Raw genomic sequence first — 57,671 nt, 5'->3', positions numbered from 1 at the left:
CGCGTACGGCGGCCCGTACGAGAACCGCACCCGCTTCGCACTCGAAGTCGTCGACGCGGTGCGGGCCGTGTGGCCCGAGGACAAGCCGCTGTTCTTCCGCATCTCCGCCACCGACTGGCTGGAGGAGGCGGGCTGGACCGTCGACGACACCGTGCGCTTCGCCCGCACCCTCAAGGAGCACGGCGTCGACCTGCTGGACGTCTCCACGGGCGGCAACGCGGCGGGGGTCAAGATCCCCGTCGGCCCCGGCTACCAAGTCCCTTTCGCGGCACGGGTGAAGGCCGAGACGGACCTTCCGGTCGCCGCCGTCGGCCTGATCACCGACGTGGAACAGGCGGAGAAGATCCTCGCCAACGGCGAGGCGGACGCCGTCCTGCTCGGCCGGGAACTGCTGCGCGACCCCTCCTGGGCGCGGCGCGCCGCGCGTGAGCTGGGCGGCGAGGTGCACGTGCCGGACCAGTACCACCGGTCCGTCTGAGGGAACGGCACGCCGCGTCGGGCGCCGCGCCCTCGACGCGGCGCCCGTCCGCGTACCCGGCACGCCGCCCGTCCGCGCGCCCGGCGCGGCGGCGGCGCTACCCCTCGGCCCCGGGGGTGATGAAGCCCGACTCGTACGCCGCGATCACGGCCTGCACGCGGTCGCGTGCGCCGAGCTTCGCCAGCACCGCGCTGACGTGCGTCTTCACCGTCTCGGTGCCCAGGTGCAGTTCGGCCGCCACCTCCGCGTTCGTCAGGCCGCGCGCGACGCACCGCAGGACCTCGCCCTCGCGGCCGGTGAGCGCGGCCTTCGCGAAGGCGTCGCGCGCCGAGGCGTTGCCGTGCGCGGCGGCGAAGGAGCGCAGCGCGGGCGGGAACAGCAGCGAATCGCCCTCGGCGACGATCCGCACCGCGTGCACGATCTCGGTGGGCCTCGCGCGCTTGAGCAGGAACCCGTCGGCGCCGGCGCGCAGCGCACCGTAGACGTACTCGTCCTCCTCGAACGTGGTGATGACGAGGATCTTCGGCGGGTCGGCGACCGTCCGCAGGACGGCCCGGGTCGCCTCGATGCCGTCCATCAGCGGCATGCGCACGTCCATGGCGACGACGTCCGGCCTCAGCTTCCCGACCAGGGGGATGACGGCCGCGCCGTCCGCCGCCTCGCCGACGACCTCGATGTCGGGCTGCGCCTCCAGGATGGCGCGCAGCCCGGCGCGCACGAGCGCGTCGTCGTCGACGAGCAGAACGGTGATCGGCATGCCGGTCACTGTAACGGCAGGGTGACGCGGGCCTCGCGGGAGTCACGATCCGCCTGGGGCGCGGGAGTTGCCTCCCCCGCGCGGGGGAGGACGTTCCCTCGGCCGGGGGAAGCGGCCCCTCCCCCGCGAACGGCAGGCTCGTCACCATGACAGCCATCGAAGTGAAGGACCTGAGCAAGGTCTACGGACGGGTGCACGCGGTCGACCGCCTCACCTTCTCCGTCCGGCCGGGCCGGGTCACCGGGTTCCTGGGGCCCAACGGCGCGGGCAAGTCCACCACCATGCGTCTGATGCTCGGCCTCGACCGCCCGAGTGCGGGCACCGCGACCATCGGCGGCCGCCCGTTCACGCGGCTCGACGAACCGCTGCGGCACGTCGGCGCGCTCCTGGACGCGCAGGCACCGCACGGGTCCCGGACCGCCCGCGGTCATCTTCTGGCTCTCGCGGCAAGCAACCGCATCCCCGGCCGACGCGTGGACGAGGTCCTCGAACTGACCGGCATCGCGAAGGCGGCGTCCCGCCGCGTGAAGACGTTCTCGCTCGGCATGCGCCAGCGGCTCGGCATCGCCGCGGCCCTGCTCGGCGACCCCCGGGTACTGCTGCTCGACGAGCCGTCGAACGGCCTCGACCCCGAGGGCATCATCTGGATCCGCGAGCTGCTGCGCACCCTCGCGAAGGAGGGCCGCACCGTGCTCGTCTCCAGCCATCTCATGGGCGAGACGGCGTCGTTCGCGGACCATCTGATCGTCCTGGGCAGGGGCAGGCTGCTGGCGGACACGTCGACGAAGGACTTCATCGCCGCGCGTGTGACACCGCGCGCCCGCGTCCGTACGACGGAACCCGCGCGGCTGCGGGAGGCGCTGGTGCGGCACGGCCACACCCCCGTCGCAGCGGACGGCGGGCGCCTGCTGATCGACGGCGCCGAGACCGATGCCGTCGGCCACCTCGCCGCCCGGGAGGGCATCGTGCTCCTCGAACTCGCCTCCGAGGAGGCCACGTTGGAGCAGGCCTACCTCGATCTCACCGCTTCCGCCACGGAATTCTCCGCACCCGCCCCGCAGGAGGCCTGACCATGTCCACCGCCGCCGTACTCCGCTCCGAGTGGATCAAGATCAGGACCCTGCGCGGGGCCGTGTGGTCACTGCTGGCCGTGTTCCTGCTGACGGCCGGATTCGCCGTGGCGGCCAATGCGGCGACCGGCGACTCCGAGGCGGACAGCGCCGACTTCGACGCACTGTTCACCGTCTTCCTCGGCCTCGACCTCGGTCAGATCGCGGCCATCTCCTTCGGCACGGCGGCCATGTCGGCCGAGTACCAGGGCGGCGCCATCCGCGCGTCGCTGACGGCGGTGCCGAACCGGGGCCTGTTCTACGCGGCCAAGCTCGCGAACGTGGCGGGACTCGCGCTGGCGATGGGCCTGGTGACGACGTTCGTGTCGTTCCTCGGCGGCAGCGCCTTCCTCGGCGACTCGGCCCTGGGCCCCGGCGACCCGGCCGCGCTGCGCGCCTGCCTGGGCGGGGCCGTCTACCTCGCCCTGATGGCCCTCTTCGCCGCCGGCCTCACGGCGGTCCTGCGCAGCGGCCTCGCCGTGCTGAGCATCCTGATCCCGTTCATCCTGATCGTCTCCATGGTCCTTGGTGAGACGTCCGGCTCCGTCGCGGACTACCTCCCCGACCGCGCGGGCCAGCAGGTCCTGTACGCCGACCCGCCGAGCGGCCTGGCCCCGTGGACGGGCCTCGGGATCACGGCCCTGTGGACGGGGGCGGCGCTCCTGGCGGGGTGGTGGTCGCTCCGGCGGAGGGACGCGTAGGGCGCGGGGCACTCGGGCGACGGCGCTACCGGGGGACGACGCGGTCGGACGCGGACCACGATCTTCCCCCTGCGGTGAGGACCGCTGCACTCGTTGTCAGCGATCCGCTCGCGCCCCTACAGTGAGAGGGCGCGAGGCCTCTTGGGGGCAACGTCTCAGCCGTTGCCCGCCATGTCGCTTCGTGACCGCGGCCTCTTGAGGGAACAAGGCGGCCGCCCAGCCCGTGCCGAGCAGCACCTGTGTGGTTCGAGGTCTCAACGAAGCCTTCGGTCGTCCGAAGGGCGCAGTCGGCGGGCACTGCGTCATGACAGGTGTCCGCCTGCCTTCGTTGGGATCTTCGCTCCCGGCGGAGTCCTCTCGGATGCGGCGGCTCGACCGTCCCCGGGAGGCGGTATGTGGGCCGTGCTGGAGCAAGTGGCCGTCGCGACGCCGATGATCTTTCTCTACGTCGTCGGACTCTTCGTCGTGATGATCCTGCTGTCACTCGTCATCAGCCTGCGCCGGGCGGACGCGGCGGAACGGCCGGAGATCATCCGCGCGTTGGCCGACCTGATGGCGTTCTGGAAGAAGCGCTGACACCCCGCCGCTCCCCGCGGTCTACTCACGCCCGCACGACGTCTTGGCCAGTGCCTCGAACTCGTCGTCGGTGGGCTTGTACTGCTGTTCGTAGCCCGCCACGCGCTCCGTGATGCTCGGGAAGTACGTGTGGAAGGCCATCGCCCACTCGGTGTCGAGGAAGCGCTTCAGGGCGTCGTTCAGCCGGCGGCAGTCCGCTTCGTGGCCCTCGCGCAGACCGATGCCGTAGAACTGCTTCTTCTTGACGGTGATGTTCCTGACCACCTTGACGTGTTTGCGGTAGCGCGGATCCCGCTCGAACCCCTCCAGGATGATCTTGTCGGTCCAGACCGCGCCGAAGTTGCCGCGGATCAGCTCCTTCACGCAGGACTTGTAGCTGTTGCGGAGCTCGGCCACCACGTTCGGGCCCAGCGCGTCGCGCACCGCCTTCTTCGCCTTGGCGTCCTTCTCGCTCTCGGGGTCACCCGTGGAGCCGCGCACGCTGCAGACCCGCTTGCCGTCGACGTCCGCAAGGCGCTTGATCCCTTTCTCCTTCTCGCGGACCAGCACTCCTTGATAGGTCTTGAGATAGGGCGCCGTGAAGTCGATCTCCTTGTCGCGAGGCGCGGTGATGGAGTACGTGGCCACCACCAGGTCCATGCTCCCCTCCGTCAGCACCTTCTCGCGGTTGCGGGACTGGACGTCCCAGTCCGCCGCCTTGAAGTCAAGGTCCGTGCTGAGGAACTGCACCAACTGCGCCTCGAACCCCGCGAAGTCGTCCTCCTCCTCGCTGCGCGTGCTGAATCCCGGTTGGCCCTTCTTCACCGCGACGTTGACCGTCTTCTTGTCGAACAGCGACTTCCCGGCGTCGGCGTCCTTCCCGTCCTTACGCGTCGGGGCCTTGTCGGCCGCCCGGTCCTCGCCGCCTCCGCCGCCGCACGCGGCCAGGACCAGGGCCGACAGGCACGCGGCGGTGACGAGGCGCGCGCGGGAAGACGCCCGGCGGGCTGCTGACGGCACTGTGCGGGGCATGACGCCCTCCTTCGGCTACCGGCGGTACTCCGCCTTCTTGAGCGTGAGTTTGACCCGGCAGTCGGCGTTGCCGACGAGCTGGATGTCGACCGAGACGTCGGGGCCCGGGTCGTCGAGCCTCAGGGTGGGGGTGAGCGTCTTCTCCAGCGGGACGGAGTGCGCCTTCTCGATGTCCCCGCCCTGGAAGCTCAGCTTTCCCATGCCCAGACACGGTGACTCCCCCGCCGCGATCTGCCTCGCGGTGAACGTCGCCTTCAGCTCGTCGTGGGAGCCCGGGTCACGGGCCACGACCAGCCGCGCCGTCGCCCCGGCGCCCACCATGTCGCCCTTCAGGCGCGCGTCGCCCAGAACGTCGTCGGGCTGCGCCGCCCGCACCCACCACAGGATCGCCCCGGCGACCACCGCGACGAAGAACGCGGCGAGGAACGTCAGCAGATGCTGCGTCACTTCCTGGCGCTCTTCGCGGCGCGCGAAGAACGTCATGGCGGCGGAGACGTACGCGATGAAGCCGCCCCCGGCGACGGTCAGCGCGGTCGCCGAGTCACCGATGACCGCGAAGACGATCAGGGCGACCATCACGACGAGATGCACGAGGAACAGCACCGCGAAGTAGCGACGGCCCTCGGGATCGGGCGCTTGGCCTCCCGCGTCCGCCCCGCGCTCCCGCGCCGGACCGCTGCCCGTCGCAAGGGGCTTCGACCGTGCGGCCACGTGGCGCCACCTCCCCGCGCGCGAGATACGTGTGGACGGAAAGGATGCCACAGAGGGTGATGGGATGGACCTCAACGTGCGTATGCCAGCGGGGAGTTCCGCTGCGGGCGTATCCAGAGGGATTCGGATGCGGGCGTATCCAGCGGGATTCGGACCGGTTGCCGCGGAAGGGGTTCTTACGGGACGTCTGCCCACGAGAGCACCCTCCGCGGGAGCACCTCTCACAGGAGGGCCTCGCGGAGGGCGGGCCTCTACTCCGGGACGGCCGCCAGAGTGAAGGAATGGCCCGCGGGATCGGAGTACGTGCGGGAGTCCCGCGGCCCGTTGGTGTCCTTGGTGTCGACCGGCCGCGCGCCGGGTACCCGTGGTACCCCGCACAAAAAGCCCGTGCGGCACGGTGCACGTGCGGGGGACCATGCCCCGATGAGACCGAACCCGGGCGAAGTTCTGCACTTTTCCGAGGACCCGTCCATCAGCGTGTTCCACCCGCACGTCGCCGGCACGGCGCGACAGCGCGAGCCGTACGTCTGGGCCGTCGACGCCGCGAACTCCCCCTCGTACTGGTTTCCCCGGCAGTGCCCGCGCGCCATGGCCTGGGTCACCGCCACGACCACCGCGGCGGACCGCCGCGCCGTGCTCGGTGCGGGGCGCGAACGGCGGGTGCACGCCGTCGAGTACGCCTGGGCCGAACGCTTCCTGACCGCCCGGCTCTACGCGTACCGGCTGCCCGCGGCCGACTTCGAGCCGTTCGGCGGGCCCGATCCGCACGCCTGGGTCGCGACACGGAGCGTGACTCCGCTCGGCCCGCCCGAGCCCGTGACCGACCTCCTCGCCCTGCATCAGGAGGCCGACATCCAACTGCGGTTCGTCAACGACCTCTGGGAGTTCTGGGACGCCGTCACCGCCGGCGGACTCGGCTTCAGCGGCATCCGGCTGCACAACGCCGCGCCGCCGCCCGGGCCCGCCTCCGCCCCCGCGCCCACCCCCTGATTCCGGGGCCGGAGACGGATTGTCAGACCCCTCACCTACTGTGATCGACATGGAAAGCAGGAGGTCTGGGAGGGGTCCTGTCATGGGCTGGGTCGAGACGGCGGGCGGGTACGCGGTCACCCTGGACGGCACGCGGGTGCTGTGCAGGAATTCCGCGGGGCGCACGCTGAAGCAGGTCCCCGCGAAGCTGCGCGAGGACGCCGAGGTGGTGCGGCTGCGCCAGCTCGCCGAGTGGCTGGAGCGGCACGAGCGGGAGTGTCGGGCGCAGGTGGACACCTGGCTGGTGCGCTCACTCCCCGTGCCCGCCGGGCTGCTCGCCCGGGTCTGGCCCGACGCGGCCTGGCAGGGGGCGCTGCGGGACCTGGTGGTGGCGCCGGTGGGGGCCGACGGCGAAGCCGACACCGAGCGCGCCGGGTTCCTGCGGGACGCCGACCCCGAGCGGGGCCTCGGCATCGTCGACCTGGACGGCGACTCGGTGCGGCTGGACGCCGAGCAGGTGCTGATCCCGCACCCGGTGCTCCTCGAAGACCTGGAGGACCTGCGGGAGTTCGCCGCCGAGCTGGCCGTCGAGCAGGGCCTGGACCAGCTGTTCCGCGAGGTGTGGCCGCGCCCGGACGACATCGACGGGGCGGCGCAGGAGTGGGGGGCGTACGCCAACGCCAAGTTCGAGGAGCTGCGCCACGCGACCACCCGCGCGGGGTCGTACGGATACCGCGTGCGCGGAGGTTACGCGGTGTGCCCGCTGACGGAGGACGGCCGCGCGCTGGAGGCGGCGTACTGGCTGGGGGACGACTACCCCGAGAGCGAGGCGTACACGGGCGGCCTGGAGTGGCGGGCCGCGGGAGGACGCCGGGTGCCGCTCGGCGAGGTGGGTCCTGTGGCCTGGTCGGAGGGCGTCCGCATGGCCGCCCTCATCCACGCGGGGCGCGTGGCCAAGAGCGAGCACGACGAGGACGGGGTGGAGCTGTGAGCACGGAACTGAAGCTGCTGGAGGCGGGCGCGGTGCTGCCGCCGGCCGGGGACGGCGCGGCCGGGGACACGCTCACCGCGCGGGCGTACACACACCCGGTGCTCGAAGGCCGCACGGTGGTGCGCCTGGTGCCGGAGGCGATCGGCCCCGCCGAGGACCTCGCCCTGGAGTACCTGGGCTTCGGCGCCGACGCGACGACGACGGTCGGGCGGGTGCAGCGCCAGTCGCTCGGCTTCCCTGCCTGGGCCCTGGTCAACGACCCGGCGAACGGCCGGCACGCGCTCGCCGTGGTCAAGGAGATGGAGCGCCTCGGGCGGCTGGTCGGCAGCAAGCCCGGCCACGCCAAGGAGGGCTTCGACGAGATCGGGGACCGCCTCGACCGCTCCGTGCCGCACTTCCTGCCGACGTACTACGAACAGGTCGCCCGGCTGTTCCTGGCGGCCGAGTCCGGCCAGCACGCCTCGGTGTTCTTCGGCAAGGCCCGCGCGGCCGAGCAGCGGCACGGCCTCGCGATCGACGAGGAGCGGCTGCGGGAGGTGTTCCTGGAGTTCGCGGGCGCGGGCGCGCTCAGCGGCAAGGTGCTGCGCGAGCACGCCAAGGGACTCGCGGCACGGCTGTCGGGCCAGGAGGCGTACGACCAGTTCAGGACGTTGTCGCTGCAGCGCTGCGCGGCGGGCATCGCCCCGTACGCCGGAATGCTGGAGGACCTGCGCCGCCTCGCGAAGAACGCGGGGCTCACGGCCCGCGCCGAGGAGTGCTCACTGCTCGCGGAGATCATCCACTCGGGCTCGATGACGCGCGCGGCCGGCAGCTTCTGGAAGTCCGCGCTGCCCGCGCTCGCCGAGCTCGCCGAGGCCGATCCGGCCGTGCGGCAGCGGCTGTTGACGCTGCTGCCGACCGCCGGGGGCGACTCCGCGGAGTCCTTCGACGAGGCCTGGCTCGCGCTCCTCGACCGGTGCGGGGCGATCGCGCTGCTCCTGGACGGATCGGCGAGCGCCGCGGAATGGCTGAGCGCGTGGGCGCGGCACCGGCAGCGCGGCTGGCGGGAGTCGAGCCGCCTCGCCGCGGAACTGACGCTGGTGGAGCGGCTCGCGCCGCGGCTGATCGAGGACGGCACGCCGGTGCGGATCGTCGTCGACCGCGGCTGGCGCTGCGAGGTGGACCTCGATCTCCTCGACAGCGCGCTCGCGGCCGGGGTGCCGGTCGCCACCCCGCCGAAGGAGGCGGAGAGCCTGGAGCTCCAGCACTGGCTGCTGGACGACAGCCCGGGGCGCAGGGATCTGACGGCGCTGGCCTCTGACCCCCGGTTCAGGACGCTGCTGCGGGCGGGGGTGGAGAGTCTGTCGAGCGTCGACGGGCCCGGCGCGGTGCCCTCGGCGCGGCTGGAGCGGGCCGCGGAGCACCCCGCGCTGCGCACGGCCATCGCGGACTGGCTCGCGCACCGCGCCGCGGATCTCGACCGGCCCGTCGGACTGCCGGGCCTGGACACGCTGGTGCGGAACGTCACGCGGTTCTCCAAGCCCGCCGTCCTCGCCACCGCGCCGGACGCGGTGGAGCGGATCGTGTCCTTCGATCCGGCGCCGGTCCTCGGCCGGACCCTGCGGACGGGCATCGTCGACGAGCTGGGCTGGCCCGCGCTGGAGGAGGCGCTCGGCACGCTCGGCGGCGTCAACAAGATGGCGGCCGGACAGCAGCAGTGGCCCCATCTCGCCGACCAGTGGTACAAGGCCGCCGACGCCTGGCCCGCGCTGATCGTCCGGGTCGGCCCCCAGGTCGCGCTCGCCGGTCCCGAAGGCCTCCTGGACCAGCGCACGCTGGCCCTGCCGGCGAAGTCCCCGGGACACGGCGAGCCGACGGTCCGGTTCGTCGACGGGCAGTGGCTGATCGCGTCGGGGTACGGCAACGACCGGCGCGCGGTGTGGTCCGGCAGCCCCGCCGATGTCTTCAAGCCGACTGGTCTCCAGGACAGTTGGTACGACGCGGGCACGGTGTCGTTGGCGCTCCCCGACGGCAGCCGCTGCTACGGCGGGCGGCCGGTGCACGCCGGGGACACCGCCTTCGCGGAACTGCGCCGTGAGATCGCCTCGGACGGCGTCTCCCACTGGGTGCTGCACGAAGGACGGTGGCACGAGTACGACCCCGCGACCGCGCGCCGCGGCCGTGCCTCCGTACCCGCGTTCTTCGACGCGGCCCTCGTCGGCAGTGGTCCGGGCACAAGCCTGGACGAGGGGAACTGCCGACTGCTGCCCGTGCAGGCGGGCCTTGAGGGCTCGCCGTTCGGCAGCAAGGACGGGCTGCTCGGCTGGTGGGTGACCCTGGACGAGAAGTCCGGGGCCCGCACGGCCTGTTCCGTCGACGGTACGCGCGGGCCCGCGACGACGGACGGCCTGCCGACCGCGCCCCTGCGTCTGCCCGCGGGATCGGTGCTCCACCCGGTGCGGCTCGGCTGGAACCAGTCGGTGATCGAGCTGCGGGACGTGGACGGCATGGCCGTCGCCCGGGTGCAGATCGGCGACCGGGGCAGCGCGTATGCGGCGGGCACCCGTTTCGTGCCGCCGCTCTGGTACTGGCACGCGCTGCGGCCGCGCGACGAGCGGGGCTCCGAGGCGCTGCGCGCGGTGACCGACGCGGACGCGGCGGCCCTGCTGGCCGCCGTCCAGGGCGGCGAGAGCGCCGAGGCGGCCGTGGCGCGGCTGCTGCCCGCGGTCACGGACGAGGCGCTCGCCCGGGGTGTGGCCGGGCTCGTCGAGGAGACCGCGCGCTGCGCCAAGCGGATCGGCGTCCTCGCCGAGCGGGCCCGCCGGCTCGGCGACGCACGGGAGGACGACGCCGGGGCCCGTGTCCGGCACGCGTTCGACGGCGCGCTGCGCGAGGCCGCCGAGGGCCTGACGGGACCACAGCACTTCTACGGCACGTACCGCTACTACGGCCGGGGCGACCAGTCCACCACCGCGATCGAGCAACTGGCGGCGCTGGGACGGGCCCTGGGCACCGATGCGCCCGCCGGCAAGGTGAAGCTGTCCGACACCGCCGTGGCCTGGCTGACGCTCACCGGCCCCGGCATGGTGGCGCTCGGCCTGCGGGCCGCCTCACCGACGACGGACGACGCGCACCGGGCCGCCCTCCTGGAACTCCTCGACACCGTGCTCCAGGTGCGGGCCGACGACGGCGCGGTGCTGGTCGACCCGCGCGGACGCCTGCGTGCGGTGGAGCTCAAGACGTCCCACAAGGCCAGCCCCGAGCGGCTCGGCGAGGTCCTCGTCGACGGGGCACGGCGCATGCTGATCGTGTCGTGCCTGCGGGTGGAGGGCGACAACGCGTTCTGGAGTGGCATCGAGTACGACCCGTCGGGCGCCTTCGGCGCGTGGGACGACCTCGCCCTCACCGCCTCCCATGTGTACGGCTCCGCGGCGGACCCGTGCCGGGCGCCCGCGCTGCGGCGGCTCGTCGCGCTGGTGCGGGAGCGGGGAGCGCTGCCCTACCGTCCGGAGCAGGCGGTGGAGTTCGCCGAGCGCGTCGGGGTGAACCCGGTGGCCGGAGCCCTGCTGCTGCTCGGCCTGCCGGGTCTGCAGGGGTACGGCAGGGAGACCCTGCTCTCCGCCGAACTGCTGAAGCCGCTGGGCGCCAAGAGCGCCGAGGCCAAGGCGGCGCGGGGTGCGCTGCACGACCTGCCGCTCGCCCAGCGGCAGATGTTCACGGCTGCCCTCGTGCCCCTCGCCCCGGAGCGCGTCGAGGAGTTGTGGACCACCGGCTTCACCCTGGACGACGTCGCCGAGCTGTGGCTCTCGGCCCGCGGCAGGCACCGCGTCGCCCCGCCCGAGCTGATCGCCCAGGCCGTCGCGGAGATCGGCCCCGGCCCCATCCTCGACCATGTGCTCAACCCCGAGACCCGTCCCGAACTGACCGGGCGCACCGAGCAGACACTCGACGACACCCTGGGGCCGGAGGATCGCGAGGCCCTGCTCCAGGGCAGCGCCCTGGCTCCGTACGTGAACATGCTGAGCTGGCTGGCCTACCGCCTGCCGTACGGCGATCCCCTGCGCGCCGTGCTGCCCGAGACCCTGCGGATCCTGCGGGAGCGGCTCGCCGACCCGGGCCTCCTCCTCGACCTGCGGGTGAGCTGGGGCACGGACGGCAAGACGACCGGAGGACGCGTGCGGGAGGCCTTCGGACTGCCGCCGCGCGGCGGGGAGGACGACCGCGGCCTGGTCGAGGCGGGCCCCGCCCTGGTCCTCGCGCCGATGCGGCACCGCGCCGAGTGGGACGCGGTGTGGGTACGCCCCGAGGCGCTGCTGCCCGGGGCGGAGCAGGGCGGCACGGACCATCCGGCGCTGACGCTCCTGTCCGGTCTCGTGGCGCACAGCGACCCTCTGCGGGCCCTGCGGACGCTGGTCGGCGAGGAGTTCGAGGTGCTCCTCACCGCCGACGGGCCCGCGGGGGCCCCGCAGCATCCGCTGATCGGCGCACCGGACGTCGTCGCGGCGGCGGTGGACCGGTTCGGCCTCTCGGAGGACGCGGCGGTGATCTATCTGATGCTGCTCGCGCTGCCCGACCCGACGGACCGCCGCCAGGCGGCCTGGACGGGCTGGAAGCCGGCCCGGCTCAAGAAGGCCCGTGCCGAACTGGCCGGCACGGACCTGGTGGTGGAGGCCAAGCGGTCCCGCGCGGGCCGCTCGCTCTTCCTGCCCGGCGGCTGGGTCGACCGCAAGTCCCCCTATCTGCCGGTGGAGACCTGGAAGGTCCCGCTCCTGCCGGAGACGAACGGCAGCTTCCAGGTGCCGGACCGCCCGGTGCCCGAGCTGTACGCGCGGGCGTGGCAGCGGGTCGTCGACGGCGACGGTCCGGGCTACGAGGAGTTCAAGGAGCGGAGCGGCCGCAGGGGAGGCAGGCGATGACGGGCCGGCGGACGGAGAAGGGACGAGGGGCCATGGGTGCGGGGCACACGGCGCGGCAGATGGAGCTGCCCGAGGACCGTTACGCGCAGGAGCTGGAGTTCCTCGCCGCATACGACGAGGGGCCGCGGCCGCCCGGCTGGCGGCTGACGCCGCGCGCGGTGGTGCTGTTCGTCTGCGGTTCGGACGGCGAGGAGCTGCGCGACGGCGCGGGGCGGGCGCTGGCCGTGACACGGAAGTTCGTGGGGGACCGGCAGCTCGTGGAGCGCTGTGTGGTGACGCTCGCGGGCGAGCGCGGGCTGCTGCTCGTGGGCGAGCCCGGCACCGCCAAGTCGATGCTGTCGGAGCTGCTGGCCGCGGCCGTGTGCGGCACCAGCGCGCTCACCGTGCAGGGCACCGCGGGCACCACGGAGGACCAGCTGCGCTACGGCTGGAACTACGCGATGCTCCTGGCCAAGGGTCCCAGCCGCGAGGCCCTCGTCCCCTCGCCGGTGCTCACCGCGATGGCGCGGGGTGCGGTGGCCAGGGTCGAGGAGGTCACCCGGTGCCTGCCCGAGGTGCAGGACTCCCTCGTGTCGCTGCTCTCGGAACGCCGCATCTCCGTACCGGAGTTGGCGGGTCAGGAGGGCGCGGACGGCACGGTGCACGCGGTGCCCGGCTTCACCCTCATCGCCACGGCCAACCTCCGCGACCGGGGTGTCTCCGAGATGTCCGCCGCCCTCAAGCGGCGGTTCAACTTCGAGACGGTCGGCCCGATCGGCGACCTGGCCGCCGAGACGGATCTCGTGCGGCGCCAGGCCACGGCGGCCCTCGCCCGTTCCGGTGCCGCCTTCTCGGTGGACGACACCGTCCTGGAGGCGCTGGTCACCGCCTTCCGTGATCTGCGCTCGGGGCGCAGCGCCGAGGGCTGGGAGGTGGAGCGGCCCTCGACGGTCATGTCGACGGCGGAGGCGGTGCAGGTCGCCACGTCCATGGGGATCGGCGCCGCGTATCTCGGGGACGGCCGGGACGTCGTGCGGACGCTGCCGGGCCATCTGCTCGGCACCGTGCGCAAGGACGACCCCGCCGACCACGCGCGGCTGCTCGGCTACTGGGACGGCCCGGTGCGGCGGCGCGCGGAAAGCGGTGCGGGGCTGTGGCGGACGCTGTGGGAGCTGCGCGATGACCTCGGGTGAGGGGGCTTCGGAGACTGGGGTGGCCACTTCTGACGCCGGGGCAGACGCTTCGGGTGGGGAGATCGCCGCGGAGGCGGCACTCATCGAAGCGGGCGGCCCCGGGGACGCGCTCGCCGAGCTGGCCGGGTGCCGTGCTCCGTTCCTGATCGGGGTGCGGCACCACTCCCCCGCGCTGGCCGCCGCGATGCCCGGACTGCTGGCGGCCGTGGATCCCGAGGTGCTGCTCGTGGAGCTGCCCGAGGAGTTCGCGCCATGGCTGGAGCACCTCGGGGATCCGGCGACCGTGCCGCCGGTGGCGCTGGCGGGCAGTGGTGAGGCGGGCGGACTCGTCTTCCTGCCGTTCGCGGAGTTCTCGCCGGAGCTGGCGGCGATCCGCTGGGCGCGGGAGGCGGGGGTGCCGGTCGTGCCGTTCGATCTGCCGCTGGCCCAGCGGGAGTTGACGGAAGAGCGGGACGACGAACGGGAAGGGACACAGGGGCGGACCGAAGAGCGGGAAGCAACGCAGAGCCGGGCCGACGAATCACCTGCCGCCCTGCCCCCGTTCTCGTCACCGTCCCCGGTTTCGGGGCGCCTGGTCTCCGCGCTCCGCGCGCGGGCCGGGCTGCGCGCGGAGGACGACCTGTGGGACCGCCTCGTCGAGTCGGCCGCGCCCGGCGGCACGGCGGAGGCGCTGCGCAGGGCGGCGCTGCTGGTCGGCTGGGCGCTGCGGACGGACGGCGGGGAGGTGACGGCGTACGACCTGGCCCGTGAGGCGCACATGCGGCGCCGCCTCGCGGAGCACGCGGGGCGGCGATCGGTGGCGGTGGTCGGGGCGTTCCACGCACCGGCGTTGACCGGGCCGGACGACGACGGTTCGTCCACCGCTGGGCCCATGGGTACGGGGACCGGAGAGCGGAGGCACGAGAAGCACGCGAAGCAAGAGCCCGGCGAGCAGGTGACCACATCCCTCGTGCCGTACTCGTATCCGCTCCTGGACGAGCGCTCCGGGTATCCGGCGGGAATCCGTGACCCGGAGTGGCAGCGGGGGGTGTTCCGGGCGGGCGGGGACGCCGGACGGATCGACGAGCTGCTGACCGTCACGGCCGTGCGCGTCTGCGCCGCGATCCGTGCGGCCGGTCACCCCAGCGGGCCCGCGGACGCGCGCGAGGTGGTCCGGGTCGCCCGGGACCTGGCCGCACTGCGCGGCCTGCCCGCGCCGGGGCGCGGCGAGCTGGTCGAGGCCGTACAAACCGTGCTGACGCAGGGGCAGTTGCTCGGACGCGGGCGGGTCGTGGCGGCGGCCATGGAACAGGTCCTCGTCGGGGACCGGCGGGGGCGGCTCGCGCCGGGGACGCCCCGGTCGGGGCTCGGGCCCGCCGTGGAGGCACTGCTCGGCGAGCTGCGGCTGCCGGATCCCGACGCGCCCGCACGGCGCGAGCTGCGGCTCGACCCGCACCGCTCCGAGCTGGACCGTCGGCGCGAGATCCTGCTGCGCCGCCTCGCGGTCTGCCATGTGCCGTACGGCGAGGAGGGCGAGGTCGCCGGGGTCGGCGAGGCCGCCGCGCTCACCACGCGCTGGACCGTGGAGTGGTCGCCGTCGACGGCGGCCATGCTGGATGCCGCGGGCGTCCACGGCGTCACCCTGGAGCAGGCCACGGCCGGCCTGCTGCGCCGACGCCACGCGAACGACGTGCGCCACGGCGGACCTACGGCGGCGCAGGTGCTCTCGGGCCTCGCGGACGCCGCGCACTGCGCGCTCCCCGGGCTGGCCGGTGAACGGCTCGGGCAGATCGCCGAGTTGCTGCCCGCCTCCGGAACCCTGCCCGAACTGCTCGATGGGATCGACCTGTTGAGCGGCATCGAGGCGGGCCGGTGGCCGGGCCTTCCGCCGAACTGGCGGGCCGACGAGGTGGCCGACGCGCGCGAGGAGCTCGGCGCGGCCGGGGCGCGGGCGCTCGACGGGCTGGCCGGATCCACCGACGTGGCCGACGCCCGCGCGCTGGTGGACCTCGCCGTGCGGGCCGGTGACGGGGGCGGCGGTCTGCGGCTCGCCGCTGCCCTGGCCCGCCTGGACGCGGAGGGCACACCGCTGATCCGGGGCGCGGCGGGCACCGCGCGGGTGCTGCTCGGACAGGGGGACGCGGCGGAGTTCGGTGTCCGGCTCGCGTCCCGCGTGGACGGCGCGGAGACGCCCCGACTGCGCGCGGACCTCTCCTCGTTCCTCCAGGGCGCGCTGGTCGCGGCGGGATCACTCCTGGAGACGGGCCGCGCACTGGACCCCCTGCTCGAACGGGTCGAGGCCCTCGGCGACCGTGCCTTCCTCGACCGGCTGCCCGCGCTCCGCGGCGGCTTCGACACGCTCTCCCCCGCCGCCCGCGCACGGATGCTCACGGCGGTCGAGGACCGCACGGGCCTCTCCGCGGACGAGCTCCCGGCGGCCGTGGGCGACCCGGCGCTCCTCGCGCGGCTCGCGGAGGCGGACCTGGCAGGGCGGGAGGCGCTGACGGCGGCGGGCCTGATCGACGGGGCGGCGGGGACGTACGCGGAGACAGCGAGCACCATCGACGGGACGGCGGGAACGTACGCGGAGACAGCGGCCCCCGCCCTCTCGGACACCGCTTCTCCTGGGGCAGCCGCACCTTCCGCGGACACCGCATCCCCCTCACCCGTCACTCCCCCCTCGGACACCTCGGCCTCGGGCTCACCCTCATCCGCACTCGGCGCCCACGAGCGCTGGCGGCTCCTGCTCGGCAGGGGGCGCGGCCTTGACGGGCGGGCGGGGCGACTCGCCGTCGCGCTCGACGAGCTGTACGGGAGCGGGCGCGGGGAGGGCTCCCGCGGTGAGTACGGCTCCCGGGGCGGGAGCGGGCGCGGCGGCGGTACGGAGGCGCCGTACCCCGATGTGCGCGGCTGGTCGGAGGAGCTGGCCGCGCTGTTCGGCCCCGGAGTACGGGAAGAGGTGCTCGCCGCGGCGGCCGACGCGGGGCGGATCGACGCGGCCATGGAGCTGGACCCCGCGACGGCGCGGCCCTCGGTCGAGCTGCTGCGCACCGTCCTGTCGTACGCGGGAGGCCTGCCCGAGAGCCGGCTCGCCCTGCTGCGTCCGCTGGTGGCGCGGCTGGTGAAGGAGCTGACGGAGGCGCTGGCCAACCGCATGCGTCCCGCGGTGACCGGGTTCGCGCACCCCCGGCCCACGTCCCGGCCCGGCGGCCCGCTGGACCTCGCGCGCACGCTGCGCGCCAATCTGTCGACCGCGCGCCGGGATCCCGTGACGGGAGCGGTCACGGTGCTGCCGGAGCGGCCCGTGTTCCGCACGCGTTCGCGCAAGTCGGCGGACTGGCGGCTCGTGCTGGTCGTCGACGTGTCGGGGTCGATGGAGGCATCGACGATCTGGTCGGCGCTCACCGCGTCCGTGCTCGCCGGGGTGCCCGCGCTCAGTACGCACTTCGTGGCCTTCTCCACGGAAGTCCTCGACCTCACCGACCAGGTGGACGATCCGCTCGGCCTGCTCCTGGAGGTGCGGGTCGGCGGCGGCACCAGCATCGCGCGCGGGCTGCGGCACGCCCGGTCCCTGGTGACCGTGCCGTCGCGCACGCTGGTGGTGCTGATCAGCGACTTCGAGGAGGGCGGGGGCGTCGGACCACTGCTGTCCGAGGTGCGGGCGCTGGTCGACGCGGGCTGTCACGTACTGGGGTGCGCCTCGCTCGACGACGAAGGACGGCCGCGCTACTCGGCCGGTGTGGCGGGGCGGCTGGTGGCCGCGGGCATGCCGGTGGCGGCCCTCAGCCCGCTGGAGCTGGCCCGTTGGGTCGGCGAACGCATGGGAGGGACGACCCGATGACGACAGCGCCCGCGCTGCCTCCGGTGACCGCCGACGTGGCGGCCACCGCACTCGATCCACTGCCGGCACGGCTGCGCAAGCGTGTCGACGGGGCGGTGGCCAAGGCCGAGGCCTGGCCGGTCGACGTCACCCGGGGCGAGGACGGCGTCGTGGTCCGCGCGGTGATCAGTGTCGACGACGACACGGCGGTGACCCTGAGCGCCACGCACGGTGTCGTCGCGGCGGCGGACGACGCGACGTGCACGTGTCTGCTGGCGCCCGCGTGTCTGCACCGGGCGGCGGTGCTGTTGCGGGCGCCGCTGGCACAGGAGCGGGAGGCGCCGCCGGCGGTGGAGCCAGGAACTGCGCCGGCGGAGGAGCCAGGAGCGGCGCCCGGCCCCGGGGAGGAGGCGCCCTCCCCGGGCCCCGAAGCGTCAACCTCCGGGCAGACGACGCCAACCACGCCCTCCCGCGAACCCGAACCAGCACCAGCACCAGCACCTACCGCCACTCCCACCACCACCCCCATCTCCCCCTCCCCCTCCACCCCCACACCCCTCACCCCACCCCAATCCACCGCCGCCCACACCCTCTGGGCCGCCACCGCCGACGTCCTGGTCGCCGGGGTGGGCGGTGCCGGTGCCGTGCATCGCGCGCGGCTGCTGCACGCGGCGCACGCGGCCCGGCTCCTCGGGCTGCACCGCTCCTCCGCGGCGGCGGTCCGCGTGGCGCGGCGGCTCGGCGAGGCCGCCGCCGACGATCCGGGGTTCCGGCTCGCCGAGCTGGCCGGGGAACTCACGGAACTGCTGCACGTACTGCGCGGGTTGCGGGCGACGGGGACCGCGGACCCCGCCCTCGTCGGGACCGTGCGCCGCGCCTACCGGCCCGAGCGGCCGCTGCGGCTGCACGGCCTGTTCACCGAGCCGGTGGTCACCGCGTCCGGCTACGCGGGAGCGGTGGCCCACGCGCTCGCCCCGGACGGGCGGCTGCGCACCCTGTCCGACGTCGCGCCCGGCGGCCCCGACCGCGTCCGGCAGGCGACGGGTTCCGTCGTCCCCGGCGGCTGCTCGCTCTCCCTGCGCGAACTGGGCGAGGGCGGCGGCGTGATCCTCACCGCGCCCACCGTCTCCGCGGACGGCCGCGTCGGCGCGGGCGGCACGGTGCGTTCCGTCACGGCCAAGGGCGCCGACTGGGACGAGGACCCTCTCGACGCGCTCTGGCAGCGGGCGCCGCACGTGCAACTCGCCGACGCACTGGCGTGGTTGAGCCTGCCCGTCGACGAGCGGACGTCCGCCGGCGGAGATCTCGTCTTCCTCCGGGGGACGCTCACCCCGGCCGGTCTCGCCGTCACCGGCGGCCCCACCCTGCGCCTGCTCGCCCCGGACGAGCGGCCGGAGCTGCCGTACGCGGAGAACCTGCGTCTCCTCATGGGGTGGTCCGGCCTGTCGATACGTGTCGTGGCCCGCGTCGCGCCGGACCGGCCGGGCGGCGTGCTCGCCCTGGCCGCCACCTGGCCGGGCAGGGACGGCCTGCCGTTCCGCGTCGACCTGGGCCTGCGCCGCCTCGACCGCACCCACCTCCCCGCGCGAACCCACGCGCCCCCGCCCCCGCACCCGGACCCGGAGGCGTCGCCCGCACAGCCGGTCGGCGACGTGCCCGCGCTCCCCATGGAGCTGGGCCTGCTCCGCCGTGCCGTGGACCGTGCGGTGGCGGGCGGCCGGGCGGTCGCCGCGACGGACACGGACGGTGAACTCCCGCGCCGCCTGCGGGCGGTGGGCCTGGGGACGGGAGCGCTGTGCGCCCGGCGCCTCGCGGACACGGCGGCCGACCGCACCCACGACGTGCTCGGCCGACTGCGCCCCGCCGACCCCGACGCGTACGCCGAGGCCTGGCTCGCGGCCTCGCTCTACGCGACGGCGGCCACCGCCTCCCTGCTCACCGCCGCCTGGACGCCCCCCTCATGGACGCCTCCTGCATGAACGCCCACGGCCTGAACGCATCCCGCAGGGCGCCTACTTCATCCACTCCGCCTCGTACTTCGCGTAGGTCCCGTCGTGCGTCGCCAGATGCGTGAACTGGTCGACGTACTCCTTGAAGTCGTCGTCCCCGCGCGGCGTCGCGTACGCCTTCTCCGAGAAGGTGAAGGGCTTGTCGGGGTGGAGCGAGCACAGTTCGGGGTGGATCTTCGACTGGTAGAGCGTCTCGCTCGCGTCCGTCATCATCACGTCCGCGCGCCCGTCGATGATCTCCTGGAAGATCGTCGTGTTCTCCGGGTGGAGCTTGATCGTGGCCTTCTTGATGTGGGCACGGGCGAACTGCTCGTTCGTGCCGCCGGGGTTGACGACGACGGTCGTGCCCGGCCTGTCGATGTCCGCGAGTGCGCCCGCCCCGAACTTCTCCTTGTCGGCGCAGCGCACGATCGGCGTCTTGCCGTCCTCGCGGGTCGGCTCGCTGAAGTACACCTGCCGGGCGCGCGGCAGGGTGATCGAGACGCCGCCGACGCCGATGTCGCAGCGGCGCGCGGCGACGTCCTTGGTGAGGTTCGCCCAGGTGGTGGCCACGAACTTCGGCTTGGCGTCGAGGCTCTCGGCGAGGTCGTGCGCCATCGTGATGTCCACGCCGCTGTACGTCCCGTCGGCGGGGTCCAGCTTGGTGAACGGGGCGTAGTCGCCGGTCGTGCAGACCTTGAGGACGCCCTTCTTCGGGACGGTGTCCAGGAGGCTTCCGTGGTGCCGGTCCGGCCGCTCGTCCGGCCGCCGCGCCGCGTCGGGCGAGGCCGGCGCGGCGGCGGTGACGGCGAGCAGACAGACCAGGGCGGACAGGGTGGCGGCACGCTTCACGGGGGCTCCTCTGCGCTACGGGCGGCTCGAAGGGATCACCTTCGCAGACCCGTTCCCGCCGCTGAACCCCCTTCTCACGGAGCGAGCGGCGCCAGTCGCGCGGGCGTGAGGTCCGGCGCCTCGCCGTCGTACGCGTCGGCGTCGAACGGGTACATCGGGCGCTCGACCCGGTGGTGTCCGAGCCGGGGCAGGTCCTGGTCGACGCCGCCGGGCGTGAGGGCGAGGAGCCAGTCGGCCGCCATGTCGTGGAGCTCCGGCTCCAGATAGCCGATCTTCACGACGACGAGGTCGTACGTACGCGGGTCGATGCCGAGGCCGCCCTCGCGCGGGCCCATGAAGTCCGCGAGGGTGTGGAACGGCTTGCGGCGCTCGACGAGGATCACGGTGAGGCCGCCGGTGCGCACGGCCGCCATGTCGACGCCGCGGTCGTACGCGCCGCCCTCCGCGCGGTCCTTCTGGTCGGTGGCGCGCTGCAACGCGACGACGGTGCCCGTGAGTTCGTACGGTCCGCCGTGGTTCGCGTCGACCTTGCCGCCGACGCTCAGCGTCACCTCGGCGCCCACGCCCGCCTCGAAGCAGCGGGCGACGGCGACGGGGTCGGTGATGCCGGGGTGGACGGCGCTGACGCGCCCGGCGCGGATCGCGTCGTTCTCCAGGAGCCTGCCCAGCATGTACGCGAGGTCGCCCGCGCCGCCGGCCGTCGGGTTGTCGCCCGAGTCGCTGATGAGGAAGGGACGCCTGTCCGAGGCCACGGCCCTTTCGATGCACTCATCGGCGTCGCCCGTCGGACCGACGAAGACGAAGTCGTGGCGGGCGTCCCAGTAGCGGCGGGCGAGCTTCTCGGCCTCGGCGGCGGCGCGTTCGGCGTCGTCGCCGGTGACGACGATGGCGGCCTGGCAGCGCGGTTCGTCGGCCCAGGCGTAACCGACCCACATCGCGGCGTCGAGGATGCCGGGCAGCTTCTCGATCTCGGCGAGCGAGGCGTAGAGGGACTTGGCGGGCTCCAGGCGGGTGCTGGTCTTCTCACCGGGCAGCAGGACGGGGACCTGGACCCAGGCCCGGTGCGGGCGGGTGCCGTCCAGGAGAGAGCGCACGAGGTTGCGGGCCGCGCGTTCGCGGGTCTCCCAGGCGTCCTCGTGCGGGGCGAGGCGGTGGGCGGTGAGCAGGTCGACCGGCTCGGCGAAGCGGCGCGAGACGTTGCCGTGCAGGTCCATGGCGGTGGAGATCATCGGGCGTCCGGTGCCGTCCGGGGTGCCGACGGAGTCGAGGGCGGCGCGGACCGCCTCGGTCAGATCGGCCTCGGCGTCGGTGAGGCCGATGACGCTCATCGCGCCGTGGATGTCGTACACGAGGCCGTCGAGGGGGCCCGCTTCGCGTATGCGGGTGACCAGTTCGTCCTTGAGGACCAGATACGACTCCGCCTCCACCGGACCGCCGGGCAGGGAGGTCGCGTGCAGCAGGGGCACCCATTCGACGGTGTCGGCGAGGTCGGAGTCCGGCTGGGTCCAGGTGTAGCGGCTGAGGAGGTCCCGGCCGCGCGTCTGGCGGAAGTCGTCCGTGGTGGAGCGGTGCGGGCAGAACGTGGACGACTCGATGCCGATGCCGCCGATGCCGATGCGCAGGCGGCGGGGGTGCGCGGAGGGGGTCATGCGGGTGCACTCTCTTCCTGGGGTGCGGGGGCGGTCGGGAGGTGGCGGCGCAGCGCGGTGAGGCCCGCGCCGAGCAGGCCCGCGTCGACGCCCGTCACGGTGGTGGTGATCTCCAGGTCGGCGGTGGCGACGGGCAGGCAGCGCTCGTAGAGCACGCCGCGCACGGCGGCGACGAGCGGTTCGGCCGTCGCGAGGACGCCGCCGAGGGCCACGGCCTGGGGGTTGAAGAAGTTGACGACGACGGACAGGACGGTGCCGATGTGCCGTCCCGCGGTGCGCACCAGGGTGGTGGCCTGCGGGTCGCCGTCCGCCACGAGCCGCAGCAGATCGGTGGTGTCGCCGACCGCGACGCCCTGCTGGGCCAGTTCGCGGATGAGGGCGGCGCCGCTGGCGACGGTCTCCAGGCAGCCGATGTTGCCGCAGCTGCACGGCCGGTCGCCGGCGGCCTCGACGCGGACGTGGCTGATGTCGCCCGCGCTGCCGTTGGCCCCGTCGTGCGGGCGGCCCGCGGAGATGATGCCGCTGCCGATGCCGCGCCCGGCCTTGACGACGACGAGGTGCTCCAGGGCGGGGCGGGCGACGCGGTGTTCGCCGACGGCCATCATCGTGGCGTCGTTGTCGACGGTGACGGGGATGCCGAGGCGCTCGGCGAGGACGTCACGCAGGGGGTAGCGGTGCCAGCCCGGCATGCGGGACGGGCTCAGGACGCGGCCGGTGGAGGGCTCCACGGGGCCGGGGAAGGCGACGCCGAACGCGCGCACCGTGCGGCCCTCGGCGCGCTGGCGCTCGACGATCTCCTCGACCTGGCCGCAGAGCCAGTCGACGGCGGACTCGGGGCCGGCGGTGATGTCGTGCGGCAGGTCGACGGCGTCGGAGACGGCGCCCCCGAGGTCGACCACGCCGAGCCGCGCGTGATGGCTGCCGAGGTCGGCGGCCAGTGCGACGCCGCCGTGCGCGGCCACCCGCAGCAGGCGCGGCCTGCGCCCGCCGCGCGAGGCGCCCTCGCCGGACTCGGTGAGCAGCCCGGCCTCGACGAGTTCCTGTACGCGCAGGGAGACCGTGGAGGGGGCGAGGCCCAGCTCGCGCACGAGGTCGGCCCGGGACGTGGCCGCGCCCGAGGAGACCAGGTGCACGATGTGCTGCGCCGAACCTGGTTCGCCGAGTGGTGTTCCGGCCATGCCGCCCCCATTTACTTCGAAGCTTTCGTTCGAGAACGGCATGAACTCTAGATCCGGTCGAACCAAGTTGGCTAGCCCCGCCCGATTTTCCAGTTCTTGCCGAATGAAGCTATTGACTTGTTTTTCACCTCCGGCCTAGCGTTCGGGCGCCACCCCGTCGTTCTCCTGTTCGGGGCCGGCCCCGTACCCCTTGGAGGCCCATCGCCATGCGCTCACTCAGGTCCGCGGCGGCAGCGCTGCTCGTCCTCGCGGCGGCCCTCACCGGCTGCACGCGTGAGGGCGGCCGCATCGACATGGGGCCCACCGGCGGCACCCCCGTCGAGGGCGGCACGGCGACCATGGCCCTGCCGCCGGCCGCGACGCCCAACTGGATCTTCCCGATCGGCGCGCCGGGCTACGGCGGCTCGTACAACTACGGGATCCAGTCGCTGCTGTTCATGCCGGTGTACGACGCCGTGCAGGACAAGGAGAAGGGCGAGCTGACCACGCACGGGCCCAGCACGCTCGGCCTCGCGCCCGAGTACAGCGACGGCAACAAGACCGTGACGATCCCGCTGCGCGACGGCGTCACGTGGTCCGACGGCACGCCGGTCACCGCACGCGACCTGGAGTTCTGGTTCCACCTGGTCAAGGCCAACAAGGCGGACTGGGGCAGCTACTCGGTCGGGACGATGCCGGACAACGTCGAGCGGTTCGAGACGCCGGACGACCACACCGTGCGGCTGCGCCTGACCCGCGCGTACAACCCGGACTGGTTCACCGCCAACCAGCTCACCCTGATGCGGGCGCTGCCCCAGCACGCCTGGGGCGCGAAGACCGACGGCGGGAAGGTCGGCGACTGGGACCGCACCACCGAGGGGGCCAAGGCGGTCTTCGCGCGGCTCACCCGGCATGCCAAGAGCCTCGGCTCGTACGGCTCCGACCCGCTCTGGAAGACCGTCAACGGCCCCTGGAAGCTGGCGGGCTGGCGGGACAACGGCCAGGTGACGATCGTGCCGAACGAGAAGTTCACCGGCCCGGCGTCGGAGCGCCCGCACCTCGACAAGGTGGTCTTCAAGCCGTTCACGACGGCCGACTCCGAGTACAACGTGCTGCGTTCGGGCGGCGTCGACTACGGCTACATCCCGCCGTCGGTGATGGCGCAGAGGGAGAAGTTCGAGGACAAGGGCTACCGCGTCGATCCGTGGGAGGGCTGGGCGGCGACGTACATCGTCTACAACTTCAACTCCACGCACGCGGGTCCCCTGATGAACCAGCTCTACATCCGCCAGGCCATGCAGCACCTCGTCGACCAGAAGGCGATGAGCGACGTCGTCTGGCAGGGCAGCGCCACCCCGACGCTGGGTCCGGTGCCGGTCACCCCGAAGAGCCAGTACCTGTCCAGGGCCATGGAGAAGAACCGCTACCCGTTCGACGTGGCGAAGGCCGAGCGGCTGCTGGCCGACCACGGCTGGCGCACGGACGACGGCACCGCGCGGTGCGTACGACCGGGCACGGGCAAGGACCGGTGCGGCGCGGGGATCGAGAAGAACGACCCGCTCGAACTCACCCTGCTCTCCCAGTCCGGCTCGACCGAGACGACGAACATGATGCAGGAGCTCAAGTCGTCGCTGTCCAAGGCCGGGATCCAACTGACCGTACGGCAGCAGCCGTTGAACTCCGTCCTCGGCAACTCCGTGCCCTGCGGGGCGAAGGACCCCGGCTGCGACTGGGACATGTCCTTCTTCGGGACGGCGGGCAGCTGGTACTACCCGCTCAACCCCAGCGGCGAGCTGCTCTTCTCGACCGGCGCCTCCGCCAACTTCGGCAACTACAGCGACAAGAAGGCCGACCGGATCATCAGGGGCGTGCAGTACTCCCCCGACATGAAGGCCGTGCACGCCTACGGCGAGTACCTCGCCGAGCAGCTGCCGGTGATGTGGATGCCCAACCCGGCGTACCAGGTCTCGGTGATCCGCAACGACCTGCGCGGCGTCACGCAGAACCCGACCGTCACCTTCGCGCCCCAGCACTGGTACTACGTCAAGAAGAAGGGAGCCGCGAAGTGACCGGCTTCTCCGGCTTTCTGGTCAAGCGACTCCTCCAGGCGATCGTCGTCCTCTTCCTGGTGTCGGTCATCGTCTTCGTGCTCCTGCACCTCCTGCCGGGCGGCCCCGCGCGCGCCATCCTCGGCCCGAAGGGCACCCCGCAGCAGATCGAGCACTTCAACCACCAGCAGGGATACGACCGTTCGCTGCCGACGCAGTACGCGATGTATCTGAAGCGGCTGCTCACGGGCGATCTCGGCGAGTCCTTCAAGCTCAACTCGCCGGTGTTCGACCTGCTGAAGCAGCGGCTGCCCAAGACGCTGCTCCTGACGGTCCTGTCCACCGCGCTCGCCGTGGTCATCGCGGTCCCGCTGGGCCTGCTCCAGGCCGTGCGGCGCGGCAAGGCCGCCGACTACGCCCTGACGGGCCTCGCCTTCCTGCTGTACGCGACGCCGGTGTTCTTCCTCGGCCTCATCATGATCATCCTGTTCGCGCAGGTCGTGCCGATCTTCCCGGCGGAGGCACCGCAGGGCGAGTCGATCGGTGAACTCCTCGGCGACTTCACCGGGTTGATCCTGCCGGTGGTCACCATGGCGTTCGGCATCGTCGCGATGTTCAGCCGCTACATGCGCTCGGCGGTCCTCGACAACCTCACCGAGGAGTACGTCCGCACGGCGATGGCCAAGGGCCAGTCGAGCCGCCGGATCATGGTCAGGCACGTCCTGCGCAACGCGCTGATCCCGCTGGCCACGCTCCTCGGCCTGTATCTGCCGACGCTGTTCAGCGGCGCCCTCGTCGTCGAGTCGATGTTCAACTACCCCGGCATGGGGCTGCTGTTCTGGAACGCGGCGCAGGGCTCCGACTTCCCCGTACTGCTCGGCGTGACGCTCGTCGTCGGTGTCGCCACCGTCGTCGGCTCGCTGCTCACCGACATCCTGTACGCCGTCCTCGACCCCCGGATACGGAGCGTGGCATGAGCACCGCCCTCACCCCTGTCGTCGCGCCCGGTCAGGAGGAGGCGGCGCGGGCCACGCCCTCGCTGGCCCGCCGCACCCTGCGGGTCTTCACCGGCAACAAGCTCGCCCTGACGGGCGTGGTGGTCCTGCTGCTCCTGCTGGCGTTCAGCTATCTGGGCCCCCTGGTGTACGACACGGAACAGGTCCACACCGACCTCTCCCGGGCGAACCTCCCGCCGGGCAGCCCCGGTCACCTCCTCGGCACCACCGACCTCGGCTACGACATGATCGGCCGTCTGATGGTCGCGGGGCGGACATCGCTCGAAATCGGCCTGGCGGCGGGCCTGCTGGCCACGCTGTTCGGCACCGTGTACGGCGCGGTCGCCGGCTACTTCGGCGGCTGGGTCGACGCCGCGATGATGCGGATCACCGACGCGGCGCTCGCCATCCCGGCGATGTTCCTGCTCGTGGTGGTCGCCGCGATCATCACGCCCAGCAAGGGCGTCCTCATCCTGATCATCGCGTCGGTGGCCTGGCTGTCGCCCGCCCGTCTGGTGCGCGGCGAGGCACTGTCGCTGCGCAACCGCGAGTACGTGCAGGCCATGCGGATGATGGGCGGCGGTGGCGCGCGGGCGGTCTTCAAGCACATCGTGCCGAACGCCGTCGGCACCGTCATCGTGAACGCGACCTTCCAGGTCGCCGACGCCATCCTCTACGTCAGCTATCTGGCCTTCCTCGGCCTCAGCATCCCGCCGCCGTCGGCCGACTGGGGCTCGATGCTCTCGGCCGGCATCACCTACACGCAGAACGGCTACTGGTGGCTGATCTTCCCGCCGGGCATCGCGATCGTGCTGGTCGTCGCCGCGTTCAACTTCATCGGTGACGGGCTGCGGGACGCGTTCGAAGTACGGCTGCGGAAGTAAGGGAGTACCGCGAAGATGACCGAGCCCCTGCTCACCATCGAAGACCTGCGCGTCGACATCGTCTCGCGCGAGCGCACCGTCCACGCCCTCGACGGCGTGTCCCTGTCGCTGGCGCCCGGCGAGGCCCTGGGCGTCGTCGGGGAGTCCGGCTGCGGCAAGACGATGACGGCGCTGAGCGTCCTCGGCCTGCTGCCGCCCGGCGGTGCCGTCACCGGCGGACGCGTCCTGTTCGACGGCACGGATCTGGCGACCGCCCCCGCGCCCGTCCTCCAGGACGTCCGGGGCAACACCATCGGCATGGTCTTCCAGGACCCGCTGACCTCCCTCAACCCGACGATGACGATCGGCGCGCAGGTGGCGGAGCCGCTGCTCCTGCACCGCCCCGGCATCGGGCGGAAGGAGGCCTGGGCGCGCGCCGAGGAGATGCTGCGCCTGGTCGGCATGCCGCAGCCCGCCGAGCGGATGAAGGCCTATCCGCACCAGCTGTCGGGCGGCATGCGCCAGCGCGTGGCGATCGCCATGGCGCTGGTCTGCGAGCCGAAGCTGCTGATCGCGGACGAGCCGACGACGGCCCTCGACGTGACGACGCAGCACCAGATCCTGGAGCTCGTCGACGAGCTGCGCGCCCGCCTCGGCATGGCGATGATCCTGGTCACGCACGACCTGGGCGTCATCGCCCACCGCGTGGACAAGGTCGCGGTCATGTACGCGGGGAAGGTCGCCGAGGAGTCCGACGTACGCGGCCTCTTCGCGCGCCCGCGCCACCGCTACACCGAGGCGCTGTTCGCCGCGCTGCCCGAGCGGGCCGCCGACCGCGGCACCGAGCTGCACACCATCCCCGGGCTGCCGCCGAATCTCGCGGCGCGCCCCACGGGCTGCCGTTTCGCGCCGCGCTGCTCCTTCGCCACGGACGAGTGCCGCGCCGAGGAGCCGCCGCTGGTGGACGACGCGACGCGGGGCGCGGAGCACCGCTTCGCGTGCTTCCACCCGGTGCCGGAGGAGGCCGCTTCCGAGGACGAGGTCGTGGTCCCGGCGGCCGTGCCCGCCGCCGGGAGCCCCGGTGACGTGCTCCTCGAACTCGACTCCCTGGTCAAGGAGTTCCCCCTCAAGGGCGGACCGTTCTCGCGGAGCCGGGGCACGGTCAGCGCGGTCGGCGGGGTGTCGCTCACCGTTCGCAAGGGCGAGACGTTCGGGATGGTCGGCGAGTCCGGCTGCGGCAAGACCACGCTCGGACGGATCGTCGCGGGCCTGGAGGAGCCGACCGGCGGCGCGGTGCGCTTCGAGGGCGCCGACCCGGCGACGATGTCCCGGGCCGAGCGGCGCGCCCACCGGCGCCGCGTCCAGCTGATGTTCCAGGACTCCACCGCCGCGATGGACCCCCGGATGCGGGTCGGCGAGATCCTGCGCGAGCCGCTGGTCATCCAGGGGGTGGGCAGCCGCGCCGAGCAGGAGGAGCTGGTCGCCGAACTCCTCGACGCGGTCGGTCTGCCGCGCGGCGCCGTGCACCGCTATCCGCACGAGTTCTCCGGCGGACAGCGCCAACGCCTCGGGCTGGCACGGGCGTTGACGCTCTCGCCCGATCTGGTGGTGGCCGACGAGCCGGTGTCCGCGCTCGACGTGTCCGTGCAGGCGCAGATCCTGAACCTGATGCGGGAGCTCCAGCGCGAGCGCGGACTGACCTATCTGTTCATCTCGCACGACCTGGCCGTCGTACGGCACCTGGCGGACACCGTCGGCGTGATGTACCTCGGCAAGCTCGTGGAGTCGGGCCCGGCCGAGCAGGTGTACGCGCATCCGCTGCACCCCTACACGCGCGGGCTCCTGGACACCGTCAACCTGCCCGACCCCGAGGCCGCCTCCGGCGCGGAACGCACACCGCTGGTGGGCGAGACCCCGTCGGCCGCGAAGCCCCCGTCGGGCTGCCGCTTCCGCACCCGCTGCCCCGTCGCGCAGGACGTGTGCGCCACCGCCGAGCCGCCCGTGAGCACGCCGAACGGCGCGGGACACCAGGTGGCCTGCCACTTCCCCCTGGCCGCGCCCGTGCCCGCGCCGGCCGTGTGACGCGGGCGGCGCGACGCCGACGGCGCGAGGCGGGCGGTGTGAGACTGGCGGGGTGAGACCGACACTCGCCGAAGCCCTCGCCCGTCGCCCGGTCGTGCTCGACGGCGGCCTCTCCAACCAGCTGGAGGCCGCCGGGCACGACCTGGGCGACGCCCTGTGGTCCGCGCGGCTGCTCGCCGACGATCCCGCGGCGATCGAGGCCGTGCACCGCACGTACTACGAGGCGGGCGCCGAGGTCGCGATCACCGCGAGCTATCAGGCGACGTACGACGGGTTCGCGCGGCACGGCATCGACGCGCGGCGCACCACCGAACTGCTGCGCCTGAGCGTGGAGCTGGCGCGCCGGGCGGGCGCCGGACCGGAACGCGACACCTGGGTGGCGGCGTCGGCCGGTCCCTATGGCGCGATGCTCGCCGACGGCTCCGAGTACCGGGGGCGGTACGGCCTCACGGTGGACGAGCTGGAGCGCTTCCACCGGCCGCGCCTGGAGACGCTCGCCGGGGCCGGGCCCGACGTCCTCGCCCTGGAGACGGTCCCCGACACCGACGAGGCGCGGGCGCTGCTGCGGGCGGTGCGCGGGCTCGGCGTCCCGGCCTGGCTGTCGTACAGCGTCGCGGGCACGCGCACCCGCGCGGGACAGCCCCTCGCGGAGGCCTTCGCGCTCGCCGCCGACGCGGACGAGGTGATCGCGGTGGGCGTGAACTGCTGCGATCCGCGCGACGCCGACGCGGCGGTGGCGCTGGCCGCGCGGATCACCGGCAAGCCCGTGGTCGTCTACCCCAACAGCGGGGAGCACTGGGACGCCGGGGCGCGCGCGTGGCGCGGACCGACGCGGTACTCGGGCGACCGGGTCGCGCGGTGGCGGGCCGCGGGGGCCCGGCTGATCGGCGGGTGCTGCCGGGTGGGTCCCGCGACCGTCGCCGAGGTCGCGGCGACGCTGGCAAAGGGCGGCCGCCCGAGCCCGGAGACACGGCGCTGACCTGCGATGACGCCGTCTCCAGGGGTGACTGTCAGTGCCGGGGTGCAGACTGGCCGGTACCTGAGACAACGACGTCCCGGAGGTGGCCGCCATGGCCGACATCATCCTGACCGTAGGCACGCGCAAGGGTCTGTTCATCGGCCGCAGGCGAGGGGGTGCATGGGAGTTCGACGACAGTCCGTACTTCAACGCGCAGGCGGTCTACTCCGTAGCGATCGACACCCGCGGCCCCGCCCCGCGCCTCCTCGTCGGCGGCGACAGCGCGCACTGGGGTCCGTCCGTCTTCCACTCCGACGACCTCGGGAAGACCTGGACGGAGCCCGCCAAGGCCGCCGTGAAGTTCCCGAAGGACACCGGGGCGTCGTTGGAGCGGGTGTGGCAGCTGCACCCGGCGGCGGCCGAGCCGGACGTGGTGTACGCGGGCACGGAGCCGGCCGCGCTGTACCGCTCGGAGGACCGCGGCGAGAGCTTCGCGCTCGTCCGCCCGCTGTGGGAGCACCCCACCCGCTCCAAGTGGGTGCCGGGCGGCGGCGGTGAGGGCCTGCACACCGTCCTGACCGACGCCCGCGACGCCCGCGCGGTGACGGTCGCGGTGTCCACGGCGGGGGTGTTCCGCACGCTCGACGGCGGCGCGAGCTGGTCCCCGTCGAACCGGGGCGTCTCGGCGGTGTTCCTGCCGGAGCCGAACCCGGAGTTCGGGCAGTGCGTCCACAAGGTCGCGCGGGACGCGGACGACCCGGACCGGCTGTACCTGCAGAACCACTGGGGCGTGTACCGCAGCGACGACGCGGGCGCGCACTGGACGGACATCGGCGAGGGGCTCCCGTCCACCTTCGGCTTCGCGGCGGTGGCCCACCCGCACCGCGGCGGCACGGCGTACGTCTTCCCCATCACCGCGGACAGCGACCGCGTCCCTGCCGACCGGCGGTGCCGCGTCTACCGCACGGCGGACGCGGGCAAGAGCTGGGAGCCGCTCAGCGCCGGCCTGCCCCAGGAGGACCACTACGGCACGGTGCTGCGGGACGCCCTGTGCAGCGACGACCTGGACCCGGCGGGCCTGTACTTCGGCAATCGCAACGGCGAGGTGTACGCGTCGGCGGACGACGGCGACAGCTGGCGGCAACTCGCCTCGCACCTGCCGGACGTGCTCTGCGTGCGGGCGGCGGCCATCGGTTGATCCGACCGGACGTTGCGGCAGTAGGGTGACGCCGTGGCACCACGACCCTTGCATGAAATCGTCGAACCGGGCTGGGCGAAGGCCCTGGAGCCGGTGGCCGAGCGGATCGCCTCGATGGGGGACTTCCTGCGCGCGGAGATCGCCGCAGGACGCACCTATCTCCCCTCGGGGGCGAACGTCCTGCGCGCCTTCCAGCAGCCCTTCGACGACGTCCGCGTCCTGATCGTCGGCCAGGACCCCTATCCCACGCCCGGCCACGCGGTGGGCCTGTCGTTCTCGGTCGCGCCCGAAGTGCGGCCGCTGCCCGGCAGCCTGATCAACATCTACCGCGAGATGAACAACGACCTGGGCCTGCCCCCGCCGTCGAACGGCGACCTCACGCCGTGGACGCAGCAGGGGGTGCTGCTGCTCAACAGGGCGCTCACCACGGCCCCGCGCAAGCCCGCCGCGCACCGCGGCAAGGGCTGGGAGGAGGTCACCGAGCAGGCCATCAAGGCGCTCGCGGCGCGCGGGAAGCCGCTGGTGTCGATCCTGTGGGGGCGTGACGCGCGCAATCTGCGCCCGCTGCTCGGGCAGTTGCCGTCGGTGGAGTCCTCGCACCCCTCCCCCATGTCGGCGGACCGCGGCTTCTTCGGCTCGCGCCCCTTCAGCCGGGCCAACGACCTGTTGGTCCAGCAGGGCGCGCAGCCGGTGGACTGGCGGCTGCCGTGACGGAGCACGGGGCCGGGGCACACGGGGAGTTCGTGCTCGGCGTCGACTCGGGCGGCTCGGGGCTGCGGGCCGCCCTGCGCGCACCGGGTCGGGCGGGCGCGGCACAGGCACCGCGCCCGCCCGACCCGGTGCGCTCCGCGGAGCCGGTGCGCACCGGCCCGCGCGGCATCGACGCCGACCACTTCATGGCGCAACTGCTGCCCATGACGGATGAGTTGCTGGAGCGGGCGGGCGGCGGGCGGATCACGGCCGTCGCCGTCGGCGCCGCGGGCCTCGCGACCCTCGGCGACGACCTGCGCGCCGCGCTGCCGTCCGCGCTCGGCCGGACCCTGGGCGTACGCCGCCTGGCGCTCGCGGCCGACGCAGTCACCGCCTACGCGGGTGCGCTCGGCGACCGTCCCGGCGCGGTCGTCGCCGCGGGCACCGGCATGATCGCCCTCGGTACGGACCTGACGGCCTGGCACCGCGCGGACGGCTGGGGGCATCTGCTCGGCGACTGCGGCAGTGGGGCCTGGATCGGCCGCGCCGGACTGGAGGCGGCGATGCGGGCGTACGACGGCAGACGCGGCGGTTCGCCTGCCCTGCTCGCCCGCGCGGAGAAGGTGTTCGGCCCCCTGGCGGGACTGCCGGGACAGCTCTATCCGCGCACGGACCGGCCCGCCGTTCTCGCGTCCTTCGCCCCCGAGGTGGCCGGTTGCGCGGCGGAGGACGAGGTGGCCGACGGCATCCTGCGGGACGCGGCCCGGCACATCGCCGAGGCGGCGGCCGCGGTCTGCCCGGACGCCGGGGAGTGCGAAGTGGCGTTCACCGGCGGCCTGTTGAAGCTGGGCGAGCCACTGCTCGCCCCGTTGCGCACGGAACTGGGGGCACAACTGCCGCACGCGCGACGGGTCCAGGCGGCCGGCGACCCGCTGGACGGCGCACTGCGCATAGCGGTCGATCTCGCCATGGACCGGCTGCGACTGCCGCATGACACGCGGATGCTCACCGTACATAAAGAAGGCGACAGTTGACCTCTACGTAACTCATCAGACAAAAGCGGACTTATACCTCCCACCTGCCCCCTCCCCGAACAGCGATGGCCCGCAAGCCAGTAGCATGCGGGCGCATGAGCTCCTCCACAGGGCCCGCATCCGGCCTGCCTGTACGAATGCCGCGCCCCCGTCAGCCGGGCCGGCACCGCCGTCCGGAGCCCGTAGCGGCTCCCGAGGGCGCGCCCGCACTGGTTCTCGCCGTACCGGGCGCCCCCAGCACCACCACGCGCAGCCTCGCCGAGGAGATCGTGAGCATCGCCCGCTCCGAGCTGCCCGGTCTCGACGCCAGAATCGGTTACGTCGACGGTGAGGAGGACGCCACCGTCACGTCCTTCCCCGAGTTCCCCTCGCTGCGGTCCGTGCTCGCGCACGCCGCCGCCCAGCGCACCGCCCGCTTCGAGCAGGCGCGCGCCGCCGGCGCCGAGGTCAGCGAGCCCGAGGGCCCCGTCGCCGTCGTCGTGCCGCTGCTCGCGGGCCCCGACAGCGCGCTGATGCGCCGTATCCGGCAGGCCGTCATGGACAGCCGTGCCCCCGCCGAGCTCACCGACGTCCTCGGCCCGCACCCGCTGCTCGCCGAGGCGCTGCACGTGCGCCTGTCGGAGGCCGGGCTCGCCCGCGCCGACCGCGCCCGCCTGTTCACCGTGGCGACCGCCGCGGACGGCATCGTGCTGGCCACGGTCGGCGGCGAGGAGGCCGTGCAGGCCGCCGGGATCACCGGCATGCTGCTGGCCGCGCGCCTCGCGGTGCCGGTGATGGCCGCCGCGCTCGACCAGGACGGCGCCATCGCGGCGACCGCCGAGCAGCTGCGCGGCTCCGGCTCCTCCCAGCTGGCGCTCGCCCCGTACCTGATCGGTCCGGAGCTGGACGCGGGCCTGCTCGACGCCGCCGCGAAGGAGGCGGGCTGCTCCGTCGCCGAGCCGCTCGGCCCCTACCCGGCGATCGGCAAGCTGGCGCTGTCCAAGTACACGACGACGCTGGGCATCACCCCGCAGCAGGCCTCGGGCACCGCGGTGCACTGAGCCCGCCCCGTCCGTACGCGTGTGGGCCCGCCCCCTGGTCAGGGGGCGGGCCCACACGCGTACAGAGACGTCCGTCAGCCGAAGATCACGCAGGAGGCCGCGGGCACCTCGATCGAGCCCGCCTTCCGCGGGATGCCCGTCTCCGCGTCTAGCGAGAACCAGGTGACGTCGCCGGAGCGTTCGTTGGCCGCGTACAGGCGCCGTCCGGCCGGGTCGACGGCCAGGTCGCGCGGCCAGTGCCCGCCGCACGGCACCGTCGCCGTCAGCCGCGGCGCGTCGCCCGCGTCGTCGAGGGCGAAGACGGAGAGGACGTCGGCGCCGCGCGTGGCGGTCCACAGGAACCGTCCGTCGGGCGCGACGACGACCTCCGAGGGGTAGGCGTCGCCGTCCGGGGCGTCCGCGAGGACCGGCACCTCGCCGAGCGGCTTGAGCGCGCCCTCCTCGGCGTCCCACGCGCAGACGGTGAGGGTGGGGGTCAGCTCGTTCAGGACGTAGGCGCGGTCGCCGCGCGGGTGGAACACCAGGTGGCGCGGGCCGGAGCCGGGGCGCAGCGCGACCTCGCGGTGCAGGGTGAGCGCGCCGTCCGTCAGAGCGCAGACGCGCACGGAGTCCGTGCCGAGGTCGACGCTGACCGCCCAGCGGCCGCTCGGGTCGGCGAGTACCTGGTGGGCGTGCGGGCCCTGCTGGCGCTGGGGGTGGGGGCCGGAGCCGGTGTGCCGCAGCGCGCTCGACGCGGCGGGCGCGAGGGTGCCGTCGGCACGCAGCGGTACGGCGGTGACGCTGCCCGAGCCGTAGTCGGCGGTCAGGACGTGGCCCGCGTGCAGGGCGAGGTGGGTGGGAGCCGAGCCGACCTGGACGGGCGGGGCCGTGAGCTCGGGCGTGCCGCCGGTGGTCCGGAACGCGGCAAGGGCGCCGTCGGACGTCTCGCTGACCACGTAGAGGGTGTCGCCCGTGGGCGAGAGCGCGAGGTAGGACGGGTCGGGGACCTCGTCCGTGGCGCCGAGGACGGTCAGCGCGCCGGTGTCGGCGTCGACGGACGCGGTGAGGACACCGGGTCCCCCGGCCGCCGTGAAGGATCCGATGTACGCCCGTCCGGCGTTCCCGACGACCACTGTTTGTCCCCTCTCGACCGGGGCGCCGCATGCGTGGCGCCGCTCGTGCGGCCGACGCTAGCAGTCGGTCTAGACCAACAGTTCGCCGGTGCACGCGCGGACCGCTCCGGCGCGAGGGCCCTGGCCGGCCGCGCGGCCGGGGCGGGTGTTCATGGGGCGGGGCGCCGGTTCACGGCCGGGCGTCCGGTCGATCGCGGTGCGCAGGCGGTGCAGTCCGCGACGGCTGTGGCTCTTGACGGTGCCCAGCGGCATCCCGGTCAGTTCGGCGATCTGCACCTGGGTGAGGTCGCCGTAGAAGGTCATGCACAGCACTTCGCGCTGGTGGCGCGGGAGCCGGGACAGCGCGTCGACCATGAGCAGCCGGTCCAGGACGCCGTCCGGCGACGGCGCCTCCGGGGCCGTCCCGGGTTCCGCGTGGGCGACGGAGTCGACGAGCGCCAGCCGCCTGGTGCGCGCGGCGAGCGCGTCGACGATCTTCCGCCGCGTGATGCCCACGATCCACGCCCCGAGCGGGCCCCGCTCGGGGTGGTAGCCGGCCCGGCCGCGCCAGGCGCCCAGGAAGACCTGCTGCGTCACGTCCTCGGCCTCGTGCGTGTCGCCGAGCGAGCGGGTGGCCATGGCGTGCACCAGCGTTCCCCAGCGGTCGTAGATCGCGGCGAACGCACGCGGATCGGCGGCGCGCAGGCCGCGCGCCAGTTCGTCCTCCCGGCCCGACGACGCGTCGGCCGGTGCGGCGAGGACGGTGGAGCCGTCGGTGGTGTGCATGACCGTTTCCTCCTGTCGTGCGCCCTGTGCGGCAACGAAGCCGGTGCCGTGGCCGCGCCGGTCACCGGGGTGGGCCGGTGGCGGCCGTGCGCAGTGCTCCCAGTCTTGCGACGCACAAACGACGCAAGCAACATGCGTCGTTTGTGCGTCGTAAGATGCCCGCATGAGTGGGGTCGAGCGCGACGGCGAGGACACGGACGGCGGTGCCCCGGAGGCCGGTGGGGCGCTGACGACGGGCGAGGTGGCGCGGCGCCTGGGCGTGGCACCCACCACGGTCCGCACCTGGGACCGCCGCTACGGCCTCGGGCCCTCCGCGCACACCGGCGGCAGGCACCGCCGCTGGACGCCCGCCGACATGGCCCGCCTGGAGCGCATGTGCGCCCTGACGGCGACCGGGCTGCCGCCCGCCGAGGCCGCGCGCCTGGCCCTCGACGACGCACGCCCGGACCCGGTCCCCGCCGCCGGGGACGGCGCCGCCCCGCCGGTGACGCGGCCGGTCCGGCGCCGGACCAGGGCCGGGAGCGGCCTCCGTCTCGGCGACGTACGCCAGGAGTGCAAGGGGATCGCGTACGCCGCGCTGCGCCTCGACGCACCCGCCCTGGAGAAGCTGCTGCGGACGGCGATCGCCGAGCACGGCCTGGTCACCGCGTGGACGCAGGTGATCATGCCGACCCTCCAGGCGGTCGGCCGCAAGTGGGAGAGCTCGGGCGAGAAGTACGTGGAGGTCGAGCACTTCCTGTCCTGGCACGTCTCCGGGGCGCTTCGGCGCAGCGCGCCGCACGAGGTCGCCGACCGGCCGGGCGCCGGCACGGTGCTCGCCTGCGTGCCGGGCGAGAACCACACGCTGCCCCTCGAAGCGCTGGCCGCCGCGCTCGGCGCGCGGGACATCCCCGTGCACATGTTCGGCGCCGCGCTCCCCGTCGAGTCGCTCATCGTCGCGGTCCGCAGGACGGGGCCCGCGGTCGTGGGGCTGTGGGCGCAGTCCCGCACCACGGCGAGCCGGCCCCTGGCGCAGCACGTGGCGGCGCTGGAGTGGGGGGTGCGGGGCGCCCGCCGACGGCCGGTCGTGCTGACGCTCGGGCCGGGCTGGACCGGCCAGGACGTGCCCGGCCTGCGCCGCCCTTCCGGACTGGCGGAGGCGGTCGCGGCGGTGGAGTCCGTCGTGGCGGCGTGACACCGGGCCGCACGGCACGGGTCGGCTCCGGCAGGAACACAGGTGGGAACACGCCGCATCCATCGGCGGCCCTCGTCCCGAAGAGAGGGTGGGCAAGGAGGCACCCTCAGTCCCACCAGCCCCCAGGGAACAAGGACAGGTGAACCGGTGGACCAAGGACGGACGCCGCCCGCCGCGCTGTCCGGCATCGTCGTCCTCGGCGGCGGCGCGGCCGGTCTCAGCCTCGCCCACCGCCTGACGCGGGCCGGTGTCCCCGACGTCACCGTGGTGGAGCCGCCCGACGGTCCCCCGCGTCCGCCCGAGCGCACCTGGTGCTTCTGGGACCGGGGCAGCGGCGACTACGACGAGGCGGTCACCGCGTCCTGGTCCCGGCTGCGCGTCCACGGCGCGGACGGCGAAGCGCTCACCGTCGACCCGAGCCCGCTGCGCTACCGCATGCTGCGCTCCGGCTCGTTCGAACGGCTCGTGCACGACCGGCTGACCCGGTCGCCCGGCGGCCGCGTGCTGCGCGCGACGGCGGGAGCGGTGCGCGACGTGCGCGGCGGCGCGGAGGTCGAGTGCACGGCACCGGACGGCAGCGGTCTGACGCTGCGCGCCCGCCAGGTGTTCGACTCACGTCCGCTGTCCGCCCCGCCACCGGCCAGGACGCTGCTGCACCAGCACTTCCGGGGCTGGTTCGTGCGCACCGAGGCCGACCGGTTCGATCCCTCGGTGGCCGATCTGATGGACTTCCGGGTGCCGCAGCCCCGCCAGGGCCTCGCCTTCGGGTACGTCCTCCCGCTGGCGCCCGACCGCGCGCTGGTCGAGTACACCGAGTTCTCCCGCACTCCGCTGACGACGGCGGCGTACGAGAGCGCGCTGGACTACTACACCCGCGACGTCCTGGGGCTCGGCGCGTTCGCCGTGGAGGCCGCCGAGCAGGGCGTCATCCCCATGACCGACGGGCGGTTCGCCGGACGGGTCGGGGACGCCGTCTTCCGCATCGGCACCGCGGGCGGGGCGACCCGTCCCTCGACGGGCTACACCTTCGCCGCCGTGCAGCGCCACAGCGGCGCCATCACCGACGCGCTGAACCGCGGGGACGCGACCGTGCCCGCCCCGCACGGGCGACGGGCCCTGGCCATGGACGCGGTGCTGCTGCGGGCCCTGGACACCGGGCGGATCAAGGGCCCCGACTTCTTCACCCGGCTGTTCCGCCGCGTCCCCGCGGAACGGCTGCTGCGCTTCCTCGACGGAGACACCTCCGCCTGGGAGGAGTTCGGCATCGGACTGCGCACACCCGTCGGCCCCATGCTCCTGACCGCCCTCGAACTGCCCTTCCTGCCCCGCCGCCCCGCACCACAGACCGGAAAGAGCCACCGATGACCCTCCTGCGCGACCACGAACTGGCCCGCGCCTTCGACCACGCCGCGCGCACGTACGACCTCCTGACGGGCCTCAACCCCGGCTACCGCACGGACCTGTACCGCTCCGCGCGCCGGCTGCGGCTGCCCGACGACGGGGCCGGCCTGCACGTGCTCGACCTGGGGTGCGGCACCGGTGCCTCCACACGCGCCCTGCTGCGCGCCGCCCCCCGGGCCTGGATCACCGCCGTCGACGCGTCCGCCGGCATGCTGCGGCGCGCCCTGGACAAGCCGTGGCCCGCGCGCGTGCGCTTCCTGCACCTGACGGCCGAGGAAGTGGCGGCGGCCGAATCGGGCCCCTTCGACGCGGTGTTCGCCGCCTATCTGTTCCGCAACGTCGCCGACCCGGACCGGGTCCTTGCGACGGTCCGCTCGCTGCTGCGGCCGGGCGGGCGGCTCGCCGTCCACGAGTACAGCCTGAGCGGCTCGGCCGTGCACCGCGCGCTGTGGACCGCCGTGTGCCAGGGAGTGATCATCCCGGCGGGCACGCTCGGCGGGGACCGGGCGCTGTACCAGCACCTGTGGCGCAGCGTCCTCGACTTCGACACGGCGCCCGCCTTCGCGGACCGCCTGGCGTGCGGGGGCTTCGCGGGCGTGCGCACGGTCCCCCTCGCCGGGTGGCAGACGGGACTGGCCCACACCTTCCTCGCCCGGAGCGACGCACCCGCCGACCGCTCCCCCGCGCTCGGCTTCCCGGTCGACGGCATGTCCGTCAACGGCGCCTCCGTCAATGGTTCGGCCGTCAACGGCTTCCCCTACGGCACGTCCTCCGGCACGACGGACTCCGGCCGGTGAGCGCCGCGCGCCACGGGGCGCGGCGGGGCCGCGACCGCAGGGCCGAGGTGCTGTTCCCCGCGCCCGGCCGGGACCGGTTCGAGGCGGGCAGGGCGCCGTCCGTGGCCGTGGTCGGCGGCGGGATCGCCGGTCTCGCCGCGGCCACCGGGCTGGCCGAGCGCGGCGCCCGGGTGACCCTCTACGAACGCCAGGAGTCACTCGGCGGGCGCCTGGCCGGTCACCGTACGCGGCTGGCCGACGGCTCTTCCGCGACGATGAGCCGGGGCTTCCACGCCTTCTTCCGCCAGTACTACAACCTGCGCGGCCTGCTGCGGCGCACCGACCCCGCCCTCGACCGCCTGGTGCCCCTGCCCGACTACCCCTTGCGGCACGTCAGCGGGCTGGCCGACAGCTTCGCGCGGGTGCCGCGGACACCGCCGTTCAGCGCGCTCGGCTTCGTCGCCCTGAGCCCCACCTTCGGCTGGCGCGACCTCGCCGCCATGGACCCCCGGGCGGCGCTGCCGCTCCTGGACGTCCGCGTACCCGACGTGTACGAGCGCTTCGACACGATGAGCGCCTCGGCCTTCCTGCATCGCGTCCGTTTCCCGGAGGCCGCTCACCACCTCGCGTTCGAGGTGTTCTCCCGCAGCTTCTTCGCCGACCCGCGGGAACTGTCCGCCGCGGAGCTGCTGCTCATGTTCCACATCTACTTCCTCGGCTCGTCCGAAGGGCTGCTCTTCGACGTGCCCAACGCCCCCTTCCCGCAGGCCCTTTGGGAGCCGCTCGGCGACTACCTCCAAGGCCTCGGCACGGTGGTGCGCGGCGGCACGCCCGTCCACGAGGTGCGTCCGCGCGACGCCGGGGGCGTGTCGGTGCGCACCGACACCGCCGACGACCGGCACGACGCGGTCGTCCTCGCACTCGACCCGGGCGCGCTGCGCCGCCTCGTCGAGTCGTCCCCGGACCTGGGCACCGCCACCTGGCGCGAGGACGTCGCGGCCCTGCGGACGGCGCCGCCGTTCCTCGTCTCGCGCCTGTGGCTCGACCGGCCGGTGCGGGCCGACCGCCCCGGCTTCCTCGGCACCAGCGGATACGACGGCCTGGACAACGTCAGCGTCCTGGACCGCTACGAGGACGAGGCCGCGCGCTGGGCGTCCCGGCACGGCGGCTCGGTGGTCGAACTGCACGCCTACGCCGTCGCCCCCGGCACCGAGCCGGAGAAGGTGCGCCGCACCCTCGTCGACCGGCTGCACCAGGTCTACCCGGAGACACGCGGGGCGCGTGTCGTCGACGCCCGGCACGAATGGCGCTCGGACTGCCCGCTCTTCCCGGTCGGCTCCCACCGGCGGCGCCCCACCGTGCGGACACCTCACCGACGGGTGGTCCTCGCGGGCGACGCGATCCGCTGCGACCTGCCGGTCGCCCTCATGGAACGCGCCGCCACCACCGGTTTCCTGGCCGCCAACGCCCTCCTCGGTGTCTGGGGCGTACGCGGCCAGGTGCTGTGGACGGTCCCCCGCTCGGGCCGGTCCGCCGTGCTGCGGGCGGTGAACGCCCTGGCGGGGCGCCCCGCGAACGCCTAGCGGGACCGGGCGGGTTCAGCCGGGGAAGCGCCCGGTGCTCCGCAACTGCCAGCGGCGCTCGGCGTACGCGAGGTCGTCGCGCCACAGGCGCCCGGCCGCGTGCCGGATCAGCGGGCGCAGCGCCCCGGCCGTGGCGCGCGCCAGCGCGAAGCCGCGCCGGTGCGAGGTGGCGAGGACCGCCTCGACGACGGCGGTTCTCGGCGCCGCGTCCGTGACTCCCGTCAGGGGCGTGGCGTGCGTCTCCACCACGGACGTCGCCCCTTCGCCGTCGGTGATGCGCATCAGGACCGTGCGGGGTTCGGGCGCGGTGAACTCGGCCCGGACCGGGACGACCAGGCGTCCGGCGACCCGGAAGGAGACGTCGACGACGAAGGCGTCGTCGTCCTCCTCCCCCTGCGGCTCGCGCACCACGGTCAGATCGACGAACGAGTACGGGTGGAACCACGAACCGTGCCAGGGGTCGAGGCGGTTGGCGACGATGTCCTGCGGCTCGCACCGCCCGACCGCGGTGAACACGGCGTCCACCGCGCCCTCCGTGTCCGGCCGCGCCGGGACCACGGGACGCTCGGTCGGTGCCTCGCCGCCGACCGCGTCGAGCCGCAGCCAGACCAGCACCCCGTCGTCGTGCACGGGATAGGGCTCCCAGCCGGCGAACGGGGCCGTGCCGCTGAGGGTCAGTCCGTGCCAGTGGCACACCAGGGTGCCGCACACCACGCGGCTGTCGCGCAGCGGTGCGCCCAGGTGGGGGCAGGCTCCCGGTCCCGCCCTCAGCTCACCCGTGTCCGCACGCCACAGGACCACCTCGGCGCCGCCCACCGTACGGCCGAACGGGCCTTCCTGGGCGCCCAGTCCACGGGACGAGCCGATCACGAACCAGTTGCCGGACGGGCGCGCGGACGCCCGCTTGAGCGCGTCGTCGATCAGTGCGGGGCGCGCCTGGCGCCACGTCGGTTCCTGGGCCGCCCAGGCGGGCCCGCGACGCCTGCGCAGAGGCGGGGTCCAGCCGGTGTCGTCCGCTGCGTCGGTCATTGTCCTTGTGCCTTCCAGCCGAGTGCCGCGCCGTGTTCCGTGGGGGCCGGGGGCAGGCCGCGCCCGCGCCACCGGACGTGGCACACCCGCACCGCCCCCGCCGCGGCGACAGCCGCGCGCCGCCGCCGGGAGACGATCGCGCGCCGGTGCAGCACGGCGTAGTCCTGCTCCGCGATCGCGTCGAGAATGCCGCTGTACAGGGTGAACGCCGTGCGGATGCAGGGCCGTACCCGCGGGTCGAGCAGGTCGATGCCCTGCTCGGCCGTCCGGTAGACGTCCCGGGTCAGGGCGTCGGCGGCGGCGAACGCCGCGCGGATCCGCGGATCGCGGCGCCCGGTGCGGCGGCTCCACTCCAGCAGGGGCCGGTCCACGCCGTGCGCGGCGAGCAGGTCCGCGGGGAGGTAGACGCGGCCCCGGTCGAGGTCCTCGCCCACGTCCCGCAGGAAGTTGGTGAGCTGGAAGGCGACCCCGAGGGCCGCCGCGTGCGGCTCGGCCTGCGCGCGCGGGACGACCGTGCCGAGGACCGGCAGCATCTGGAGTCCGATCACCGCGGCCGAGCCGTGCATGTAGGCGCGCAGGTCGGCGTAGGTCGGATAGTCGGTCACCGTGAGGTCGGCGCGCATCGAGGCGAGGAAGTCGGCGAACAGCACGGGCTCGATGGCGTAGCGGTCGGCGGTGTCGGCCACCGCGCGGACGACCGGTTCGTCCCCGTCCGCCGTGCGCAGCCCGCGCGCCAGGTCGCTTTCGAGGCGGCGCAGCTGCCGGTCGCGTTCGGCGGGTGTCTCGCGGCGGTCGAGGTCGTCGACGATGTCGTCCGCCCAGCGCGCGAAGCCGTACAGCGCGTGCACGGCCGAGCGGCGTTCCAGCGGCAGCAGCCGGGTGGCCAGGAAGTAGGTCCTGCCGTGGCGGGCGTTGAGGCGACGACAGCGGGTGTAGTCGGCGCGCAGCCCGGGATCGGTGATCGCGGCGGCGTCCAGTTCACGACGGGTCATCGGCACCTGCCGGGTTCGGGGCGGGGGCGACAGCGGCGGAGGGGGCGCGGCGCCGGGTGCCGGGGGTGGTCCCGGTGACGCGGGCGGCGGCGAGTTTGCCGCTGATGAGGACGGTCGGTACGCCGACTCCGGGGGTGGTCCCGCAGCCGGCGAGGACGACGTTGTCCACGCCGCGCAGGACGTTGCGCGGCCGGAAGGGCCCGGTCTGGGCGAAGGTGTGGGAGACGGAGAAGGGGCTGCCCGCCGCATGGCCCTGGGCGGCCCAGTCGAGCGGGGTGACCAGGTGCTCGGCGCGGATGCTGTCCCCGAATCCGTCGAGGCCCCGGCGCTCCAGCTCGGCGACCAGGGTGTCCCGGTAGCGCGGGCCCAGCTCGCTCCAGGCGGTCGCCGGGGGGCCGATGGCGGTGTTGGGGCAGGGGGCCAGGACGTAGTGGACGTGGTGGCCCGGTGGGGCGAGCGCGGGGTCGTGGGCCGTCGGGCGGGTGATCAGCAGGGACGGGTCGCTCATCAGGGCCCCGGTGCGGGTGAGTTCGTCGAAGGTGCGCTCCCAGGCCCCGCCGAAGGACAGCGTGTGGTGGGCGAGGCCGGGCCAGGTGCGGTCGGTGCCCACGTGCAGGACCACGGCGGACGGCGAGTGCCGCAGGGGCACCGGGCGGCGCGGTGTCCGCTCCAGGAGCCGGTGGGCGGTGGACAGTTCACAGGTCAGCACGGCGGCGTCGCAGCTGATCCGCTCCCCCGAGGTCAGGCGCACGGCCCGGACCCGGCCCGCCGACCGCTCCAGCGAGCTCACCTCGGTCGACCACCGCAGCTCGGCGCCGGCGTCGGCCGCGGCGTCGGCCATGGCCCGGGGCAGCGCGTGCATGCCGCCCTTGGGGAACCACACACCGGCGACGGTGTCCATGTACGCGATCACGGCGTAGGCCGCGAGGGCCCGTGCCGGGGCGACTCCGGCGTACAGGGCCTGGAAGGAGAAGACCCGCCGCAGCCGGTCGTCCGAGAGGAAGCGGCCGATGCGGCCGTCCAGCCGGCCGAAGCCGCCGAGCGCGGCCAGGCGCGCCAGGTCCGGGTGCAGGAGCTGGAGCGGCGAGTCGAAGTTCGTGTCGATGAAGCGCTTCATCTGCGCCTGGTAGAGGCGGGTGAGCCAGTCCCGCAGGCGCCGGTAGCCCGCCGCATCGGCCGGTCCGGCGAAGCGCCGCACCTCCGCCTCCATCGCGTCCGCGTCGGTGTGCACGTCGAGGGAGGTGCCGTCCGCGAAGCGGGCGCGGTAGGCGGGGTGAAGGGGGGTCAGGTCGACGCGGCGGGCGAGGCTGTCGCCGACGGCCGCGAAGGCCTCGTCGGCGAGGTGCGGCATCGTCAGCACGGTGGGGCCGGTGTCCATCCGGTACCCGTCGAGGTCGAGGCGCCCGGCCCGGCCGCCCGGTCCGGCGTCGCGTTCGACGAGCGTCACCCGGCGTCCCGCGCCCAGCAGATGGAGCGCGCAGGCGAGGCCGGAGAGCCCGGCGCCCACGACGACCACGTGGTCGGTGCGGCCCGGCACGGTCCTCATCCGAGTCCCTCCAGACGGTGCGGTGCCACACCCGACGCGCGGGCGACCAGGGCGGCGAACTCCTGTCGTACGCCGGGGTCCGCGCCGGTGCGCGCGAAGTGCCGCACGCCGTCGACCGCCAGGTCGGTGATCCTCGACTCGACCAGGGCCCGCGCCCCGGTCCGCTCCAGCGCCGCCCGCATCCGCTCCTCGGCGGCGGGCGACACGGGGACCGCGTCGGGGAGGAGCGCGGCGACGGACTCCTCGTCGCCGTCGGACTCGGCGAGCCGGACGGCGACGGCCAGCAGGTAGGTGAGTTTGCGCGACCGCAGGTCGTCGCCGACCGGTTTGCCGGTGAGCGCCGGATCGCCGAACGCGCCGAGCAGGTCGTCGTGGAGCTGGAAGGCGAGCCCCACGCACCGCCCGGCGGAGCTCAGCGCGCCCATGGTGTGCTCGTCGGCGCCGGTGAGGGCCGCGCCCAGGGCCAGCGGGCGCTCGACCGTGTACAGGGCGCTCTTGAGCGTGGCGATGGTGAGCGCCTCGTCGACGCCGGACGCGCCGGTGGCTTGCGCGTGGAGGTCGCGGTATTGCCCGGCGACCATCTCGTTGCGCATCGCGGCCCATTCGCGGTGCAGGCGGGCGCCGTACGGCGAGCCGAGCGCCGTCTCCGTCAGGAGGTCGTCCGCCCACACCAGCGCCAGGTCACCGGCGAGCACCGCGACGGACGTGCCGAACGAGCGCGCCGAGCCGGTCATGTGCGCGTCGCGGTGCAGCCGCGCCAGCTCCACGTGCATCGCCGACGCGCCCCTGCGCAGCGGCGATCCGTCCATCACGTCGTCGTGCACGAGGGCGCACGCCTGGACGAGTTCGAGCGCCGCGCCGGTCCGCAGCAGCGCCGTGGCGTCGCCCGAGCCGCCCGCGGCCCGCCAGCCGCACCAGGCGAAGGCGGTGCGAAGGCGCTTGCCGCCGCGCTCGGCGAACGCGGCGAGGCGGGCGGCCACGTCGCGTGCGAAGACCGGGTCCAGGGCGTACGCCCGGGAGAGCCGCAGTTCGAGGACGTGGCCCAGGACGTGCTCCACGGACGTGGCGGCGCCGCGGGCGGTGAGCGGATCGCCCCGGAGTCCCGCCGGTTCGGCCGGTGTCGGCCTGAGTCCAAGCATGTGCAACCCTTCCTCGCGCTCGGTCGCCTGCACACCTCTCCTTCCGCCGGGTGCGCCCGCGCGGATGCGCCCGGCTCACGGCGGCGCGTCACCGCGTGCGCGCTCCTGCCGGCGCACTTCCCCGATCCCCGTGAGCCGCTCCAGCTGGCGTACCGCCTGGACGGTGCGGTGGTTGCGGGCGAGCCGCTCCCGGTGGCGGTCGAGAAAGGCCCAGTACCCGGCGGTGTAGGGGCAGGCGTGCGCGCCGGTCCGTTCCGTCGGCTTGTGGACGCAGGGCCCGCACAGGTCGCTCATGCGGTGGATGTAGGCGCCGCCCGACGTGTACGGCTTGGTGGTCATCCGGCCGCCGTCGGCGTACTGGGACATGCCGACGACGTTGGGCACCATGACCCAGTCGTAGCCGTCCACGAAGCAGCGGTGGAACCAGTCCGTGACGGCGGCCGGGTCCCAGCCGCGTTGCAGCGCGTGACTGCCGAGGACCATGAGGCGCGGGATGTGGTGCGTCCATCCCGTGTCGCGCACCTGGGCGAGCACGGTGCTCAGGCAGCGGGCGTGGACGGAGTCGGCGTCCAGGTCCTGCCACCAGTCGGGCAGCGGCGCGCGGTGACCGAGGGCGTTGGAGTGCCGGTACTCCTCGCCGAAGTACCAGTACAGCTGCCAGACGTACTCCCGCCAGCCGGCGATCTGCCGGACGAAGCCCTCCACGCTGCCCAGCGGGGCCCGGCCCGCGCGCCACTCCGCGTCCGCCCGCTCGACGCACTCGGCGGGATCGAGCAGGCCGAGGTTGAGCGGGGCGGACAGCAGGCTGTGGCTCATCGTGGGGTCGGCGGCCAGCATCGCGTCCTCGTACGGACCGAACGTCGTGAGGCGGCGCTCGATGAAGCGGTCCAGCGCGGCGCGTGCCTCGGTGCGGGTGGCGGCGAACCGCCGTGGCCCGTCGCGTCCGACGAAGGACACGTCGCCGTCCTTCTCCCAGCGGTCCAGGTCCTGGCGGACCTCCTCGTCGATGTCGTCCTCGCGCGGCAGGTAGGGCCGGTCGACGGGGAGGGTCGTGGCGCCGCGGGGCGGCGGCCTGCGGTTGTCGTGGTCGAGGTTCCACCGGCCTCCGGCGGGCCGTTCGCCGTCCATCAGGAGGTCGTGCCCGCGCCGGACCCAGCGGTAGAAGTCCTCCTGGCGCAGGCTCCCGTCCCGGCCGTCCGCCCATGCGGCGAAGTCCGCCTGCGGGACCAGGAACCCGCGGGCGGGCCCCACGGTGACCCGCGGCAGGGCGCGCACCAGACGGAGGGCGGCGTACGAGGTGGGGTGATGGACCGTCACCGGGCGTCCGCGCGCCGCCTTCTCCAGGCCCTCGCGGTAGGTGTCGGCGCGCACGTAGGTCAGACGGTCGCCGAGTTCGGCGGCGCGGTGCCGCATGGCGGAGAGCACCAAGTGGGCCTTGGCCCGGTGGAATCGGCGCCGCCGGAACACCGAACGGGCCTCGATGAGGAGCAGGGGTGTGTCCCGGCCGGGTCCGCCCTCGCCCGGCGTGAGGAAGTGCGGGCCGAGCTGGTCACCGAACAACCAGTGCATGAGGGGCTCCTCGGTACGAGGTGTGCGGGGCGGCCGCGACGGCCACGGGTCATTTCCCGCGCGAACGCGCGTGCGCGGAACCGCCGTTGACGGCCGCCCGGGTGATGTTGCGGGCCATGCCGCCGAAGACGACGGAGTGGAACGGGGACACGGACCACCAGTAGGCGTGGCCCAGCAGGCCGCGGGGGTGGAACAGGGCCCGCTGGCGGTAGCGGGTGCGGCCCTGCTCGTCCTCCTCGGCGTACATCTCCAGCCAGGCGAGGCCCGGCAGCCGCATCTCGGCGCGCAGCCGCAGGAGCTCTCCGGGTTCGATCTCCTCGACCCGCCAGAAGTCCAGGGAGTCGCCGACGCGCAGGCGCTCCGCGTCCCGCCTGCCCCGGCGCAGGCCGACCCCGCCGACGAAGCGGTCGAGCCAGCCGCGGACGGCCCAGGCGAGCGGGAAGGAGTACCAGCCGTTGTCGCCGCCGATGCCCTCGATGACCTTCCACAGGGCTGCTCGCGGGGCGTCCACGGTGAGCTGCCGTTCGTCCCGGTAGAGGCTGCCGCCCGCCCAGTCCGGGTCGGTGGGCAGCGGATCGCTGGGGGCCCCGGGGACACCGGCGGAGGACCAGCGCGTGGCCACCTTGGCCTCGCGGACCCGGCGCAGTGCCAGGGCCAGCGCCTCGTCGAAGGGCAGCGGGCGGCCCGGCGGGTCGGGGACGTACTTCGCGATGTCGTGTTCGTGGCAGACGACCTCGTGCCGAAGCGACTCGGTCAGCGGCCGCGCGATGGAGGCCGGTACGGGCGTCACGAGACCGACCCAGTGGCTGGACAGCCGGGGCGTGAGCATCGGGACGGGCACGATGAGCCGCCGGGGCAGTCCGGCCACGGCGGCGTAGCGGCGCATCATCGCCCGGTAGGTCAGCACGTCCGGGCCGCCCACGTCGAAGGCCCGGTCGACGTCGGCGGGCATGGTGGCCGAGCCGACGAGGTAGCGCAGTACGTCGCGGACGCCGATGGGCTGCGTACGGGTGTGCACCCAGCTGGGCGTGACCATGACCGGCAGCCGCTCGGTCAGATAGCGCAGCATCTCGAAGGAGGCGGATCCCGAGCCGATGACGACGGCGGCCCGCAGGACGGTGGCGGGCACAGGACCGTCCAGGAAGATGCGGCCGACCTCGGCGCGGGAGCGCAGATGCGGCGAGAGGGAGTGCTCGGGTACGTCCCGTGGGGTGAGCCCGCCGAGGTAGACGATGCGCCGTACACCGCAGGCGTGCGCCTGTGCCGCGAAGATCTCGGCCGCGCGGCGGTCGGCGGCCTCGAAGTCCGCGCCGGTGCCGAGGGAGTGCACCAGGTAGTACGCGACGTCCACGCCCCGGAGCGCCGCGGCGACCGACTCGGCGTCCATGACGTCCCCGCGCACCGTCTCGACGGCGTCCGCCCAGGGGTGGTCACGCAGCTTGCCGGGCGAGCGGGCCAGGCACCGGACCCGGTGACCGGCCTCCAGGAGCTCGGGCACCAGACGCCCGCCGATGTACCCGGAGGCTCCGGTGACCAGGCACCGGAGCCCGTCCGCCCGCTCTCGGTCCGTGGCCATGGCCGTCCCTCCTCGCGCTCACGTACGCAGACCCACGCTCACGTACGCAGACCCACGCTCATGTACGCAAAGGCTTCACGATCAAGCGCCCTCGCGGATGCACCGCGCGCGGCAATCACCCGTCGGACGGATCGGGGGATGCGCTGTCGGACGGATTCCGGGGTGCGCCGCCGCGGGAGAGGACGCCGGGCCACCACGCCCGGGGGCCGATGTCGATCACGAGGGCGGGCACCAGGAGCGAGCGGACGACCAGCGTGTCGAGCAGGACGCCGAAGGCCACGATGAACGCGACCTGCACGAGGAAGGCGAGGGGGATGACCATGAGCGCGGCGAACGTCGCCGCGAGGACGACGCCGGCCGAGGTGATGACGCCGCCGGTGGTGGTCAGCCCACGCAGCACGCCCCTGCGGGGCCCGTGCGTCAGGGCCTCCTCGCGCACCCGGGACATCAGGAAGATGTTGTAGTCCACCCCGAGGGCGACCAGGAAGACGAAGCCGTACAGCGGTACGGAGGCGTCCGTGCCGCTGAAGCCCAGGATGTGCTCGAACACGAGCGCCGAGATGCCGAGCGTCGCGAAGAAGTTGAGTGCGACGGTGGCCACCAGGAGCACGGGTACGAGCAGCGAGCGCAGCAGCACGACCAGGATCAGCAGGATGATGCCGAGCACGACGGGCACGATCACGTTCCGGTCGCGGGCGGCCGTCTGCTGGGTGTCGTACTGCTGGGCGGTGTAGCCGCCGACCAGGGCGTCCGCCCCGGACACCGCGTGCACGTCCGCGCGCAGCCGCCGCACGGTCTCCTTGGCGGCGTCGCTGTCCGCGGCGGCCTTCAGGGTGGCGTCGATGCGCACCCGCCCGTCGACGACCTTGGGGGCGCCGCCGCCGGGCCGTCCCGACGCGGTGACGGGGGCGGCCGAGGCCACGCCCTTCGTGTCCCGCGCGGCGGCGGTGACCTGGTCGGCCCGGTCGGCGTCGGCGATGATCACGGCCGGGTTGCCGGAGCCGCCGGGGAAGTGTTCCTCCAGGGTCTGCTGGGCCGCGACGGACGGGGCGTCGTTCACGAAGGTCTCGTCGAGGGGCACGCCCTGGGAGGACAGGCCCGGGGCGAAGGCCGCGCAGGCGGCCAGGAGGAGCGCGGTCACCACCCAGGTACGGCGCGGACGCCGGTCCACCCGCGCGGCGATCCGGCGCCACACGCCGTGTCCCTCGACGGTCGCGTCGGAGGCCTTGGGCCGCGACGGCCAGTAGACGCGGCGGCCCAGCAGGGCCAGGACGGCGGGCAGGAAGGTGAGCGTGGCGAGGACGGCGCACGCGATGCCGATGGCGCCGACGGGGCCGAGGGCACGGTTGTTGGTGAGGTCGCTGGCGAGCAGGGCCAGCAGGCCGAGCGCGACGGTGGCGGCGCTGGCCGTGATCGCGCCGAAGGAGCGCCGCACGGCGGCCGTCGCGGCGGCGACGCGGTCGCCCCGCACGGCCAGTTCCTCGCGGAAACGCGCGGCCAGCAGCAGGGCGTAGTCGGTGGCGGCGCCGATCACGAGGATCGAGAGGATGCCCTGCACCTGTCCGTCCACGCGGACGACGTCCCGGTCGGCGAGGACGTAGACCACGGCGCACGCGAGTCCCAGGGCGAACACGGAACCGAGGATGATCACGAAGGGCAGCAGGACGCTGCGGTAGACCAGCAGCAGGATCAGCAGGACGGCCCCCAGGGCCACGCCCAGGAGCAGTCCGTCGATGCCCGCGAACGCGTCCGACAGGTCGGCCTGTGTCGCCGCGGGTCCCGCGATCCACACGGTGGCGCCCGGCACCTTCCGCGCGGCCTCGCGCACGTCGTCCAGGACGGCAGGAAGCTCCTTGCCCAGGTCGGGCGCGAGCTGGACGACGGCCTGGAGGGCCCGTCCGTCGTCGGCGGCGAGCGCGGGCGAGGGCCTGCCCACCACGCCTTCCCGTCCGGCGAGCGAGCCGACGGCGTCCCCGGCGCTCGCCCGCTGCGCCGGTGTCACGCGGCCCCCGTCCGCCGTCCACACGACGATGGCGGGCAGGGTCTCCGCATCGGCGAACGCCTCGCGGGCCTCCAGCGCCTTGGTGGACTCGGCGCTGCGCGGCAGGAAGGCGGCCTGGTCGTTGGTGGCCACCTCGCCCAGCTTCCCGGCGTAGGGGCCGAGCGTGCCGCCCACCCCCAGCCAGACGAGCAGCAGGACGACGGGCACGACCAGGCGGAGCCAACGCGGAGCAGTTCTCATGGGGATCCCCAGCAGCAGGAAGAACTATGTCAACGGCAAAGTATCTCAATCGTTGAGTGATCTTATACTGAGGGGCATGAGCGGCCGAGACACTCCCTCCGCACCTCTTCCGGACGAGGACCCCATCGGGTTGCAGTCCTTCGCGGTCCTGCTGCGGCGGATGAACGGCGAGTTCAACCGCATCGCCCAGGAGTTCGCGCAGGCGCAGGGCCTGCACCTGACCGATGTACAGGCGCTGATCGCGATCCTCGACGCGGACGCCGACGCCCCTTCCGACCCGGACGCGGCGGACGAGCCCATGACGCCCGGCCGACTGCGCAGGCAGCTCAACCTCACATCCGGCGCGGTCACCGCGTGCCTCGACCGGCTGGAGAAAGCAGGGCATATCCGGCGCGTACGGGCCGTCGACGACCGGCGCGTGGTGCACCTGCACTACGAGGAGGCGGCCAAGCGCCTGGCCCGGGACTACTTCCGGCCGCTGGCCCGGAGCACGGACACCGCACGCGGCCGGTTCAGCCGGGAGGAACTGACGGTCGTGGTCCGGTTCCTGGCGGAGGTGAACGGCGAACTCGCCCTGCTGCGGCACGAGCGCCCCGACGGGGGTGACCGGTCGGGATAGCGGGCGGGTGAGGCGGCCCGTTCGACGGGGCCGCCGAAGGGCCGGAGCAGGCGTCGACCGCCCCCGCTCACCCCATCAGCGGGGCGCGGCCCGTCCTCTGGAGAGGTGCGGCGAGGTCGGCGAGCGCCCGCTCCAGGCCGTGCAGGTGGGCGAGCGCCGGCTCGACGACGGCCGCGGCGGCGTGCGGCAGCTCGGCGAAGGCGTCGGCCGCGTCCGGCAGCACCCGCTGCGTCGTCAGCGCCTCGACCGCGGCCTCCACGCGCCAGCACGCGGCGGCCAGGCGGGCGTCGTGGGACGCCTCGGGGTCGGCGGCGATCGCGGCCAGGCCCCGCACCTCGCGGGCGCAGGCGTCGAGGAGGTCGAGCACCTGGCCCGCGCGTTCCTTGCGGGCCCGCAGCGGGCTGAGCGGGTGCACCAGCGGAGCGAGCGAGAAGCGGACCTTGCCGAGCAGCTGCTCCAGCTCGGCGACGCGCGGCGCGGGATCGGCGCTCTCCGAACCCGCGAGCCGGGCCGCGGCCTCGGCGGTGCAGGCGTGCACGCACCGCAGGGCGCGCTGGATCCAGGCGTCGGTGGTGGCGTGGGTCGTCACGGGCAGGACGAGGAGCACCGCAAGGACGGCGCCGAGGGCTCCCGCGCCGGTCTCCGCGACGCGCAGGGCGAGCAGCGCGGGGTCCAGCACCCCGAGGAGTCCGTAGAGCACCCCGGCCATCACCGTCACCGCGAGCATCATCCAGGTGTACGAGACGGCGGCCGTGTAGAAGATCCCGAAGACGCTGACGGCGACGATGAGCGCCGAGGGCACGGGCGCGCCGTGCAGCGGTATCGCGAGGACGAAGCCGACGCCGATGCCGATCACGGTGCCGAGCACGCGCCGGAAGCTGCGCACCAGGGTCTCGCCGCTGGACGCGGTGTTCACGAAGACCCACCAGGTGGCGCCCACGGCCCAGTACCACCGCTCGTGGGACAGCACCTGCCCCAGGGCGAGCGCGAAGGCCCCACCGGCGACCGCCTGGACGGCCTGCCGCGTGGTCGTCCGCGCGAGCCCGGTGCCGCCGGGCACCGGGGGCGCGACGGGGACCGGCCGCCGCCGTTCGTAGCACCACGCGCCGAACCGCACGGCGGACGAGGCGCACAGCGACAGCAGGACGGCACCGAACAGCTCGGGCAGCTGTCCCGGGACGGTGTGCAGGAATTGCGTCGCGAAGAACATCATGAAGCCGAACACGCCGAGCGAGTGCCCGCGCGGCCCCCACCGCCGCGCGTACACCCCGAGGCCCATCACGGCGAGGAAGGCCACGTCCCGGGCCACGGGTACGTCGTGCAGGCAGGCCGCGAGCGCCAGCACGGGGAACCCGACGACGGGCAGCAGGGCCGTGGTGACCGCCTGTCCGCGCACGGTCGCGTCACCCACGGTGAAGAGCGCGAGCAGCGCCGCCAGACCGCCGGTGATCGCCGCGACGAGCGAGTGGCCCGCGACACCGCAGACGGCCACGGCGAGCGCGATGCCGAGAACCGCGCGCGAGGCGAACCGCAACCTCATCCGCCCCGGATCCGGCGCCACGAACACCTTCTTCACCACAGCTCCCCCGCCCCTTCCGCATCCGTCTCAGCTTGCCCACATGAAAAAGGCGCCACGGAGATCCGCAGCGCCATCGACAGAGCCATCAGACCATCCCACGCCCCCATGGCTCAACCGAACGTCGAGCGACTGAGCCAATGGCCCACCCGGAACACCTCACAGTGACCATCAGGTAAGCCAATGGATCACAGCGCCCTCGCACGCAACACACGTCGGCGCCCTATCAGGAACCGCAGGCACGCAGACGCCCCCTACGTCGCCACGGCCGCCGCCACACGCACGGGCCCCAGTGTCACCAGGCGGCCCCGCCCATAGCAGCAACTTCCCGGTTAGCGAAACCGGTATTCCCACGCAAAATTTTGACCACCTCAGCCCGAGGAGGCCATCTCCATTTCCAGAAAGGATCTCACCGTGAAACGGTTCATGAACGTCAAAGAGACCGCAGAGTTCTTGAATATGTCGACCACATGGCTGTACAGGGATGCGCCGCGCCTTGGGTTGAGACCCTACAAGTTCGGAAGGGACAAAACGCCAAAATCCAGTTCAGGACGTCCGAAGTGCGGCTATGGATAAGCCAGCAGCACCTCTAAAGGTGGTCAATCACTACTGAGTTTGAAATCATGAAGTCGTCGCGACGTACCTGCCGGGGTGGGATTCATGCGCCAGTGCCGTTACCCGTCACCCGCGAATCCCGCGGCTACGACGCGGGCAAGAAGATCAACGGTCGCAAGCGCCACCTCGTCGTCGACACCCGCGGCTTGCCGCTACTGGTCATGGTCACCCTCGCCGACCTCCACGACTCGGCCGCGGCCAAGGAAGTCCTCTTCCGGCTCCGCCTGATGCACCCCGAGATCACCATCGTCTGGGCCGACCGGGCCTATGTGGGCAAGCTCGTGACCTGGGCCAAGCGGTACCTCAGCCTGACGATCAAATCCGTCAGCCGTCCCAAAGACACCACTGGTTTCGTCGTGATCCCCAAACGCTGGGTCGTCGAGCGGAGCCTGGCCTGGATGGTGAATGCCCGCCGGCACGCCGGGGACTACGAATGGCTCGTCCAGCACTCCGAAACCCTCATCACGTGGGCAGCCATCACGCTCATGACCCGCCGCATCACCCGCTGACCGGGCAGTGCTCCGTCACGGCACCAGCCGCAACGGAGCAGGGTCATCCGGCAGAGCAGGGACACCCTCGTCCGCCTGGCCGTCTTCCAGGTCTTCGGTCAGCAGCTTCCGCAGCAGCAAAAGGGCTGCGGCATCGGCCACTTCTGCAAGACGTTCGAGCAGTCTTCGGATGGTTTCGTCCTCACCCTCGCGAACTGCCGCAACCACACGCCGGAGGAGGTCCTGGGTCACTGCCCGCACCAACTCGCTGTGAGTGTCCGAGGGCCTGGTGGCCTACCTCCACCAGACGGAGACCAACGCCGCCACGACCGTTCCTGTAGTGAACACCGTCATCACGCCCCAGAGCGACGGACGCGGCCCGGCAGGCGGCCGGGTACACCGCACCGATCCGGCGACTCGTGCACCTAACTCTCCAGCCAGTACGCGCCCCTCAACTCCGCGAGCACCCCACCCGACTCGCCGCCCAACTCTCCGTCGCACTCCACACCTACAGCAACGCGCCGCAACCCCATCAGCAACGGTGAGCGAGGCAGACCCGAGAAGCCTTCTCAGGCAGCTGTGTTCTGCTGTTGATACGGGCTGAGTCAACTTGCCGCTTCGTCAGTTTCCACGTTCTGCGCAGGTCCGCCCCGCGCAGGTCTGCCCCGGTCAGATCCGTACCTTCCAGGTAGGCTTCGCTCAGGTCCGCGCCACTCAGGTCCGCGCCGCCAAGGTCCGCATCGCCCAGGTACGCGTCGCTCAGGTCTGCGCCGGCCAGGCCTGCGTCGCTCAGGTCGGCGTCGGCCAGCTTCGCATCCCGCAGGTTCGCTCTGAACACGTCCGCGAACTTCAGGCTTGCGTCGCTCAGGTTGGCGCCGCGCTCAGGGGTGCCCGGCATCATCGGCAGCACCGGCGCCGTCCGTTCCAGGGCCTTGATCTGCGGTTTCTCGTCGACCGCGAAGACGGCCGTGTTCGCCGGCGGGGCGAGATACAGTCCGACCACGTCACGGATCTTGTCGATCAGCAGCGGGTCCGGAGAGATCTTGAAAGTTTCGTGCGCCAGGGCTGCAGAGGTTGCAGGTCAGGAACGCCTTCGGGTCTTCGTAGACCTGGAGGCGGGGGTTGGCGACCAGCGCGCGTAGTTCGCGTTTGCCGAGGTACGTCCCGGCGTAACGGTTCTCCTCGGCGCCGTCGTCACCGAAGGAGCCCGGCGACACCAGCGCCTTCTCCACTAGGACGTGGAAGGCGTCCGTGTCGGTCGCGGCCAGCAGCGCCGAATGGTCCGTCCAGGCGAGATGCGCGATCTGGTGGGCGACGCTCCAGCCGGTCGAGTTCCTCGCTCTCCTCGCGCAGGTCGTCGAGCACGGGCGTCGGATCGGACACGGGACGCTCCCCTCGGGCATGGCAGCACCGAAGAAAACAGGCAAGCAAGCATGCCTGCAAAATTGTGGCCGTTCGGTGCACGCCCCGGGGCGAGGGCTGCGCAGACCCTGTGTGCTCAATACACTCGGCGATCGCGCCCATCGCGGCGCACACTCGCATATCGGGGGACGAACGATGAGCAACTGGAACCCAGGCGGACAGCCGCCCCAGGGGCCACAGCCCTACCAGCCGCAGCCGCCTCAGCCCTACGTGCCGCCACAGCCCCAGCCGCCCTACCCGGGGCCGCCGGTGCCGCCGCCGGGCGGGCCGATCACCCGGCTGCGGCGGCGGATCGGCCCCATCCACACCGCGCGCAGGGTCTTCACCCCGTCACGACCGGGCATCGTCTCGGATCCTGAGGTGACGCGGATGCGCAAGATCAGGACCCTGGTCGGCGTGGGCGCGTTCCTGTGGATGTCCTACGCCTACAAGCTCGCCCCCAAGCTCAGCGATGCGGCGGACGAGCAGGTCGACAAGTCGTGGACCAGCGCCCTCGTGCTGGCGGCGACCCTCCCGGTCGTCGTCGGCGTCCTGTATGGCCTGGCCGCTCCGGCGGCGCGACGGGACCTGCTGCGCCGGGCGGGGCGGTGCTTCGGCGCGATCGTGGCCATGATGGCGGCAGCCTCGGTCTTCCCGATCATCGTGCTCTCAGGTTTCTTCGAGGGCCAGGAACCCCTCGCAGAGGGCCACTTCACCGTGACGAAGGGCCTCATCCTCGCGGTCACCCTCTTCATCCTCTTCTGGGTGACGCCGTTCGTCGTCTGGGGCGTGGGACTCGCCGTCCAGCACGTGTTCCGCACCGCGGACATCCACGAGACGGTGCCGCCGCTGCTGATCATGGCGTTGGCGTGGGAGATGGCACTGATCGACATGTTCACCGGCGCCCACGAGGGCGTGCCGACGGCGATCCGGTACGTGTTCATCCTGGGCGCCCCGCTCTCCGTCACGACGGTGGGCCTGTGGGAACTGCACCGGCTGCGCGTGCACTACGGGCTGGGGATGCGGGGACTGCTGATGCGCTAGGAACCGCGCCTCGCAGGACGTACTCGTGACCTGGCTTTGAGTTCGTGGGTCGCCACATGAGGCATCCCCTCTTTCAGATTGCGGCGTGCTGCTGCGGCGGGTAACGCGCTCGCGCGGTGCTGCCTGGATGGGCGATACCCGGCTGGAACCTGTCGCATTGTCGGAGGCCGAGCGGCCGACGCTGGAGAGCTGGGCCAAGCGCCGCTCGACCGCCCAGGGACTGGCCGTTCGCGCACGCATCGTGCTGGCGTGCGCGAACGGCTGGAACAACACCTTGGTCGCCGCGCGACTCGGTGTCGGCAGAGATACCGTGCGCCGCTGGCGCACACGGTTCCTTGCCCGGCGACTGGACGGACTCGCCGACGAGCCGCGGCCGGGGTGCCGCGGACCATCACCGATGCCCAGGTGGAAGAGGTCGTGGTCCGCACCCTGGAGCAGACGCCACAGGGCGGGACGCACTGGTCGAAGCGGGAGCTGGCCAAGGTCGTGGGGATCTCGCCGGCGAGCGTGCTGCGGATCTGGCACGCCTTCGGCCTGCAGCCGTGGCGGACTGAGACCTTCAAGATCTCACCCGACTCGTTCCTGATCGACAAGATCCGCGATGTCGTCGGCCTTTACCTCGCCCCGCCGGCCAATGCCGTCGTCTTCGCGATGGACGAGAAACCACAGATCCAGGCTCTTGAGCGGACCGCACCGATCCTGCCGATGATTCCGGGAGTGCCCGAGCGGCGGAGTTTCGACTACGTCCGGCACGGGACCGATCTTCGTTCATGGGGCGGGATGATCTCACTGATGAACAGGGGGCAGTGTTGGAGCCGTTGTTGCCGACGGGGACGTAGTCGGGGCAGCCGCCTGTCTGGCCTCGGCGGCAGTTGAGCGACGGCATACGGTTCCGGGTCCGAACGGGCGTTCCGTGGCGGGACGTTCCCGTCGAGTACGGACCGTGGGGCCGGATTGCGACTCGTTCCGCCGATGGCAGCGAAACGGCACCTGGCACCGGGTCTTCAGCCGGCTCCAGTCCCTGGCCGATGTGAAGGGTGCGGTCGTGTGGGATCTGAGCGTCGATTCCACGGTGTGCCGCGCCCATCAGCACGCGGCTGGAGCCCGGAAGCGAGGTGATCTTCAGAAGGAAGCGCCGGGTGGTGTCTTCACCGAGCCCCGAGATCATGGACTGGGGCGTTCGCGCGGCGGGTTCACCACCAAGGTGCACCTGGCCGTCGAGCAGGGCCAGAAGCCCATGTCGATCGTGGTGACGGCCGGGCAGCGCGGCGACTCGCCGCAGTTCGAACCCGTGCTGAGGA

At 73.5% G+C, this 57,671-nt stretch carries 44 protein-coding genes and 5 pseudogenes (2 of these 49 cut by a window edge); 28 read left to right on the top strand and 21 right to left on the bottom strand.

What is annotated here, in order from left to right; translation table 11 throughout:
* Nucleotides 1-478, top strand: partial view of an NADH:flavin oxidoreductase/NADH oxidase gene (locus AB0L89_RS15895; protein WP_365140566.1) — the 3' portion only. It extends 602 nt beyond the left edge of the window; only the last 478 of its 1,080 coding nucleotides appear in the window; its start codon lies beyond the left edge, outside the window; the stop codon is at nt 476-478.
* A 97-nt stretch (nt 479-575) separates the two neighbouring features.
* On the opposite strand, the gene AB0L89_RS15890 is transcribed toward AB0L89_RS15895, so the two are convergent.
* Nucleotides 576-1,235, bottom strand: coding sequence for a response regulator transcription factor (locus AB0L89_RS15890; protein ID WP_365140563.1), 660 nt, complete (start codon nt 1,233-1,235; stop codon nt 576-578).
* A 146-nt stretch (nt 1,236-1,381) separates the two neighbouring features.
* Here AB0L89_RS15890 and AB0L89_RS15885 point away from each other — a divergent pair, with 146 nt between their 5' ends.
* From AB0L89_RS15885 to AB0L89_RS15875, 3 genes are all read left to right on the top strand, one after another.
* Nucleotides 1,382-2,305 (top strand): ATP-binding cassette domain-containing protein, encoded by a 924-nt coding sequence (locus tag AB0L89_RS15885; RefSeq protein ID WP_365140560.1) that lies wholly within the window; start codon nt 1,382-1,384, stop codon nt 2,303-2,305.
* Between the two features lie 2 nt (nt 2,306-2,307).
* A complete protein-coding gene (locus AB0L89_RS15880; protein ID WP_365140557.1) occupies nt 2,308-3,045 on the top strand; it encodes an ABC transporter permease in 738 nt (245 codons plus the stop codon).
* Between the two features lie 393 nt (nt 3,046-3,438).
* On the top strand, nt 3,439-3,621 hold the full coding sequence (locus AB0L89_RS15875; RefSeq protein ID WP_365140554.1) for a hypothetical protein: 183 nt from the start codon (nt 3,439-3,441) through the stop codon (nt 3,619-3,621).
* Between the two features lie 21 nt (nt 3,622-3,642).
* Here AB0L89_RS15875 and AB0L89_RS15870 read toward each other — a convergent pair whose 3' ends face one another.
* The 3 genes and pseudogenes from AB0L89_RS15870 to AB0L89_RS15860 form a co-directional block, all read right to left on the bottom strand.
* Nucleotides 3,643-4,632 carry a transporter substrate-binding domain-containing protein gene (locus AB0L89_RS15870; protein ID WP_365140551.1) on the bottom strand — a complete coding sequence of 330 codons (990 nt, stop codon included), beginning with the start codon at nt 4,630-4,632 and terminating at the stop codon, nt 3,643-3,645.
* A gap of 15 nt (nt 4,633-4,647) precedes the next feature.
* Nucleotides 4,648-5,343, bottom strand: coding sequence for a hypothetical protein (locus tag AB0L89_RS15865; protein WP_365140548.1), 696 nt, complete (start codon nt 5,341-5,343; stop codon nt 4,648-4,650).
* Between the two features lie 251 nt (nt 5,344-5,594).
* Nucleotides 5,595-5,699: pseudogene (locus AB0L89_RS15860) on the bottom strand (VOC family protein); the annotation flags it as partial.
* Between the two features lie 67 nt (nt 5,700-5,766).
* Here AB0L89_RS15860 and AB0L89_RS15855 point away from each other — a divergent pair.
* From AB0L89_RS15855 to AB0L89_RS15830, 6 genes are all read left to right on the top strand, one after another.
* Nucleotides 5,767-6,333, top strand: a complete 567-nt coding sequence (locus AB0L89_RS15855) for a DUF6886 family protein (RefSeq protein ID WP_365140546.1) — start codon at nt 5,767-5,769, stop codon at nt 6,331-6,333.
* A gap of 82 nt (nt 6,334-6,415) precedes the next feature.
* Complete coding sequence (locus tag AB0L89_RS15850; RefSeq protein WP_365140543.1) at nt 6,416-7,303, top strand: DUF4132 domain-containing protein; 888 nt, start codon at nt 6,416-6,418, stop codon at nt 7,301-7,303.
* Nucleotides 7,300-12,198: a hypothetical protein gene (locus tag AB0L89_RS15845; RefSeq protein WP_365140540.1), complete on the top strand. Its 4,899-nt coding sequence runs from the start codon at nt 7,300-7,302 to the stop codon at nt 12,196-12,198. The genes AB0L89_RS15850 and AB0L89_RS15845 overlap by 4 nt, the downstream gene beginning before the upstream one ends.
* Before the next feature lie 32 nt (nt 12,199-12,230).
* The gene (locus AB0L89_RS15840) at nt 12,231-13,370 is read left to right on the top strand and encodes an AAA family ATPase (RefSeq protein ID WP_365140537.1); all 1,140 of its coding nucleotides are present in this window, start codon (nt 12,231-12,233) and stop codon (nt 13,368-13,370) included.
* Between the two features lie 82 nt (nt 13,371-13,452).
* Entirely contained in the window at nt 13,453-17,190 is a 3,738-nt protein-coding gene (locus tag AB0L89_RS15835) for a DUF5682 family protein (RefSeq protein WP_365141059.1), read from the top strand.
* Nucleotides 17,187-19,148 carry a hypothetical protein gene (locus AB0L89_RS15830; RefSeq protein WP_365140534.1) on the top strand — a complete coding sequence of 654 codons (1,962 nt, stop codon included), beginning with the start codon at nt 17,187-17,189 and terminating at the stop codon, nt 19,146-19,148. Before AB0L89_RS15835 ends, AB0L89_RS15830 begins: the two co-directional genes overlap by 4 nt.
* A 33-nt stretch (nt 19,149-19,181) precedes the next feature.
* Here the strand turns inward: AB0L89_RS15830 and AB0L89_RS15825 are convergent, their stop codons facing one another.
* The 3 genes from AB0L89_RS15825 to AB0L89_RS15815 form a co-directional block, all read right to left on the bottom strand.
* Nucleotides 19,182-20,009 (bottom strand): transporter substrate-binding domain-containing protein, encoded by an 828-nt coding sequence (locus tag AB0L89_RS15825; protein ID WP_365140531.1) that lies wholly within the window; start codon nt 20,007-20,009, stop codon nt 19,182-19,184.
* Nucleotides 20,010-20,083: 74 nt separating this feature from the next.
* Nucleotides 20,084-21,658, bottom strand: a complete 1,575-nt coding sequence (locus AB0L89_RS15820) for a M81 family metallopeptidase (protein WP_365140528.1) — start codon at nt 21,656-21,658, stop codon at nt 20,084-20,086.
* The gene (locus AB0L89_RS15815; RefSeq protein ID WP_365140525.1) at nt 21,655-22,836 is read right to left on the bottom strand and encodes an ROK family transcriptional regulator; all 1,182 of its coding nucleotides are present in this window, start codon (nt 22,834-22,836) and stop codon (nt 21,655-21,657) included. Before AB0L89_RS15815 ends, AB0L89_RS15820 begins: the two co-directional genes overlap by 4 nt.
* A 206-nt stretch (nt 22,837-23,042) precedes the next feature.
* Between AB0L89_RS15815 and AB0L89_RS15810 the strand changes: the two genes are divergently transcribed.
* From AB0L89_RS15810 to AB0L89_RS15770, 9 genes are all read left to right on the top strand, one after another.
* Nucleotides 23,043-24,884, top strand: coding sequence for a peptide ABC transporter substrate-binding protein (locus AB0L89_RS15810; RefSeq protein WP_365140522.1), 1,842 nt, complete (start codon nt 23,043-23,045; stop codon nt 24,882-24,884).
* The gene (locus AB0L89_RS15805) at nt 24,881-25,840 is read left to right on the top strand and encodes an ABC transporter permease (protein ID WP_365140519.1); all 960 of its coding nucleotides are present in this window, start codon (nt 24,881-24,883) and stop codon (nt 25,838-25,840) included. The genes AB0L89_RS15810 and AB0L89_RS15805 overlap by 4 nt, the downstream gene beginning before the upstream one ends.
* Nucleotides 25,837-26,742, top strand: a complete 906-nt coding sequence (locus AB0L89_RS15800) for an ABC transporter permease (protein WP_365140516.1) — start codon at nt 25,837-25,839, stop codon at nt 26,740-26,742. Before AB0L89_RS15805 ends, AB0L89_RS15800 begins: the two co-directional genes overlap by 4 nt.
* A 15-nt stretch (nt 26,743-26,757) precedes the next feature.
* A complete protein-coding gene (locus AB0L89_RS15795) occupies nt 26,758-28,803 on the top strand; it encodes an ABC transporter ATP-binding protein (protein WP_365140514.1) in 2,046 nt (681 codons plus the stop codon).
* Between the two features lie 52 nt (nt 28,804-28,855).
* Nucleotides 28,856-29,782 carry a homocysteine S-methyltransferase gene (gene mmuM, locus AB0L89_RS15790; protein WP_365140511.1) on the top strand — a complete coding sequence of 309 codons (927 nt, stop codon included), beginning with the start codon at nt 28,856-28,858 and terminating at the stop codon, nt 29,780-29,782.
* Between the two features lie 91 nt (nt 29,783-29,873).
* Nucleotides 29,874-30,959 carry an exo-alpha-sialidase gene (locus tag AB0L89_RS15785; protein ID WP_365140508.1) on the top strand — a complete coding sequence of 362 codons (1,086 nt, stop codon included), beginning with the start codon at nt 29,874-29,876 and terminating at the stop codon, nt 30,957-30,959.
* A gap of 33 nt (nt 30,960-30,992) precedes the next feature.
* Entirely contained in the window at nt 30,993-31,670 is a 678-nt protein-coding gene (locus AB0L89_RS15780; RefSeq protein WP_365140506.1) for a uracil-DNA glycosylase, read from the top strand.
* Nucleotides 31,667-32,683: a BadF/BadG/BcrA/BcrD ATPase family protein gene (locus tag AB0L89_RS15775; protein ID WP_365140503.1), complete on the top strand. Its 1,017-nt coding sequence runs from the start codon at nt 31,667-31,669 to the stop codon at nt 32,681-32,683. Before AB0L89_RS15780 ends, AB0L89_RS15775 begins: the two co-directional genes overlap by 4 nt.
* Before the next feature lie 95 nt (nt 32,684-32,778).
* Nucleotides 32,779-33,723, top strand: a complete 945-nt coding sequence (locus AB0L89_RS15770; RefSeq protein ID WP_365140500.1) for a hypothetical protein — start codon at nt 32,779-32,781, stop codon at nt 33,721-33,723.
* A gap of 74 nt (nt 33,724-33,797) precedes the next feature.
* On the opposite strand, the gene AB0L89_RS15765 is transcribed toward AB0L89_RS15770, so the two are convergent.
* Together AB0L89_RS15765 and AB0L89_RS15760 are read right to left on the bottom strand one after the other, a co-directional pair.
* Nucleotides 33,798-34,835: a lactonase family protein gene (locus AB0L89_RS15765; protein WP_365140497.1), complete on the bottom strand. Its 1,038-nt coding sequence runs from the start codon at nt 34,833-34,835 to the stop codon at nt 33,798-33,800.
* A 69-nt stretch (nt 34,836-34,904) separates the two neighbouring features.
* The gene (locus AB0L89_RS15760; RefSeq protein WP_365140494.1) at nt 34,905-35,600 is read right to left on the bottom strand and encodes a sigma-70 family RNA polymerase sigma factor; all 696 of its coding nucleotides are present in this window, start codon (nt 35,598-35,600) and stop codon (nt 34,905-34,907) included.
* Between the two features lie 163 nt (nt 35,601-35,763).
* Between AB0L89_RS15760 and AB0L89_RS15755 the strand changes: the two genes are divergently transcribed.
* The 4 genes from AB0L89_RS15755 to AB0L89_RS15740 all read left to right on the top strand — a co-directional run bounded on the left by AB0L89_RS15755 (nt 35,764) and on the right by AB0L89_RS15740 (nt 40,534).
* The gene (locus AB0L89_RS15755; protein WP_365140491.1) at nt 35,764-36,774 is read left to right on the top strand and encodes a MerR family transcriptional regulator; all 1,011 of its coding nucleotides are present in this window, start codon (nt 35,764-35,766) and stop codon (nt 36,772-36,774) included.
* Nucleotides 36,775-36,921: 147 nt separating this feature from the next.
* Nucleotides 36,922-38,139 (top strand): lycopene cyclase family protein, encoded by a 1,218-nt coding sequence (locus tag AB0L89_RS15750; protein WP_365140488.1) that lies wholly within the window; start codon nt 36,922-36,924, stop codon nt 38,137-38,139.
* A complete protein-coding gene (locus AB0L89_RS15745; RefSeq protein ID WP_365140485.1) occupies nt 38,136-38,972 on the top strand; it encodes a methyltransferase domain-containing protein in 837 nt (278 codons plus the stop codon). Before AB0L89_RS15750 ends, AB0L89_RS15745 begins: the two co-directional genes overlap by 4 nt.
* Nucleotides 38,969-40,534 carry an FAD-dependent oxidoreductase gene (locus AB0L89_RS15740; RefSeq protein ID WP_365140482.1) on the top strand — a complete coding sequence of 522 codons (1,566 nt, stop codon included), beginning with the start codon at nt 38,969-38,971 and terminating at the stop codon, nt 40,532-40,534. Before AB0L89_RS15745 ends, AB0L89_RS15740 begins: the two co-directional genes overlap by 4 nt.
* Before the next feature lie 15 nt (nt 40,535-40,549).
* Here AB0L89_RS15740 and AB0L89_RS15735 read toward each other — a convergent pair whose 3' ends face one another.
* From AB0L89_RS15735 to AB0L89_RS15705, 7 genes are all read right to left on the bottom strand, one after another.
* Nucleotides 40,550-41,563 (bottom strand): DUF5914 domain-containing protein, encoded by a 1,014-nt coding sequence (locus tag AB0L89_RS15735; RefSeq protein ID WP_365140479.1) that lies wholly within the window; start codon nt 41,561-41,563, stop codon nt 40,550-40,552.
* A complete protein-coding gene (locus AB0L89_RS15730; RefSeq protein WP_365140476.1) occupies nt 41,560-42,555 on the bottom strand; it encodes a phytoene/squalene synthase family protein in 996 nt (331 codons plus the stop codon). The genes AB0L89_RS15735 and AB0L89_RS15730 overlap by 4 nt, the downstream gene beginning before the upstream one ends.
* Nucleotides 42,542-44,101, bottom strand: a complete 1,560-nt coding sequence (gene crtI / locus AB0L89_RS15725; protein WP_365140473.1) for a phytoene desaturase family protein — start codon at nt 44,099-44,101, stop codon at nt 42,542-42,544. Before crtI ends, AB0L89_RS15730 begins: the two co-directional genes overlap by 14 nt.
* Nucleotides 44,098-45,240 (bottom strand): polyprenyl synthetase family protein, encoded by a 1,143-nt coding sequence (locus tag AB0L89_RS15720; protein ID WP_365140470.1) that lies wholly within the window; start codon nt 45,238-45,240, stop codon nt 44,098-44,100. The genes crtI and AB0L89_RS15720 overlap by 4 nt, the downstream gene beginning before the upstream one ends.
* Before the next feature lie 75 nt (nt 45,241-45,315).
* Nucleotides 45,316-46,809: a cryptochrome/photolyase family protein gene (locus tag AB0L89_RS15715; RefSeq protein ID WP_365140467.1), complete on the bottom strand. Its 1,494-nt coding sequence runs from the start codon at nt 46,807-46,809 to the stop codon at nt 45,316-45,318.
* 49 nt (nt 46,810-46,858) lie between these two features.
* Nucleotides 46,859-48,385, bottom strand: coding sequence for an SDR family oxidoreductase (locus AB0L89_RS15710; RefSeq protein WP_365140464.1), 1,527 nt, complete (start codon nt 48,383-48,385; stop codon nt 46,859-46,861).
* A 115-nt stretch (nt 48,386-48,500) separates the two neighbouring features.
* Entirely contained in the window at nt 48,501-50,627 is a 2,127-nt protein-coding gene (locus tag AB0L89_RS15705; protein ID WP_365140461.1) for an MMPL family transporter, read from the bottom strand.
* A gap of 76 nt (nt 50,628-50,703) precedes the next feature.
* On the opposite strand from AB0L89_RS15705, the gene AB0L89_RS15700 reads away from it, so the two are divergent.
* On the top strand, nt 50,704-51,246 hold the full coding sequence (locus tag AB0L89_RS15700; RefSeq protein ID WP_365140458.1) for a MarR family winged helix-turn-helix transcriptional regulator: 543 nt from the start codon (nt 50,704-50,706) through the stop codon (nt 51,244-51,246).
* Nucleotides 51,247-51,313: 67 nt separating this feature from the next.
* On the opposite strand, the gene AB0L89_RS15695 is transcribed toward AB0L89_RS15700, so the two are convergent.
* Nucleotides 51,314-52,825: an FUSC family protein gene (locus AB0L89_RS15695; RefSeq protein WP_365140455.1), complete on the bottom strand. Its 1,512-nt coding sequence runs from the start codon at nt 52,823-52,825 to the stop codon at nt 51,314-51,316.
* A 683-nt stretch (nt 52,826-53,508) separates the two neighbouring features.
* On the opposite strand from AB0L89_RS15695, the pseudogene AB0L89_RS15690 reads away from it, so the two are divergent.
* Nucleotides 53,509-53,943, top strand: a pseudogene (locus AB0L89_RS15690) (transposase); the annotation flags it as partial.
* A gap of 18 nt (nt 53,944-53,961) precedes the next feature.
* Here the strand turns inward: AB0L89_RS15690 and AB0L89_RS15685 are convergent.
* From AB0L89_RS15685 to AB0L89_RS15670, 4 genes and pseudogenes are all read right to left on the bottom strand, one after another.
* Nucleotides 53,962-54,177, bottom strand: coding sequence for a hypothetical protein (locus AB0L89_RS15685; protein WP_365140452.1), 216 nt, complete (start codon nt 54,175-54,177; stop codon nt 53,962-53,964).
* A 280-nt stretch (nt 54,178-54,457) separates the two neighbouring features.
* Nucleotides 54,458-54,823, bottom strand: a complete 366-nt coding sequence (locus AB0L89_RS15680) for a pentapeptide repeat-containing protein (protein WP_365141056.1) — start codon at nt 54,821-54,823, stop codon at nt 54,458-54,460.
* Nucleotides 54,803-54,979: pseudogene (locus AB0L89_RS15675) on the bottom strand (IS630 family transposase); the annotation flags it as partial. The gene AB0L89_RS15680 and the pseudogene AB0L89_RS15675, both read right to left, overlap by 21 nt.
* A gap of 124 nt (nt 54,980-55,103) precedes the next feature.
* Nucleotides 55,104-55,308, bottom strand: a pseudogene (locus AB0L89_RS15670) (wyosine base formation domain-containing protein); the annotation flags it as partial.
* 408 nt (nt 55,309-55,716) lie between these two features.
* Between AB0L89_RS15670 and AB0L89_RS15665 the strand changes: the two are divergent.
* From AB0L89_RS15665 to AB0L89_RS15655, 3 genes and pseudogenes are all read left to right on the top strand, one after another.
* On the top strand, nt 55,717-56,370 hold the full coding sequence (locus tag AB0L89_RS15665) for a hypothetical protein (protein WP_365140449.1): 654 nt from the start codon (nt 55,717-55,719) through the stop codon (nt 56,368-56,370).
* A gap of 127 nt (nt 56,371-56,497) precedes the next feature.
* A complete protein-coding gene (locus AB0L89_RS15660) occupies nt 56,498-56,956 on the top strand; it encodes a helix-turn-helix domain-containing protein (RefSeq protein WP_365141053.1) in 459 nt (152 codons plus the stop codon).
* Between the two features lie 184 nt (nt 56,957-57,140).
* A pseudogene (locus AB0L89_RS15655) lies at nt 57,141-57,671 on the top strand (IS5 family transposase); it runs 344 nt beyond the window's last position.

The sequence above is a fragment of the Streptomyces sp. NPDC052114 genome (assembly GCF_040680155.1).
Classification (GTDB): domain Bacteria; phylum Actinomycetota; class Actinomycetes; order Streptomycetales; family Streptomycetaceae; genus Streptomyces.
The sequence above is the reverse complement of the archived record's forward strand: the minus strand, read 5'-3'. Positions and strand labels throughout refer to the sequence as shown.

Excerpts from the sequence above, each read along its gene's own strand:
- AB0L89_RS15720 (WP_365140470.1), bottom strand. The coding sequence starts at position 45,240 with ATGCTTGGACTCAGGCCGACACCGGCCGAACCGGCGGGACTCCGGGGC.
- AB0L89_RS15880 (WP_365140557.1), top strand. The coding sequence starts at position 2,308 with ATGTCCACCGCCGCCGTACTCCGCTCCGAGTGGATCAAGATCAGGACC.
- AB0L89_RS15885 (WP_365140560.1), top strand. The coding sequence starts at position 1,382 with ATGACAGCCATCGAAGTGAAGGACCTGAGCAAGGTCTACGGACGGGTG.
- AB0L89_RS15820 (WP_365140528.1), bottom strand. The coding sequence starts at position 21,658 with ATGACCCCCTCCGCGCACCCCCGCCGCCTGCGCATCGGCATCGGCGGC.
- AB0L89_RS15870 (WP_365140551.1), bottom strand. The coding sequence starts at position 4,632 with ATGCCCCGCACAGTGCCGTCAGCAGCCCGCCGGGCGTCTTCCCGCGCG.
- AB0L89_RS15680 (WP_365141056.1), bottom strand. The coding sequence starts at position 54,823 with ATGCCGGGCACCCCTGAGCGCGGCGCCAACCTGAGCGACGCAAGCCTG.
- AB0L89_RS15800 (WP_365140516.1), top strand. The coding sequence starts at position 25,837 with ATGAGCACCGCCCTCACCCCTGTCGTCGCGCCCGGTCAGGAGGAGGCG.
- AB0L89_RS15890 (WP_365140563.1), bottom strand. The coding sequence starts at position 1,235 with ATGCCGATCACCGTTCTGCTCGTCGACGACGACGCGCTCGTGCGCGCC.
- AB0L89_RS15755 (WP_365140491.1), top strand. The coding sequence starts at position 35,764 with ATGAGTGGGGTCGAGCGCGACGGCGAGGACACGGACGGCGGTGCCCCG.
- AB0L89_RS15770 (WP_365140500.1), top strand. The coding sequence starts at position 32,779 with ATGAGCTCCTCCACAGGGCCCGCATCCGGCCTGCCTGTACGAATGCCG.
- AB0L89_RS15850 (WP_365140543.1), top strand. The coding sequence starts at position 6,416 with ATGGGCTGGGTCGAGACGGCGGGCGGGTACGCGGTCACCCTGGACGGC.
- AB0L89_RS15730 (WP_365140476.1), bottom strand. The coding sequence starts at position 42,555 with ATGACCCGTCGTGAACTGGACGCCGCCGCGATCACCGATCCCGGGCTG.
- AB0L89_RS15810 (WP_365140522.1), top strand. The coding sequence starts at position 23,043 with ATGCGCTCACTCAGGTCCGCGGCGGCAGCGCTGCTCGTCCTCGCGGCG.
- AB0L89_RS15705 (WP_365140461.1), bottom strand. The coding sequence starts at position 50,627 with ATGAGAACTGCTCCGCGTTGGCTCCGCCTGGTCGTGCCCGTCGTCCTG.
- AB0L89_RS15815 (WP_365140525.1), bottom strand. The coding sequence starts at position 22,836 with ATGGCCGGAACACCACTCGGCGAACCAGGTTCGGCGCAGCACATCGTG.
- AB0L89_RS15875 (WP_365140554.1), top strand. The coding sequence starts at position 3,439 with ATGTGGGCCGTGCTGGAGCAAGTGGCCGTCGCGACGCCGATGATCTTT.
- AB0L89_RS15830 (WP_365140534.1), top strand. The coding sequence starts at position 17,187 with ATGACGACAGCGCCCGCGCTGCCTCCGGTGACCGCCGACGTGGCGGCC.
- AB0L89_RS15855 (WP_365140546.1), top strand. The coding sequence starts at position 5,767 with ATGAGACCGAACCCGGGCGAAGTTCTGCACTTTTCCGAGGACCCGTCC.
- AB0L89_RS15785 (WP_365140508.1), top strand. The coding sequence starts at position 29,874 with ATGGCCGACATCATCCTGACCGTAGGCACGCGCAAGGGTCTGTTCATC.
- AB0L89_RS15710 (WP_365140464.1), bottom strand. The coding sequence starts at position 48,385 with ATGGCCACGGACCGAGAGCGGGCGGACGGGCTCCGGTGCCTGGTCACC.
- AB0L89_RS15700 (WP_365140458.1), top strand. The coding sequence starts at position 50,704 with ATGAGCGGCCGAGACACTCCCTCCGCACCTCTTCCGGACGAGGACCCC.
- AB0L89_RS15760 (WP_365140494.1), bottom strand. The coding sequence starts at position 35,600 with ATGCACACCACCGACGGCTCCACCGTCCTCGCCGCACCGGCCGACGCG.
- AB0L89_RS15745 (WP_365140485.1), top strand. The coding sequence starts at position 38,136 with ATGACCCTCCTGCGCGACCACGAACTGGCCCGCGCCTTCGACCACGCC.
- crtI (WP_365140473.1), bottom strand. The coding sequence starts at position 44,101 with ATGAGGACCGTGCCGGGCCGCACCGACCACGTGGTCGTCGTGGGCGCC.
- AB0L89_RS15715 (WP_365140467.1), bottom strand. The coding sequence starts at position 46,809 with ATGCACTGGTTGTTCGGTGACCAGCTCGGCCCGCACTTCCTCACGCCG.
- AB0L89_RS15840 (WP_365140537.1), top strand. The coding sequence starts at position 12,231 with ATGGGTGCGGGGCACACGGCGCGGCAGATGGAGCTGCCCGAGGACCGT.
- AB0L89_RS15660 (WP_365141053.1), top strand. The coding sequence starts at position 56,498 with ATGGGCGATACCCGGCTGGAACCTGTCGCATTGTCGGAGGCCGAGCGG.
- AB0L89_RS15665 (WP_365140449.1), top strand. The coding sequence starts at position 55,717 with ATGCGCAAGATCAGGACCCTGGTCGGCGTGGGCGCGTTCCTGTGGATG.
- AB0L89_RS15795 (WP_365140514.1), top strand. The coding sequence starts at position 26,758 with ATGACCGAGCCCCTGCTCACCATCGAAGACCTGCGCGTCGACATCGTC.
- AB0L89_RS15735 (WP_365140479.1), bottom strand. The coding sequence starts at position 41,563 with ATGACCGACGCAGCGGACGACACCGGCTGGACCCCGCCTCTGCGCAGG.